The organism is Pseudomonas sp. 22490, from assembly GCF_052044465.1.
Classification (GTDB): Bacteria; Pseudomonadota; Gammaproteobacteria; order Pseudomonadales; family Pseudomonadaceae; genus Pseudomonas; species Pseudomonas aeruginosa.
In genome coordinates, this window is sequence record NZ_JBQENS010000023.1 from 56,226 (window position 1) to 109,585 (window position 53,360).

67 protein-coding genes and 2 pseudogenes (2 of these 69 cut by a window edge) are annotated in these 53,360 nt (G+C 62.5%); 48 read left to right on the forward strand and 21 right to left on the reverse strand.

Translation table 11 applies throughout. The annotated features are described in order from the left end of the window. Window positions 1–24 (forward strand): annotated as a pseudogene (locus ACTJJX_RS23255) (DNA cytosine methyltransferase) (its annotated part extends 603 nt beyond the left edge of the window); the annotation flags it as partial. 68 nt (window positions 25–92) lie between these two features. Here ACTJJX_RS23255 and ACTJJX_RS23260 read toward each other — a convergent pair. Next, complete coding sequence (locus tag ACTJJX_RS23260) at window positions 93–878, reverse strand: NAD(P)H-dependent oxidoreductase (protein ID WP_073660194.1); 786 nt, start codon at window positions 876–878, stop codon at window positions 93–95. An 83-nt stretch (window positions 879–961) separates the two neighbouring features. Here ACTJJX_RS23260 and ACTJJX_RS23265 point away from each other — a divergent pair, with 83 nt between their 5' ends. The 29 genes and pseudogenes from ACTJJX_RS23265 to ACTJJX_RS23405 all read left to right on the forward strand — a co-directional run bounded on the left by ACTJJX_RS23265 (window position 962) and on the right by ACTJJX_RS23405 (window position 23,631). Then, a complete protein-coding gene (locus tag ACTJJX_RS23265) occupies window positions 962–1,333 on the forward strand; it encodes a winged helix-turn-helix transcriptional regulator (RefSeq protein WP_023102540.1) in 372 nt (123 codons plus the stop codon). A gap of 20 nt (window positions 1,334–1,353) precedes the next feature. Then, window positions 1,354–2,364: an IS110 family transposase gene (locus tag ACTJJX_RS23270; RefSeq protein ID WP_023102539.1), complete on the forward strand. Its 1,011-nt coding sequence runs from the start codon at window positions 1,354–1,356 to the stop codon at window positions 2,362–2,364. A gap of 1,050 nt (window positions 2,365–3,414) precedes the next feature. Next, window positions 3,415–3,789 (forward strand): annotated as a pseudogene (locus ACTJJX_RS23275) (DNA cytosine methyltransferase); the annotation flags it as partial. Window positions 3,790–4,110: 321 nt separating this feature from the next. Further along, the gene (locus ACTJJX_RS23280; protein ID WP_043081836.1) at window positions 4,111–5,679 is read left to right on the forward strand and encodes an ATP-binding protein; all 1,569 of its coding nucleotides are present in this window, start codon (window positions 4,111–4,113) and stop codon (window positions 5,677–5,679) included. A 325-nt stretch (window positions 5,680–6,004) separates the two neighbouring features. Continuing rightward, window positions 6,005–6,562, forward strand: coding sequence for a hypothetical protein (locus ACTJJX_RS23285; RefSeq protein WP_023102536.1), 558 nt, complete (start codon window positions 6,005–6,007; stop codon window positions 6,560–6,562). 135 nt (window positions 6,563–6,697) lie between these two features. After that, on the forward strand, window positions 6,698–6,976 hold the full coding sequence (locus ACTJJX_RS23290) for a type II toxin-antitoxin system RelE/ParE family toxin (RefSeq protein WP_071883310.1): 279 nt from the start codon (window positions 6,698–6,700) through the stop codon (window positions 6,974–6,976). 9 nt (window positions 6,977–6,985) lie between these two features. After that, complete coding sequence (locus ACTJJX_RS23295; protein WP_023102535.1) at window positions 6,986–7,270, forward strand: HigA family addiction module antitoxin; 285 nt, start codon at window positions 6,986–6,988, stop codon at window positions 7,268–7,270. Between the two features lie 344 nt (window positions 7,271–7,614). Beyond that, entirely contained in the window at window positions 7,615–7,851 is a 237-nt protein-coding gene (locus ACTJJX_RS23300; RefSeq protein WP_031633184.1) for a hypothetical protein, read from the forward strand. 31 nt (window positions 7,852–7,882) lie between these two features. Beyond that, entirely contained in the window at window positions 7,883–8,275 is a 393-nt protein-coding gene (locus tag ACTJJX_RS23305) for a hypothetical protein (RefSeq protein ID WP_031633181.1), read from the forward strand. A gap of 136 nt (window positions 8,276–8,411) precedes the next feature. Beyond that, the gene (locus ACTJJX_RS23310) at window positions 8,412–9,086 is read left to right on the forward strand and encodes a hypothetical protein (RefSeq protein WP_023102532.1); all 675 of its coding nucleotides are present in this window, start codon (window positions 8,412–8,414) and stop codon (window positions 9,084–9,086) included. Between the two features lie 87 nt (window positions 9,087–9,173). Beyond that, on the forward strand, window positions 9,174–9,887 hold the full coding sequence (locus ACTJJX_RS23315) for a hypothetical protein (protein WP_023102531.1): 714 nt from the start codon (window positions 9,174–9,176) through the stop codon (window positions 9,885–9,887). Window positions 9,888–10,053: 166 nt separating this feature from the next. Further along, complete coding sequence (locus ACTJJX_RS23320) at window positions 10,054–11,004, forward strand: hypothetical protein (protein WP_128688083.1); 951 nt, start codon at window positions 10,054–10,056, stop codon at window positions 11,002–11,004. A gap of 257 nt (window positions 11,005–11,261) precedes the next feature. Then, window positions 11,262–12,074: a hypothetical protein gene (locus ACTJJX_RS23325; RefSeq protein ID WP_023102529.1), complete on the forward strand. Its 813-nt coding sequence runs from the start codon at window positions 11,262–11,264 to the stop codon at window positions 12,072–12,074. Beyond that, window positions 12,071–12,289, forward strand: a complete 219-nt coding sequence (locus ACTJJX_RS23330; RefSeq protein WP_023102528.1) for a hypothetical protein — start codon at window positions 12,071–12,073, stop codon at window positions 12,287–12,289. Before ACTJJX_RS23325 ends, ACTJJX_RS23330 begins: the two co-directional genes overlap by 4 nt. Window positions 12,290–12,391: 102 nt before the next feature. Continuing rightward, the gene (locus ACTJJX_RS23335; protein WP_023102527.1) at window positions 12,392–12,757 is read left to right on the forward strand and encodes a DUF3085 domain-containing protein; all 366 of its coding nucleotides are present in this window, start codon (window positions 12,392–12,394) and stop codon (window positions 12,755–12,757) included. Window positions 12,758–12,860: 103 nt separating this feature from the next. Continuing rightward, window positions 12,861–13,202 (forward strand): hypothetical protein, encoded by a 342-nt coding sequence (locus ACTJJX_RS23340; RefSeq protein WP_023102526.1) that lies wholly within the window; start codon window positions 12,861–12,863, stop codon window positions 13,200–13,202. A gap of 377 nt (window positions 13,203–13,579) precedes the next feature. Beyond that, a complete protein-coding gene (locus ACTJJX_RS23345; RefSeq protein WP_023102525.1) occupies window positions 13,580–14,128 on the forward strand; it encodes an STY4534 family ICE replication protein in 549 nt (182 codons plus the stop codon). A gap of 56 nt (window positions 14,129–14,184) precedes the next feature. Further along, on the forward strand, window positions 14,185–14,796 hold the full coding sequence (locus tag ACTJJX_RS23350) for a DUF3275 family protein (RefSeq protein ID WP_023102524.1): 612 nt from the start codon (window positions 14,185–14,187) through the stop codon (window positions 14,794–14,796). A 77-nt stretch (window positions 14,797–14,873) separates the two neighbouring features. Further along, entirely contained in the window at window positions 14,874–15,215 is a 342-nt protein-coding gene (locus ACTJJX_RS23355; protein WP_010427548.1) for a hypothetical protein, read from the forward strand. A gap of 79 nt (window positions 15,216–15,294) precedes the next feature. Beyond that, complete coding sequence (locus tag ACTJJX_RS23360; RefSeq protein ID WP_023102523.1) at window positions 15,295–15,690, forward strand: hypothetical protein; 396 nt, start codon at window positions 15,295–15,297, stop codon at window positions 15,688–15,690. Between the two features lie 116 nt (window positions 15,691–15,806). After that, window positions 15,807–16,634 carry a DUF932 domain-containing protein gene (locus tag ACTJJX_RS23365; RefSeq protein ID WP_031637520.1) on the forward strand — a complete coding sequence of 276 codons (828 nt, stop codon included), beginning with the start codon at window positions 15,807–15,809 and terminating at the stop codon, window positions 16,632–16,634. Window positions 16,635–16,770: 136 nt separating this feature from the next. Next, window positions 16,771–17,421 (forward strand): hypothetical protein, encoded by a 651-nt coding sequence (locus tag ACTJJX_RS23370; protein WP_023102521.1) that lies wholly within the window; start codon window positions 16,771–16,773, stop codon window positions 17,419–17,421. 65 nt (window positions 17,422–17,486) lie between these two features. Next, window positions 17,487–18,593 (forward strand): DUF6094 domain-containing protein, encoded by a 1,107-nt coding sequence (locus tag ACTJJX_RS23375; protein ID WP_023102520.1) that lies wholly within the window; start codon window positions 17,487–17,489, stop codon window positions 18,591–18,593. A 74-nt stretch (window positions 18,594–18,667) separates the two neighbouring features. Continuing rightward, a complete protein-coding gene (locus ACTJJX_RS23380) occupies window positions 18,668–18,994 on the forward strand; it encodes a hypothetical protein (protein ID WP_023102519.1) in 327 nt (108 codons plus the stop codon). Window positions 18,995–19,082: 88 nt separating this feature from the next. Next, entirely contained in the window at window positions 19,083–19,388 is a 306-nt protein-coding gene (locus ACTJJX_RS23385) for a hypothetical protein (RefSeq protein WP_023102518.1), read from the forward strand. Window positions 19,389–19,572: 184 nt separating this feature from the next. Beyond that, window positions 19,573–19,818, forward strand: a complete 246-nt coding sequence (locus tag ACTJJX_RS23390; RefSeq protein ID WP_438943448.1) for a plasmid related protein — start codon at window positions 19,573–19,575, stop codon at window positions 19,816–19,818. 102 nt (window positions 19,819–19,920) lie between these two features. Beyond that, window positions 19,921–22,194, forward strand: a complete 2,274-nt coding sequence (locus ACTJJX_RS23395; RefSeq protein WP_023102516.1) for a DEAD/DEAH box helicase family protein — start codon at window positions 19,921–19,923, stop codon at window positions 22,192–22,194. Between the two features lie 120 nt (window positions 22,195–22,314). Further along, on the forward strand, window positions 22,315–22,671 hold the full coding sequence (locus ACTJJX_RS23400; RefSeq protein ID WP_228754952.1) for a hypothetical protein: 357 nt from the start codon (window positions 22,315–22,317) through the stop codon (window positions 22,669–22,671). A 273-nt stretch (window positions 22,672–22,944) separates the two neighbouring features. Next, window positions 22,945–23,631 carry a TetR/AcrR family transcriptional regulator gene (locus ACTJJX_RS23405; protein WP_031633172.1) on the forward strand — a complete coding sequence of 229 codons (687 nt, stop codon included), beginning with the start codon at window positions 22,945–22,947 and terminating at the stop codon, window positions 23,629–23,631. Here the strand turns inward: ACTJJX_RS23405 and ACTJJX_RS23410 are convergent. After that, on the reverse strand, window positions 23,613–25,301 hold the full coding sequence (locus ACTJJX_RS23410; protein WP_052097857.1) for an MFS transporter: 1,689 nt from the start codon (window positions 25,299–25,301) through the stop codon (window positions 23,613–23,615). The two genes, ACTJJX_RS23405 and ACTJJX_RS23410, sit on opposite strands and share 19 nt — an antisense overlap. Beyond that, a complete protein-coding gene (locus tag ACTJJX_RS23415; protein ID WP_057380031.1) occupies window positions 25,298–25,537 on the reverse strand; it encodes a hypothetical protein in 240 nt (79 codons plus the stop codon). Before ACTJJX_RS23415 ends, ACTJJX_RS23410 begins: the two co-directional genes overlap by 4 nt. A 287-nt stretch (window positions 25,538–25,824) precedes the next feature. Between ACTJJX_RS23415 and ACTJJX_RS23420 the strand changes: the two genes are divergently transcribed. Together ACTJJX_RS23420 and ACTJJX_RS23425 are read left to right on the forward strand one after the other, a co-directional pair. After that, complete coding sequence (locus tag ACTJJX_RS23420; RefSeq protein ID WP_023102512.1) at window positions 25,825–26,121, forward strand: hypothetical protein; 297 nt, start codon at window positions 25,825–25,827, stop codon at window positions 26,119–26,121. Between the two features lie 129 nt (window positions 26,122–26,250). After that, on the forward strand, window positions 26,251–27,024 hold the full coding sequence (locus ACTJJX_RS23425; protein WP_023102511.1) for an SDR family NAD(P)-dependent oxidoreductase: 774 nt from the start codon (window positions 26,251–26,253) through the stop codon (window positions 27,022–27,024). Window positions 27,025–27,066: 42 nt separating this feature from the next. Here the strand turns inward: ACTJJX_RS23425 and ACTJJX_RS23430 are convergent, their stop codons facing one another. From ACTJJX_RS23430 to ACTJJX_RS23505, 16 genes are all read right to left on the reverse strand, one after another. Continuing rightward, window positions 27,067–27,648, reverse strand: coding sequence for a flavin reductase family protein (locus ACTJJX_RS23430; RefSeq protein ID WP_031633165.1), 582 nt, complete (start codon window positions 27,646–27,648; stop codon window positions 27,067–27,069). 116 nt (window positions 27,649–27,764) lie between these two features. Then, a complete protein-coding gene (locus ACTJJX_RS23435; RefSeq protein ID WP_023102509.1) occupies window positions 27,765–28,274 on the reverse strand; it encodes a ferritin-like domain-containing protein in 510 nt (169 codons plus the stop codon). Window positions 28,275–28,363: 89 nt separating this feature from the next. After that, window positions 28,364–29,026 carry an SDR family oxidoreductase gene (locus ACTJJX_RS23440; RefSeq protein ID WP_023102508.1) on the reverse strand — a complete coding sequence of 221 codons (663 nt, stop codon included), beginning with the start codon at window positions 29,024–29,026 and terminating at the stop codon, window positions 28,364–28,366. 55 nt (window positions 29,027–29,081) lie between these two features. Beyond that, entirely contained in the window at window positions 29,082–30,041 is a 960-nt protein-coding gene (locus tag ACTJJX_RS23445; protein WP_023102507.1) for a quinone oxidoreductase family protein, read from the reverse strand. A gap of 33 nt (window positions 30,042–30,074) precedes the next feature. Beyond that, complete coding sequence (locus ACTJJX_RS23450; protein WP_158443159.1) at window positions 30,075–30,227, reverse strand: limonene-1,2-epoxide hydrolase family protein; 153 nt, start codon at window positions 30,225–30,227, stop codon at window positions 30,075–30,077. 4 nt (window positions 30,228–30,231) lie between these two features. After that, window positions 30,232–31,245, reverse strand: a complete 1,014-nt coding sequence (locus ACTJJX_RS23455) for a zinc-dependent alcohol dehydrogenase family protein (protein WP_023102506.1) — start codon at window positions 31,243–31,245, stop codon at window positions 30,232–30,234. A gap of 71 nt (window positions 31,246–31,316) precedes the next feature. Further along, entirely contained in the window at window positions 31,317–32,372 is a 1,056-nt protein-coding gene (locus tag ACTJJX_RS23460) for an NAD(P)-dependent alcohol dehydrogenase (RefSeq protein WP_023102505.1), read from the reverse strand. 27 nt (window positions 32,373–32,399) lie between these two features. Next, on the reverse strand, window positions 32,400–32,810 hold the full coding sequence (locus tag ACTJJX_RS23465; RefSeq protein WP_063977413.1) for an organic hydroperoxide resistance protein: 411 nt from the start codon (window positions 32,808–32,810) through the stop codon (window positions 32,400–32,402). Between the two features lie 63 nt (window positions 32,811–32,873). Beyond that, window positions 32,874–33,926, reverse strand: coding sequence for an aldo/keto reductase (locus tag ACTJJX_RS23470; RefSeq protein WP_043086373.1), 1,053 nt, complete (start codon window positions 33,924–33,926; stop codon window positions 32,874–32,876). A 62-nt stretch (window positions 33,927–33,988) separates the two neighbouring features. Next, a complete protein-coding gene (locus ACTJJX_RS23475) occupies window positions 33,989–35,128 on the reverse strand; it encodes an alkene reductase (protein ID WP_023112348.1) in 1,140 nt (379 codons plus the stop codon). Window positions 35,129–35,208: 80 nt separating this feature from the next. After that, a complete protein-coding gene (locus ACTJJX_RS23480; RefSeq protein WP_023102500.1) occupies window positions 35,209–36,600 on the reverse strand; it encodes an NAD-dependent succinate-semialdehyde dehydrogenase in 1,392 nt (463 codons plus the stop codon). 70 nt (window positions 36,601–36,670) lie between these two features. After that, window positions 36,671–37,501 carry an NADPH-dependent oxidoreductase gene (locus tag ACTJJX_RS23485; protein ID WP_023102499.1) on the reverse strand — a complete coding sequence of 277 codons (831 nt, stop codon included), beginning with the start codon at window positions 37,499–37,501 and terminating at the stop codon, window positions 36,671–36,673. Window positions 37,502–37,534: 33 nt separating this feature from the next. Beyond that, the gene (locus tag ACTJJX_RS23490) at window positions 37,535–37,840 is read right to left on the reverse strand and encodes a DUF1330 domain-containing protein (protein ID WP_023102498.1); all 306 of its coding nucleotides are present in this window, start codon (window positions 37,838–37,840) and stop codon (window positions 37,535–37,537) included. Between the two features lie 11 nt (window positions 37,841–37,851). Continuing rightward, a complete protein-coding gene (locus tag ACTJJX_RS23495) occupies window positions 37,852–38,529 on the reverse strand; it encodes a type 1 glutamine amidotransferase domain-containing protein (protein ID WP_023102497.1) in 678 nt (225 codons plus the stop codon). 37 nt (window positions 38,530–38,566) lie between these two features. Next, the gene (locus ACTJJX_RS23500) at window positions 38,567–39,595 is read right to left on the reverse strand and encodes an NADP-dependent oxidoreductase (protein ID WP_146537836.1); all 1,029 of its coding nucleotides are present in this window, start codon (window positions 39,593–39,595) and stop codon (window positions 38,567–38,569) included. 101 nt (window positions 39,596–39,696) lie between these two features. After that, the gene (locus ACTJJX_RS23505; RefSeq protein WP_023102495.1) at window positions 39,697–40,302 is read right to left on the reverse strand and encodes a TetR/AcrR family transcriptional regulator; all 606 of its coding nucleotides are present in this window, start codon (window positions 40,300–40,302) and stop codon (window positions 39,697–39,699) included. 318 nt (window positions 40,303–40,620) lie between these two features. Between ACTJJX_RS23505 and ACTJJX_RS23510 the strand changes: the two genes are divergently transcribed. The 9 genes from ACTJJX_RS23510 (at window position 40,621) to csrA (ending at window position 47,367) form a co-directional block, all read left to right on the forward strand. Next, window positions 40,621–40,749 carry a hypothetical protein gene (locus tag ACTJJX_RS23510; RefSeq protein ID WP_257719772.1) on the forward strand — a complete coding sequence of 43 codons (129 nt, stop codon included), beginning with the start codon at window positions 40,621–40,623 and terminating at the stop codon, window positions 40,747–40,749. Between the two features lie 128 nt (window positions 40,750–40,877). After that, entirely contained in the window at window positions 40,878–41,462 is a 585-nt protein-coding gene (locus ACTJJX_RS23515; protein ID WP_023102493.1) for a PilL N-terminal domain-containing protein, read from the forward strand. Then, a complete protein-coding gene (locus ACTJJX_RS23520; protein ID WP_023102492.1) occupies window positions 41,459–42,106 on the forward strand; it encodes a hypothetical protein in 648 nt (215 codons plus the stop codon). Before ACTJJX_RS23515 ends, ACTJJX_RS23520 begins: the two co-directional genes overlap by 4 nt. An 18-nt stretch (window positions 42,107–42,124) precedes the next feature. Next, the gene (locus ACTJJX_RS23525) at window positions 42,125–42,856 is read left to right on the forward strand and encodes a TIGR03759 family integrating conjugative element protein (RefSeq protein ID WP_105608877.1); all 732 of its coding nucleotides are present in this window, start codon (window positions 42,125–42,127) and stop codon (window positions 42,854–42,856) included. Next, complete coding sequence (locus ACTJJX_RS23530; protein ID WP_023102490.1) at window positions 42,853–43,425, forward strand: transglycosylase SLT domain-containing protein; 573 nt, start codon at window positions 42,853–42,855, stop codon at window positions 43,423–43,425. The genes ACTJJX_RS23525 and ACTJJX_RS23530 overlap by 4 nt, the downstream gene beginning before the upstream one ends. Then, window positions 43,422–43,973, forward strand: coding sequence for an integrating conjugative element protein (locus ACTJJX_RS23535; protein WP_023102489.1), 552 nt, complete (start codon window positions 43,422–43,424; stop codon window positions 43,971–43,973). Before ACTJJX_RS23530 ends, ACTJJX_RS23535 begins: the two co-directional genes overlap by 4 nt. A 10-nt stretch (window positions 43,974–43,983) precedes the next feature. Further along, the gene (gene traD, locus ACTJJX_RS23540; protein ID WP_023102488.1) at window positions 43,984–46,149 is read left to right on the forward strand and encodes a type IV conjugative transfer system coupling protein TraD; all 2,166 of its coding nucleotides are present in this window, start codon (window positions 43,984–43,986) and stop codon (window positions 46,147–46,149) included. Beyond that, entirely contained in the window at window positions 46,146–46,895 is a 750-nt protein-coding gene (locus ACTJJX_RS23545) for a TIGR03747 family integrating conjugative element membrane protein (protein ID WP_146537837.1), read from the forward strand. The genes traD and ACTJJX_RS23545 overlap by 4 nt, the downstream gene beginning before the upstream one ends. Before the next feature lie 274 nt (window positions 46,896–47,169). After that, on the forward strand, window positions 47,170–47,367 hold the full coding sequence (gene csrA, locus ACTJJX_RS23550) for a carbon storage regulator CsrA (RefSeq protein ID WP_010427565.1): 198 nt from the start codon (window positions 47,170–47,172) through the stop codon (window positions 47,365–47,367). Between the two features lie 61 nt (window positions 47,368–47,428). On the opposite strand, the gene ACTJJX_RS23555 is transcribed toward csrA, so the two are convergent. Continuing rightward, window positions 47,429–48,718, reverse strand: coding sequence for a type II toxin-antitoxin system HipA family toxin (locus ACTJJX_RS23555; protein ID WP_033938200.1), 1,290 nt, complete (start codon window positions 48,716–48,718; stop codon window positions 47,429–47,431). Next, window positions 48,715–49,083 carry a helix-turn-helix domain-containing protein gene (locus ACTJJX_RS23560; protein WP_049874857.1) on the reverse strand — a complete coding sequence of 123 codons (369 nt, stop codon included), beginning with the start codon at window positions 49,081–49,083 and terminating at the stop codon, window positions 48,715–48,717. The genes ACTJJX_RS23555 and ACTJJX_RS23560 overlap by 4 nt, the downstream gene beginning before the upstream one ends. A gap of 343 nt (window positions 49,084–49,426) precedes the next feature. On the opposite strand from ACTJJX_RS23560, the gene ACTJJX_RS23565 reads away from it, so the two are divergent. The 7 genes from ACTJJX_RS23565 to ACTJJX_RS23595 form a co-directional block, all read left to right on the forward strand. Beyond that, window positions 49,427–49,783 (forward strand): RAQPRD family integrative conjugative element protein, encoded by a 357-nt coding sequence (locus ACTJJX_RS23565; RefSeq protein ID WP_023102483.1) that lies wholly within the window; start codon window positions 49,427–49,429, stop codon window positions 49,781–49,783. Then, entirely contained in the window at window positions 49,780–50,013 is a 234-nt protein-coding gene (locus tag ACTJJX_RS23570; protein WP_023102482.1) for a TIGR03758 family integrating conjugative element protein, read from the forward strand. The genes ACTJJX_RS23565 and ACTJJX_RS23570 overlap by 4 nt, the downstream gene beginning before the upstream one ends. An 85-nt stretch (window positions 50,014–50,098) precedes the next feature. Beyond that, a complete protein-coding gene (locus ACTJJX_RS23575) occupies window positions 50,099–50,395 on the forward strand; it encodes a TIGR03745 family integrating conjugative element membrane protein (protein ID WP_227507244.1) in 297 nt (98 codons plus the stop codon). 9 nt (window positions 50,396–50,404) lie between these two features. Beyond that, window positions 50,405–50,806 (forward strand): TIGR03750 family conjugal transfer protein, encoded by a 402-nt coding sequence (locus tag ACTJJX_RS23580; RefSeq protein ID WP_023102480.1) that lies wholly within the window; start codon window positions 50,405–50,407, stop codon window positions 50,804–50,806. After that, window positions 50,803–51,495 carry a PFL_4703 family integrating conjugative element protein gene (locus ACTJJX_RS23585; protein ID WP_023102479.1) on the forward strand — a complete coding sequence of 231 codons (693 nt, stop codon included), beginning with the start codon at window positions 50,803–50,805 and terminating at the stop codon, window positions 51,493–51,495. Before ACTJJX_RS23580 ends, ACTJJX_RS23585 begins: the two co-directional genes overlap by 4 nt. Continuing rightward, window positions 51,492–52,397 (forward strand): TIGR03749 family integrating conjugative element protein, encoded by a 906-nt coding sequence (locus tag ACTJJX_RS23590; protein ID WP_023102478.1) that lies wholly within the window; start codon window positions 51,492–51,494, stop codon window positions 52,395–52,397. The genes ACTJJX_RS23585 and ACTJJX_RS23590 overlap by 4 nt, the downstream gene beginning before the upstream one ends. Further along, window positions 52,387–53,360, forward strand: partial view of a TIGR03752 family integrating conjugative element protein gene (locus ACTJJX_RS23595; RefSeq protein ID WP_023102477.1) — the 5' portion only. 460 nt of this gene lie beyond the right edge of the window; the window shows 974 of its 1,434 coding nt (coding positions 1–974); its start codon is at window positions 52,387–52,389; its stop codon lies off the right edge, out of view. The genes ACTJJX_RS23590 and ACTJJX_RS23595 overlap by 11 nt, the downstream gene beginning before the upstream one ends.

The window sequence follows — 53,360 nt, forward strand, 5'->3', positions numbered from 1 at the left end:
GGATTCGATCCCGCAGAGGTAATGAAATGAGCGCCTCCTTCTCTTAAGGTGAGGCGGTAGTGTGGAGCTGACAGGCCGAAGTCAGTTACCTTTCAAAATGAATCAGCGTTCCATTTATCCGGATGGTGTCGAACGAACGGGCTGAATTCAGGTGCCTGAGGTTTTAATGTCTTATCATCATTGAAATCCTCTTCTCTGTTGAAGGGGATAATGGGCCATTCATTGAGATTCATAAGCCTGCTTTCGAAGTCTTTTACTTTTTCATTGAGAAACTGCTGCTGCTTTTCTTTCGCTAATCCATCAAGGCCACCGCGAACACCATGGATCAGGTAAGGTTCGAGCATCGTGTAACCTATATAGTGAAGGGCATGTATAGGTGGCCATAACATTAAACGCATGTCGCCATCACGTCCGTTATACGCGCAGGCATTTGCAGAAGCACCGGCGGATACTGTCAGTAAAGCCCGTTTACCCTTCATCACACCATTTTCATGACGGTGGCTGCTGTCATAAATCCCGCCGTAAACAAATACCCGGTCCATCCAGCCTTTCAGGATTGCAGGCATACCGAACCACCAGAAGGGAAAATGCAGCAGTAACAGGTCCGAATTTTTCAGTAATTCAATATGTCTCGTAACATCTTCGGGCAGCTTATGCGCGTTCCAGTGGTGCCTTTGCTCCCGCAGGGCGTCAAACCTTTCAACGTCCTGCCTGTCAGGGTAAAAAATTTGCCCCTCACACGGTTCGAAATTTTCACTGTATAAATTGACTGAATGAACGCGTGAGCCCTGTTTTTCAAAAATTCTGGCGGCTTTAGATGCGAGATATGAGTTAAATGAGTCTGCTTCAGGATGAGCAGTGATAATCAGTACATTCATAATGATCCTCCGTAACGACTGTTCATCGTTATAGTGTTTTCTTTTATTTTTTCCTTCAATTACGCACCTTGAGGTAACCACCCATGGCATATCCAGGAAACGTTTACTCATCCAAGTGTTCAGCCCGGGATGCGCTGGCGCTTATCTCGGGCAAATGGGTAATGCTCATACTCCCTGCCCTGGAAGAGGGTCCGATTCGCAACGGAGAATTGATGAGAAAAATAGAGGGCATCTCACAAAAAGTTCTTACCCAGACGCTGCGACAGCTCGAACGACATGGACTGGTGTCCAGAGTCGACTACGGTGAAAAACCCGCCTGCGTGGAATACAGCCTGACTGGGGTGGCTGAGTCACTTGTCAGCACACTCAAAGCTCTTGACCGCTGGGCAGAGCTAAATTTCCCTGAACTTGACGCAGCGAGGAGCAAATACGATCTGGAAAACGACCGTTTTTAACCATGCAGGAGGAGACAAAAATGAAACTCATGCCAGTCGGTGTCGACATTGCCAAGAACGTGATGCAGGTTCACTACGTGGATATGAATACGGGAGAAATTTTTAGTAAGGCGATCAAGCGCGCGAAATTTATTGAGTTTTTCACCAATCGTTCACCCTGCCTTATTGGCATGGAAGCCTGTGGCGGCGCACATCACTGGGCCCGGCAGTTGAGCAGACTCGGCCATCAGGTGAAACTGATGCCGGGCGAATTCGTCAAGGCCTTCAATATCCGTAACAAGAATGATACGGCAGATGCTCAGGCAATCTGGCGAGCCGTGCAGCAACCGGGCAAAGCCGTTGCGGTGAAGACGGAGGATCAACAGGCCATGCTTGCCCTGCACCGGATACGTTCGCAGTTATTGAAATTCCGGCTGATGCAGACCAACGCTTTACACGGTTTACTTGCAGAATATGGCGAGGTGATGCGTACAGGGCGTGCCAGCCTCATTAAAAATGTCCCCGATATTCTTGCCCGCCTGTCCGGACGCTTACCGGCAGTGCTCATAGAAAGCCTGCGTGAACAACTGGGTGAAGTTGAAAGAACGGATGGTCGGATTGCTGACATTGAACGGCGGATACGCGAGCTGAGCAGAGATGACCCCAGCGTAAAAGCGGTCAGTGCCATTCCCGGCGTGGGCTTCCTGACCGCCACTGCTGCGGTCGCGTCAATGGGTAGCGCGGACGCATTCCGTTCAGGTCGGGAGTTTGCCGCCTGGGTGGGCCTCGTCCCGAGGCAAACCGGAACCGGCGGGAAGATTCAGTTGCTGGGGATCAGCAAGCGAGGCGATAAATACCTGCGCAAGCTGCTGATCAACGGTGCGCACAGCGTCATACAGAATGCCCGCGAGCCGGGGGCCTGGGTCACCGACCTGCTGAAGCGGCGCCCGGTGAACGTCGCCTCCGTGGCGCTGGCCAACAAAATGGCACGAATCATATGGGCTGTGCTGGCACATGGCAGACCCTACCAGAAGGAAACGGCTCTGTACTGAGCACTTACTTGCGAAATCACAGTGTATAAGCAGAACATCAACAGGTTGCGCAGGCAGTGTATGTAATGGCAAAACAGGTCAGACCGGGACTCACCAGGCCTGAAAAAAGTATCGAACTTCGGGTTCGCAGAGGTAATTGAGGCGTGAGTCAGCGGATTTCATTAGGGTCAGCAGCCGCTATCGCAGCTGCATAAAGACCGGATATATAGCCGCAATCGTCCTGTCCGTCATCAAGTACAAAGCCTGGCAAACAGGAGGCGCTCATATATACTTTTTGAGCCCGATCGCCTGCACGGGGATTCTGCGGCGGGCGAGCAAGCGTGGCAAATCACTTCCGGCTCTCCTGGAAGCAGCTCTCATCGCCCAGGCGGCTTTTCCGGATCTATGGCCGGAGCCTATGAACGGGTATCCGTCACCGTCTGCTTCGGAGGCGGCAACAGGCAAGGACCGATAGATACAGCGGCTTGCCTGACCGCACGGGGACACAAGTGCGATTTCGAGGTTGAAACCTTCGCGGCCCAGTCGGTCACCGGGCAGCGGACGCACGCCCTGAACACCGCCAACGGCGGCAAAGGTAGCAGCGAGGACGGGACCGGACGCGGCGTGCCAATCGTCACGCATAAAGCGCCTTTACCGGGGATGCCTGTCGCCTTCTCCCAAAACAGCCGCAACGAGGTTCGCCTTGAGGGCGGTGACGGGCAAATCGCGGGCGCGCTGTCGATTGGTGGTGGAAAGCCTGGTCAGGGATTTCCTACGATCGCGTACGCGCCTGGCCGATACGCCGCACCGGAAAGTCATGACGGGCAGCAAGCACCCATCCTGGGTTTCACGGCCAAGGACTACGGCGCCGACGCTCTAGAAAACCTGGCCCCAACCCTCCGCGCGGGGGGCCACGCCGGAAGTCATCCGAATGCAGGCGTCATGCCGGCGATCGCCTTCAAAACGCTGCAAGCGACCTTCAACTACGAGATATCTGGCACGCTGATTAGCCATTACAGCAAGCGGCAGGAAAACCCGGACACGATCCTCGGCCCGGATCTGGTCGCACGCTCCGCCGCGGTGCGTGGGCGGGAGGGTGGCGCAACGGCCGAGTTGGGCGGTGCCGTGGCTGACGCCCTGCGCGCAAGCGACGGCGGCAGCGATAAGCCCCACGTCCTGCTTCCCTCGCTGGAGGCTTATTTCCATGGCGAGCTGATCCCACAAGACGAAAGTGGCTGGGCGCAGTGGGCCTGCTGGCGCGTGCGGCGCCTGATGCCTTTGGAATGCGAGCGTCTTCAGGGGATGCCAGACAACTACACGCTGGTGCCATATCGCGGCAAGCCAGCAGCCGACGCACCACGCTATAAAGCGATCGGCAATTCGATGGCGGTGCCCTGCGTTGCATGGCTCGGGCAGCGTCTGCAACAAGCATTGCAGCCACGGTAACCGGACGCTTGCGAACGCTCATTCTCGGCTGACGTCGAGGCCACGCTTCGCCATAGTGCGGCCATGCGTTGCTGATCCCGATCAGCGCCATGCCAGCAGCCGGGTCTTCAGGCTGCGCCGTGGAACAACCACGTAGACCGATCCAGTCCGCTTCGCATCACTCTCGCGGACGCACGCCACAGCCGGCGTCGATGCATCTCGTCCCCGCGCGATCACGCTCTTCCAATTCATGCCCAGCGCCTACCGGCCAGCCGCGGCATGTCTTCGCTCGCGCTTTCATCCTTCGCGCCCATTACGGCGCATGACTGTCAGGAGGCCCCCATGGGCACTATTCGTCTCAAAACGAACCAGCACCGTCTGATTTCCAATCTTCGACATGCCTTCAATCCTCAATCCATGCTCGGCGAGCTGCTGCAGAATGCACGGCGAGCCGGCGCGAAAAACGTCCACATCACCGTGGACGACGACGCGATCACTGTCTGCGACGATGGTTCCGGCATCGCCGACCTGCAATCTCTCATTCACATCGCCGAATCCGGCTGGGACCCGGAACTACAGGCGCGCGAGAACGCCTTCGGTATGGGCGTGCTTTCAACCTTGTATTTTTCCAGGCATCTGTCGGTGCATTCGGGCACGCAGGCGTTCAGCGCCAGCACCGCGACCATCATCCGCGGCGACGGCATTGAGGTCTACGCCGAAAAGCCTCGTATCGGCACGGAGATTCGTCTCGACGGCGTGCAATCTCCGACTGCCGGCGTCAATCTGCCGGTTTGGGCGGAACAGCAGCTCAAGAGGTTGTGCGAAGCCTTTCCTGTGCCTGTCTTCCTCAATGGCATGGAACTGGCTCGACCACTGACCGATCCGTCATTGCCTTGGCGCGAAACGCCTGTCGGCCGGATTCTGCTCAACCTGGAGGCCTCGTGCGTCCAGTGGCAGTGCTTCTTGCAGGGACTTCCCATAGGGCTTTCTCCCAGAGCGTCAAAACATCACGTAGTAGTGTTGCGCGACGACATGATCGCCCGGCTTCCCGATCGGCAGCATCTTCTCAATGAAGCTGACGAGTGTGTTCGCATCAGGGACGCGATCAATCAGGCTTACCGCCAGGCATTGATCGAAACCAGGGAGCGGTTGCCGGCCAGCGAGTTCATCGAGCACTATGCCGAAAGGTGCCTTTCCTCATCCAATGCAGACCTGCTGAACGATATCCACTTTGTTCCGCTGGCATGGTTCCGTGACTGGCACGGTGTTCCCCCCGGATATGTCCGCTTCTGGGAACGCTATCTGCGCACCGGCATATCGGCCAGCGAGGCATTGAACGAGGCTGGCGTCTGGCGCATCGCCAACGGCGAGGACAATGATGAAACTGCTGCCGAGGTCTATCTGAGCGCTCGCGAAGGCTTTTTGCTGGAGGAGACGCGGCTGGATGCGGGGCACTGGCTGATGTCCATGGTCAGAACGATCGACTCCGCGCAGGTGGTGATCCAGCATGCAGCCACGCTGTATGAAGACCGTCACACTGTCCTGGCAGACGGCTCGGTCTCCCTGGTATTGGTCGAAGGTCTATGCGTCAGCCTGGAAGGTGAGCCCGGCGAGTATCCGGTAGCCGCAGTGCGCAGGGCCGACACGCTCTACCTCACCACGGAGGCATATTCCGTCACCCGCCTGGTCTCGGACTATATCTTTAATGACCGCTACGAGGAGGCCAGCGAAGAGGAGGATGGCCGGACCATCAGCACTTTCATCGCCGTCGGCTGCTCGCAGGACCCCGTTCACGTCATCGGTGCCCTGCTTCCGGACACGCTGCGCTACACGCCGCAGTCCAGGCTGGCCGGTGCGACGGTGCGGCTGGTCTTCGATGATGAAGGAAAGTTGCAGACGATCACCGGTTGATCCATTTTTCACAAACGCTCCTTCGGGAGCGTTTTTTTTTGGCAATAGGGCGGCGTCAGCATTCCGATTGAAGCAGGACGAAGCCGCCCGGAGGCGCCACGCTCCTTCTCATGCGTTGCTGATGATTCAGCACCATGCCAGCAGCTACGGTCGTCCAGGCTGCGCCGCGGTTCCCACGCGCCGACCGAACCAGTCCGCTTCGCATCAGGTCCGCGGATGCACGCCATAACCGGCGTTGATGCAATTTCTTCCTCAACCCCTTCGGGACACACGCTGCGTCCTGCCGGGATGTGGCCGTTCCCGCCTCATTCCAAAGGAAATTCCCATGACCATTCATCAACAGCGCATCACCCTGAAAAGCCTCAAGGTTGCCGACTTCGCCAGCGAGGAAACACTTTGCTTCACCGCTGTCGTGTTGTTCGACGGCGAGCCTGTCGCCGATGCCAGTAATGACGGCCACGGTGGCATGACCTTCGTCCGTTCCCGCGACGGCAAACAGTCGAAGCTCTCCGAAGCTGAGCAATTTGCCGCAAGCCTGCCGGCAGTCGTCACCGACTATGACGATCCCCAGGATAGCTCCCGCAAATTCACCATCCAGATCACACTGGATTACCTGGTCGATGACCTTGCCAACACGATGCACGCGGACAAAAAAATCCGTGCTGCCTTCAATCGCGACATCGGCAACAAGGTGCTGTTCGTCAAGGACGGCAAGTTGCTGTTCCTCAAGGGCGCCAAGCTCAAGACCGTCACCGACAGACCTGCCTACTTCGCCAGGCTGCGGGCTGCGCAAAAGCAGCCAATCGTCATCCTCGCCGAGCTCGCGCCTGATGAGGCTTTCGCACTCTGGAAAAAGCACACCGGCAACGATGTTGCGTCCTGACTGCCCGCTGGCGGTCATAGCCGCGAGAACACCGATCCTTCAGTCCCATAGGGCCCTATTTGAACAGGAGCTTTCCATGCAATTGGTCCAACCCCTCTTGAAAACCGTAAGGCTAGACCTTACACTTTCATCAACATGATCCGGAGCTTCAGGCACAAGGGGCTACGGGCTCTGCATCAGCGTGGCGATACATCGGGCGTTCGTGCCGATCACATCGCCCGCCTGCGGCGCCTGCTGGCTTCCCTGGATGTCGCCCAGGCTCCCAACGATATGGATCGTCCTGGCAACCGACTGCATCCTCTCAAGGGGAAACTCGACGGTTTCTGGTCGGTCGCAGTGTCGGGCAACTGGCGCGTCATTTTTCGCTTCGGCGGTTCCGATGTGGAGCTTGTCGACTATCTTGATTATCACTAGGAGGCCATGATGCCTATGCACAATCCTCCCCATCCGGGGGAAGCCCTGCGTGAAGACGTGCTGCCCGCCATCAACATGAGTGTGGCGGCGCTGGCCAGGCACATCGGGTATTCGCGGGGGCAATTGTCCACTGTCCTGAATGGACATGCGGCAATCTCCGCCGATCTTGCCCATCGCCTCGAACTCGCAGGACTCGGTAGCGCTCGCCAGTATCTCGCCGAGCAGGCCGCATACGATCTTTGGCAAGCTGTACACCGGGAACACCCCCCGATCGCCCGTCTGCAGATCGCCTGAAAATCCTCAACACCATCACGAAGCCTCGCATTTTTTGCGGGGCTTTTTTTTGCTCGCGTCGCCTATCGGGGGCTGGCCGGTATCTCATTCCGGCATGACGAGGGGAGCGTCCTGCTCAATGCTTTGCCGCATGTGTTGCTGATGTTGTCAGCGCCATGCCAGCAGCCAGGGTCTTGCCGGCTGTGCCGCGGAATTCTCCGCGTCGACCCACCAGTCCGCCTCGCATCATCTTCGCGGACGCACGCCATTCCGGCGTCGATGCTTTTTCCACAAACCACGGGAAGCCTCCATTCCCGAAGGGATGTGGTGCTTTCCACCACCACCAGGAGAACACCATGTCCTTCGTGTCCCATCCCCAGGCCAGGGTCAGCCTGCAAGCCGACGCCACAGGCCGCCTGGCTCTGCACTGGACAGGCAAACGCCTTCCCCTGCGCGTGCTGAGAAGCGCCGCCGGTTATTACATCGGCACAACCGATGAAGAAGGTCCCGTTTCACGCGAGTCCGTCGAGTATTTCCCCAGCAGTGAAGCAGCCACCACGGCCCTGGAAACAGGTCAGTGGGAACAGCGTTCGCATCCCTGATCGTTCGCCCACAGGAGTCATAGTCATGAACCTGAGTATTTCTCTCCCCGAAGATGTGATCGATCAGATCGCACGTGAGGAAGCCCATTTCGTACTGGCGCCCGCTGCGTTCTTTCACGCCTGGAAACGTGGCGTGGAAATCGCCGGCGTCGAGTGGTTCGGCAACGGCACCCGCGAGGGATTTCTGAATGCCACCAGTAAATGGGATCTACGGCCCAACTTGCTGCTGCTCAACGATGCCCTGGGTGTCCTGAGCGGCGGACAGCGGCTTTTCCTTTCGGCAATGGTCAGCTTCTACAACGCCCGCGAGGGTGCCGCGATGCTCAAGCGTATCGGCTTCGAGGGGCTCGCTGATCTTGGCGGGCTCGATCTGGAACGCAGGCAGGTGATCGCGCAGTTGGTGCTCAATTACAGCGGCTGGTAAGCCGGTTTCATCGTTCCCCAACCAACCTCATGAGGGACGCCTCGACCCTGGTTGGGGCTTCTCACTGTTCTTCCCACGCGGATGCTCATGTCCGCTGGGGCATGGCTCCGCTCTTTTTTCAAAGGGAGCCATCATCATGGCAAACAACTACTACGAAGCGACCGGTCTTCTGTCGCTGGAGCGCGTGACGCCTGTCATCGTCGCGCTGTTCAGCGCCTTCCATCTCGACGCCAACTATCCAGGCAGCGGTCGTGCTTACATCGCCAGGATTGCCGAAACCAACGATCCGCAATGGGATGATGTGCTGGAAGGTCTGACTGGTCTGGCCGAGCAGCTAGGCATTTCGCCGAATGCAGAAGCAGAGGCCACAATTGTCGTTGTCCTGGAAAAACTGGCCGCACACTTCCATGCCGATCAGGACGAATCTTTCGAAAACCTGCTTGAGCATCATTCGTTCGAAGGAGATGCAGACCTTGAAGTCTTGTTCTTCATCGCCTCTTGCTTCGACGATGGCCATAACCTTGTCTCTATTCAGTTCGAGGGTTGCTGGTATTGCAGCAAACCGCGACTGTTCGAGTTTGGTGGTCACGCATGCTTCATCAGCCGGGAGATCTCCCTGTTCAGCGACACGCCCCAGATGCTGAGACTCGGGAAGGATCTACACCGGGTCTTGCAGGAGGGAAATATCACTGAAGCAGCTGCTCGCATCACTTTTGCAACGGCAGGTTTTCTTGCCGGAATCCAGGATTCGAATAGCCGCAAAGCACTGCGGAAACGCGTGGCAGAAAGCCTGCTCCAAGGTCAGGACTGAGCTTTCGACACAAACTACGCATCTTATCCACCCACCGGGGCGTTATCCCCGGCGGGGTCGCTCCGCTTAACTCGCTGGAGAAATCCCATGTCCCAGACACTCAATCCTTTTATTCGCGGCTATCGGAATCTGCATTTTGTCCGAACACTTTGCATCAGCCACGAAGACGACAGCCCGCTGATCTGGCGGCCTTTGCATCCCAGTCAGGCGCATCTGCCTGACGATCAGATCGCACAGTTCCCCTGCCTTCTGTCCAGCGATTATGCGCTGATCACCGAGGGCCAGGAAATACCGGAAGACCTGGAGGCACAATGCCAGACTTCCGGCCTAGTACGAACGGTTGTCTACGCCATTACCGGCGATGACTTCGGCCATCCCGTTCACGTAGGCGACTGCTATTCTCGGGAAGCTGCGCAGGAAGTGATCCATCGGCTGAGTTTCGACACCGGATTTTATAGCCGGTGCTGGGAGATCAGCACAGCGCATATTACCGAGGAATCTTTCCACTATCTGGCCGAGTTGGCAGATATCGCCACACCGACCGGGTTCCGGTTCATCGCATTCCGCATCCCATATAGCCCGGCGATCGGCATCAAACTGATTGCGACACCGTGGACAGATGAAAACCTGTTGCACGTGGAGGGCATAACTGCAGAGCAATTGCGGCAGGAGCATCTGGAAAAAGGTATGCCGGAAGCTCTGGCCGACACCATTCATCTGGCCGCACTGGCCGATATCCGCATCCTGATCTTTGATGCTGATGCTCCGGCCCTAGACGACCTGCCTCAATATGAAGAGTAAGTACGAGTTGAATTTTGAGCCTCCAAGTGAGGCTCTTTTTCTTTATAGTTGTCGTCAATTGAACTCCTAATTTCAGGACAACTTTGCGACGATGGCATCGGAGACCGGAATAAAGACAGCAGCGACTTCTGCCGAGAGAATGCTGTGGGGTGCCGTCAGGAACATCGTGGCAGCGAAAGACGCACTGGACGCCGCGCTGAAATCGCCAGCCTCATCAGTCCTTGTTCCTCCCGAGCTGCGCAATGCTGCAAGCTCCGCGATCGATGTCTCCGCCTTCACCAGGGCTGTGGTGCCGTTTCTGGACCTGACGCACTCGCTTCATCCCCGACGTGCCCGCGTCCCTCTCGATCGTTTGCTGGGTGAGTCCTGGCGTTGGCGAGAGCCATCATCGCCAAGCCGCTCCGTCACGGCGCTTGCCGACTATCTGCTGGACGATGACCGCTCTCTGCCCGGCGACCGCGACCAGGCCATTGTGTTTGAGATCGCGCCGCTGGGATTGTGGTTCGCCCACGAAGGCAAAAACCGGGTCCACTTCCTGCGCTCCGGCGGCGCAACCGAAATGCCTGCGATGGTGACGACCGTGGATTACCCTGCGGCCGAACGGCTGGCTCTCTACCGTCTGGCGATCTCGGGAAGGGAAGAGCTTTGGTGCGTACTGGACGGGTGCCGGGCCAGGCGCTTGTTGTTGCCGCAGCTCACCCACGCACTATTGACGGCCTATGGCGTGGCTCCCGCGAGCCGCTGGCCGCAGGATCTGCCTTCGCCTCATATGATCGCCGAGGTGCTTCAGCAGCGTTTGCCTCGCCTGGAGATCGGTCAGGACGTCGACCTGGAGCAGCTTCGCATCCGTATCCTGAAAAATCACGACGAAGAAGCGTTCACCGAACTCAATCTCTTTGAAATTCTGGCCGCAGGCCCGCTGAAGGTGCGATGGAGATGGCTCGCCTGCGCATGCGTAATATGCCTGGGCGGCCTGGCATTGAGCCTGATATTGCCACAGCCCTGGGATGGCCAGGCCCGGCTTCTGCTCGCCGGCGGCGTCGGTGGATTTGTCGCATGCCTGCTGCTCCCCTGGCTTCGGGTTCGCCGGAAACACCTGCGGGACGAAGATCGCTGAAGTCCGATAACGCTACCCGAATACGGTGAAGTGTTGGCCCCGATAGGCGCTAACAATTTCCACCGTCATGGATCAACCTGACCACATGTTTGCTGGCGTTGCCGGCTGCATGCCCAGGCAGTCGAGACCTTCGAGACTGCGGTGCTTCATTGCACTGGTTGGCCTGTTCTACCGGCGCATACCGCGCCACTCACTCAACCCACAAGGGACCCCTCCCTTGTGGCGGGAATCCCTTGCTTTTCCTCAAGGAGATCCCAATGGACCGTTCCCTCATCAAGTCCCTGATGCCTTCGCTGGTCGCAGGTCACGTGCCTCGTAACGCACGAGGCTTCAAGTATCGCGTATTCGATGATCAGCCGCAGATATCTGCATTCGGCTTCGCCATTGATCCCGATGCCTTCGACGGCAAAGTGGTCGCGGCCGGTGACGATGCCATTGTCGTCAAGGTCAAGCCCACCGAGTTCGCGGTGCTCGACCGCAATCTGGTGTCCTCTGTCCCGAACGAAGGGGCCAAGGTGCATGTTCAACCCTACGCACGGCGCCGGTTCGACGGCCTGCGCGCGGACACCCCGGAAGAACGCACCGAGATGACGTCTGACGGCATTCCCTACACGGTCAAGACGCACGTCCTGGGCTCCGCGCCGGCCAAGCTGCCCATCCCCGAGCCACAGTGCCTAGAACTGGGTCAGCTCATCCAGCAGTTGGAAGAAATGCCGGCGCCCGATGGTTTCCGGCGTATCACCCACATGCTGGTCGATGCTGGTGCCCGTGACTTCACCTGGGTCGATCCGAAGCCGTCCAGCATCATCGAGACACCTCCGGCAATCAGCTTCGCGGTTTCGACCGGAAAGTTCGAGGGCCGGGTGACGATCCTCTATGACCGCGCAGGCGACACCTACGTGGTGGAGCTGCATCGCGACGGCGAATTGGTCGATCGGCACGACGAGGTGTATTTCGACATGCTCGGCGAAGTGCTGGAGCGGCTCATCGACGACGGGCGCTGGCGCCTGATCGACGTGAGCGTGATCGACGCCAAGCCCGCCCGGCGACGCCAGGCGGTGCTTGCGTGACTTTCACGGCCAGCGACTCCTGGGTGGTGTATTCGCCCAACGAGTCGGCCGTCAGCGACAGTGCTGGCTTCTGGTCCAACGAGTTCGGCTGGGTCCCCCTCGACCATGCGACGTGTTTCACGACCGATGAGGCCCGTGACGCGATGCTTCCGATATCGGTCGGCCACGACGCGCGGCTCGTTCCCTGGCTTGAGGCTCAACAGTTCTACGGCTGACCTCAAGACCGCCAGTCCTTCCATCAACCGGTCATGTACCGCAGCGGCTCCCCATCCAGAAGGTTGGGGAGCCTTCTCTATTCCACACAGGAGATTCCGTCCATGTCACTAAGTTTCAAAGGTGCCGACCTGCGCCCCGTGCTCGCCGAGGCCGAGGCGAACAAATGCCGCGTCGTCCTGGTAAAGGACCACGGCGTCTACTTCCTTGCCGAGCGAGGTGAGCGAACACCAGAGGGGCGTCAGAAGCTGCTGGCCTACGCCATCGGCTGCAACCCTGACATCGACCCGTTCGATGATTGGTGGGAACGCGCCCGAACCGAGTTGGGTGGCGATGATTTCGCAGAGCATTTCGAACTGCGGGACAGCGTGTTCGCACGCATCCTGAGCAGCGAGGACGATCTCGAACTCTCCGCCACGCCGACACAACTGTTCCTGCAAGTCGTTTCACCCACCCAGGGCGACGACTGAACGACGAACCGGTCGCTCTGTACGCAGCAGCGACGTTTCATTCACCCGCCGGGGTCCTGTCCCTGCGTGGGAGGACTCCGGATTCTTTCTGGAGATATTCATCATGCCAGCAATCACCAGCAGCACATCCTCACAGCCTATCAGCGATACCGGCATCTCGTTTGATGAATCCGCCTGGCGGGCTGTCTGCGAGAAGGTCGCCGTGCAAGCCCACAACGGCTGCGGACTGTCTCACGACTACTACGTCGAACGCTTCAGTTCGGAGATTGAACGACACGTAGATCGACTGCCCGAATGCCAACGGACACAAGCTCTGCAGATCGCGCAGGACTGGGATTACGCAACGCCTGCCGAGAGGCAGGAAACCGACGACTGGAATGCCGAGAACGGCTACTGCACACACGGAATCGAGCTGGGATGCTGCCCGGCCGGTTGCGGTTCATAACACCATACTGATCCAGCGAAGCCCCCTGATGGGGGCTTTTTTTCGTGCGGCTAACGAACAATAGGGCTGCGAACCAGTACCGATTCCGGATAGCCGGCTGGCGCAGCGGATGCCACGCTACCGCCATGTTGCGCTGACCCCGGTCAGCAACATGCCCAGGTAGCCATTGATCTTCAAGGCTACGGCGCTGTTCCGTCCGCGTGATCACACCAGTTCGCACTCGGCATCCCAGCGCGAACGACCGTCGAGCAATCGGTGGTGATGCCAACCTAGTTGTTTCCGGATCTCACGATCCATCAACCCGCGCGGGGGTTACACACCTCCCGTACGGGGTCGGTGTGTCTCCGCATTCTTGTCCTCAAGTCTGGAGATTCACCATGACCACTTCTACCGAAAAGTCCTTTTTCGACCTGCACATCACTGGCCTCGGCTATCTCAATCGCATCCGCGAAGTGAAGCCGAAGAAAGGTGAGCCGTTCCTGGCCTGCGATATCGCAGCGCTCAATGGTCCGAGCGACGATGTCTCGTACGTGCGTTTTGATACGCGCGTTTCGGGCACCGATGCCCAGCACCTGATCCGTCGCTGCATCGATGCCGTCGAGGCAGAGAAGAAAGTGATGATCGGGTTCCGCCTGGGCGACCTGTGGACCGACACCTTCACCTATTCCAAGGGGAAGCGCGCCGGTGAACAGGGTGTCAGCCTGAAGGCCCGCCTGCTGTTCGTCAGCTGGATCAAGATCGATGGCGTCCTGAAGTACAAGGCCGAACCCAAGCCGGCCGAGTCCGAACAGGATGCTGCGGAGCAATCCGCTGCATCTGCTCCTGCTCCGCAGGAAGAGCCGGTTCCGGAAGTATCCGAGCCGATCGCCGAACCTGCCGACGAAGCCGCTGATGCGCAAGCACCGGCACTGGCCGAGTCGTTCTGATCCGCAAGGCCCCCTCACAGGGGCCTTGTTCTTTTCATCATCACCAGGAGCACTCCATGATTACCCTCTCGGGCCAGTTGGCCATCAAGACCATCCACGGCAGGAATGGCGACTTCAATGTCGGCCGCCTTTCGACCAGCATTGGTGAGTTCGTCATCAAGAATGCCGAGCTGGACCAGTATGACGAAGGCAAATACGACGGTGATTTCGTCATCACCGAAATCAGACCCTCCACCTACAACACCAGTGGGCGGATGGTCATCGAAATCCGCGCCCACCTGGGCGGGATGACCCTCTCGAACATCGATCGACTGAGCAAGGATGAAGCCCAGCGGCTGAGTCCGCAGGAGGTCGATCCCATTGATGAGGAAACGCAGGCACCTGCGGCCGCGGCCAGGCCTCCAGCCAGGACGAAGGCCCGCAGCACGCGCGATCCACTGGTCGACACCACGCCGTTCGGCAGCGAACCAGCGGCTGCATCATCCTCCAACGCCTCGGCCGAGGAAGACGATGCCGCACTGTTCGGCATGCTCTGGCCGTTGAGCGAAACCGTGAAACTCGACGCAACCGTCGACCGCCGCGTCCTGCGTCAGCAGCGCGACCGGCTCGATGCGATGGGCTATCGGTTTGAACCACTCTCCCAGGACTGGCACCTCGCCAGCGCCTGATCGACCTTGATCCATCACCCATCGGGGCGCTTCCCCGATGGGCAAGCTTCCGATGATTTCAAACGAGGAGCTTCATCATGAGTCGGCACTGCTTCGACACGTCCCACAAGGGATTTCCCATCATCGTTGTGCTCGGCTGGGATCGGCCGATGCAATATTTTTTCCTGACCATCGAAAAGCCTGCAGAGCTGATCGATGACGCCATGCAGGTCGAGGATGACCGCTTCCTGTACAGCAACATGCACGAGACCGATCCTTTCGGTCATGACCTGGACTACTACCGCGAGGTCTTGCGGCATTTTCAGATCATCGTGCCGGAGAGCCTGTTCAGAGAGGTCCTGTCCGACGCCGAGAGGAATGTCGGCAACCGCTTCGTCAGGCATCAGGCAGACGGTTCATTCACCGAACTAGGGCGCTGAAAAGCCCACGTTCTTTTATCCCCGACGGGCGTCTTTCCCGCCGGGAAGGTCCCCGTTAATTTCTTCAGGAGATCTTCTCATGGGTTGGCTTTTTTCCCGTCGCTCACGTAGCGAACTGATCCATCATCTGGTGCAGTCGCAGGATTGCCAGGCCGCATATGTCGAAACTCTGGCCTATACCCTTCGCGGCAACGTGTTGTGGTCCGTGGTCAAAGTAACGGCGAAAGAGCCGAACAGGCTCAACCTCGCTGCCGGTGAATCCTTCACCTACATCGGCTGCACGCTACTGCAACGCTACCGCAACGAGTGGGGCTACAAGTCGATGGATGAATCCGTTCATCCCTACTACTACAGCTGCCCGCTCAGCTATCTGGAACGCGCACCCACTCAATCGCCGGAATGGCGAGCGGGTGTACGGACGTACCACGATCACAGGCGTATAGCGCGTTCGGCATCTGCCGTTCCAGTCGCCTGAAATTCCTCACACCAGTCCTCTGACTGCCCCTGCATTGCAGGTTTTCCACGCATGCGCGCGCGTCCGGCCTTGTGCCGGCCGTCGATGCCGCTTGCCCAATCTTCAAGGAGATAGACATGCAACTCGCATCTCGTTTCGCATCACGTTCCCCGATACTGCGTGCAGATCATCCACTGTCGGATGACCAGATTCGCGCAGTCGCTCCCTCCATCTTCGCGGATACACCGCATGGAAGCCGCTCCGAACGGTACAGCTACATACCGACATCCGCCGTTCTGGCGAAACTACGCAATGAAGGGTTCGAGCCCTTCATGGTGTGCCAGACCCGCGTGCGTCATGAAGACCGTCGCGAGTTCACGAAACACATGCTCCGCCTTCGCCATGCAAGCCAGATCAACGGCAAAGAGGCGAATGAGATAATTTTGCTCAATTCTCATGATGGCACCAGCAGCTACCAAATGCTGGCTGGCATGTTCCGTTTCGTGTGCCAGAACGGTCTGGTGTGCGGCGATATCGTCGGTGACGTTCGTGTGCCCCACAAGGGCAATGTCACAGACCATGTAATCGAAGGCGCCTACGAGGTCCTGAGCGGATTCGACCAGGTGCAGGACTCCCGCGAAGCCATGCGAGCGATCACGCTCGATGATGGCGAGGCGGAAGTCTTCGCAAGGTCGGCCCTGACGCTCAAATATGACAGCGAAAGCAAGGTGCTGCCGATAACTGAAAGCCAGGTTCTGGCGACACGCCGGTTCGATGACAATCGCCCGGATCTGTGGTCGGTGTTCAACCGGGTACAGGAAAACCTCGTCAAAGGAGGTTTGTCCGGCCGGACTGCCACTGGCCGTCATCAACGCACGCGCGCTGTGCAAGGCATCGATCAGAACGTCCGCCTCAATCGCGCGCTGTGGCTGCTGGCCGAAGGTCTGCGGCAGCTCAAAAGCTGATCTTCGCGGACTACGCCCATTTCGGGCAATGCCTGCGGCTTTCACCCATCGCTCCTGACGGAGCATTCCTCACCCCCAGGGGCTGTACCAGCCTCACGGGCTGGTGCTGTCCCTGGACCTTTCAAAGGACACGACCATGCCCGATACAACATCTTCGCAACCGCTTCTTCGCATTGACGAATGCCCCGACCTGATGGCCGACGGCTACATCGGCGACGAAGGCGGCAACCTGATCTTCCTGTCCGTATGGGCACGAGATACAGCCATTCAGCAGTTTCTGGCCCGACTCACGCTGGGTCGTGACGACGATGGTCTGGATCAGTTCCACCTCATCACCGACGCAGGCGGCTCCGTGCCGGTTTTCGTCGGTAACGTCGACAGGCTGGAGAAGCGCTCCACGCGCCTTTTCCGCCGCACGTTGTTCGGCTCGATGGTCAACCTGTGGCTCTTCGACCAACGCTGCGTCAAGCCCGACAAGGCTAACGCCAGCGCGCTGACGCTGTTGCCCAGGGACTCAGGCCACCGGCTTGATCGCTTGTGGACACTGGTACAGGAAACCTGCCCATTGCCACTGCTCGATCACTGGCGCGACATCGTGCTGGAGCTCCTGACGGAGCAATCCATGCTGGCACGTCTTCCCATGGCTTACGGGCCACTGGAAGGGCATCGCCTGGCACTGGATGTCCCCGTGCTCACCAAGGCACTTGGCGATCTGATCCGTAACGGCACCCTGAGCGCCACGGCGCATGAACTGGCTTCCGGCATGCCTTTACGGCGCGTCGCCTGAAGCCTCGCAAGGGCATGCACAAGCTGCATGCCCCTCATTTTCACAACCAGAATCAGGAGATTCACATGGCTCTCATATTCCCCAGGCTTGCCCGCAATTTTGCGAAAAACGGGTACTACCCAACAGACGAACCCACGCTGGAGCGGGCGCTCAACGCGCTGGCGCCGGCCGCGGGTCAAGTCGCCATCATCGACCCTTGCGCGGGGGAAGGCGTTGCCATCGCCGAAGCTGCGCATGCGCTTGGCCGTGATCTGGTGTCTGCTTATGCCGTCGAATTCGACGAAGAGCGCGCCAGACATGCCCGAGGGCTTGTCGACCATTGCCTGCACAGCGACCTGATGGATACGCTGATCAGCCGACAGAGCTTCGGACTGATGTGGCTCAATCCCCCCTATGGGGATCTGTCCAGGGATGCCGATGGCAACATTGGCTACCAGGGACAGGGCCGCGCCAGGCTGGAGAAGCTGTTCTATCAGCGCGTACTGCCGCTTTTGCAGTACGGTGGCGTGCTCGTTTTCATCATTCCGAGCTACACGCTGGATGCAGAAATGGTGGGCTGGCTGACACGCCATTTCACCGGACTGCGCATCTATCGTGCGGTCGAGCAGCAGTTCAGGCAGGTGGTGATCTTCGGCACCCGTTCACGCCAGCGCGATCTGGCGAGCGATGCCAAAGCCATCCGCAACCGGCTGCTGCAGATCGGATCAGGCGATATCGAAGCGGAAGAACTGCCAGTCGAATGGCCGTTCGTCCCGTATTCCGTCCCAGCCACACAGGCCGAGCCGGAACAGTTCTACCGGGTCACCATGGAGCCGGAGCAATTCGCGGCCGAAGTTCATCGCCTGCAAGGGCTGTGGCCTTCGCTCGATACGCATCTCGGCGCTTCGCAGCAATCGCTGCGGCCGCCGGCCCGTGCCTTGTCTCACTGGCATCTCGCCCTGGCGCTAGCAGCCGGTGCGATTTCGGGTGTCGTGCGCTCCAGATCCGGCAAGGTGATGGTCGTCAAAGGCGATACCCACAAAGAGAAGTCCGCCGCGGTCGAATACAACGAACGCGACGACGGCTCGATCGCCGAAACGCGCATCCTCACAGACAAGTTCGTGCCGGTCATTCGCGCATGGGACATGACACCCGGCTCCCCCACTCGGGGAGAAGTGCTGACCATCCGCTGATCCCTCATCCCCCGAAAACCAACGCCTGGTCAGGTGCTGGCTTCGCCTTTTCATCAACGCAACAGGAGCAAACCATGTCCTTCAAACTCTTCCCACGCCAGCGCACCGCGCCGACTTCCATTCCTCTGTTCTCCAGCGGTACTCTGATGCTCAGCGCCAGAGTGCAATGGCTGGACAGCACGGGACTGGTTGATCCCCATCGTTTCCTGCATCGCCACCTGCGTGGTGATTGGGGCGATCTCGATGACACCGAACGACGCGCGAACGATGCCGCTCTTCGCTCCGAAGGCGTCCTGACTTCGCGCTACCAGGTGACACCGCGGCTGTCCGTGGTGGTGACCACCAACGCGGAACACAGCCAGACCGTGATCCAACTGCCCGAGGATAACGAACCTCTCTGACGATCAACATCGTCAGTTTTCTCACCCAACGGGGTCATGCTGCCCCGCCAGGGTGTCATGACCCTGCTCAATAATCAGGAGAACAACGATGACATCCAACGAAAGGTCCAGTAATCACCGCCGTTTGCTGTTTCCGATCGGCGCATTGATTTTCAGCGAAGGCGTAGACCGCATCATGCGGGAAGGCCGGCTCGATCCGATGCCTTACATCCAGCGCCACATCCGTGGCGATTGGGGCGATGTGACGGATCTCAGGTGGCAGGAAAACAATGCCGCCGTAACGTCAGGCAAGCCCCTCGGTTCGCGCTACATCGTCACCCGCGAACTGACCATTCGCATCGTCACCGAAGCAGACCGCAGCGCGACGCATGTCATGCTGAGGTCTGAATCCTGACGCGCGCCAACCTCCACCACGACAGCCCAGTAACCGCTGTCGCCTGCATCATCCACCCAACGGGGCCATTCACCCCGATCGGGTGCCATGGCCCTTCATTTCTTATGGAGTCACCACCATGGCACATGAAGCACTTTTCGTTAGCGTTGTCCCGCAACCGCGGTTCCTGACCGGACACCTGGTCATGACCTGCGGCGTCGATGAACTGGTCCGCGAGGGCCGGCTCAATCCAGGCCCTTATCTCGCGCGCCATCTCGGTGCCGACTGGGGCGATCTGGACGACAGCGACTGGCAGTCCAATGACACAGCCTTGCGCACCGGCGAGGACCGCCTGTTTTCGTCCTACCAGGTCGAGCCTGACCTGAAACTCTGGATCATCACCGAATGGGATCGCAGCGTCACCACGCTGCTGTTGCCCGACGAATACTGATCTTCATCCGGCGGCTACCGCCGCTTCTCATCTTCCCACCCAGGGGCATGTCCATCGCCCCACAGGGGGAGGTGCATGCCCCGTTTTCTTTGGAGCATCACCATGTCCCTCGATCTTGAAACCATCCCCGATTCTGCCGTGCAGGGCGATTTGCCTGAAGCAGCGTCCTCACCTCTGACCATCAGCCTCAACGATTTCGTTTCCGAATTCGGTGACGAACTGCTGGAAAGCCTCAACCGCGCCAATCCTCCGGTCTACACCGGGGAAGCGCGCCCACATCGGCAAGGGGTTCTGTCGCGTCTCAAGCGGCAGCCGTTCCCCGCGCAGGCCGAAGTCATCCACGCTGTCAGCGAGTTGCTGGTCGATCGCAGCGAACGCGCCGCAATCATCAACGCGGAGATGGGAACGGGCAAAACGCTGATGGCAATTGCCGTCGCGGCCGTACTCCATGCCGAAGGCTACCGCCGCACGCTGGTCCTGTCGCCGCCGCACCTGGTCTACAAGTGGCGGCGGGAAATCCTCGAAACCATCCCCGGTGCAAAGGTGTGGGTGCTCAACGGCCCCGACACGCTGGTCAAGTTGCTGAAGTTGCGTGAGCAACTCGGCGTACCGGCCACCGACCAGGAGTTCTTTGTTCTTGGCAGGGTCAGGATGCGCATGGGCTTCCACTGGAAGCCCGTGTTCACCCGTCGCCGCACGCCTGTCGGCTTCGTCGGCGCATGCCCGCATTGCGGTCACGTCATCACCGATCTCGATGGCGAGCCGATCAACACGATCGAGCTCGAGGCCGAGGAGTCGCGGCGCAAGTGCAGCCATTGCGCATCTGCGCTGTGGACTTTGATGCGCCCGCGGTCTCTTTCATCCACCGACCAGTCCTCGGCAGTGATCAAGGCGCTCAAGCGTATTCCCACCATCGGGGAGGCCACGGCCCAGCGGCTGATGAAGAAGTTCGGCGAGTCGTTCCTGGTTTCTCTCCTGGGCGACAACCTGTTCGAGTTCATCAACCTGATGGACGAGAACGGTGATCTTGTCTTCTCCGACCGGCAGGCCCAGCGCATGGAATGTGCAATGGCCTCCATGGAATTTGGCTTTGGTGAAGGTGGCTATCAAGCCAGTGAATTCATCAAACGCTATCTTCCGCAGGGCTTTTTCGATCTCCTCGTGTGTGACGAAGGCCATGAGTACAAGGGGTCGGGTTCCGCACAGGGACAGGCGATGGGCGTGCTTGCCGCCAAGGCTCGCAGGACCCTGCTGCTGACGGGCACGCTGATGGGCGGCTACGCGGACGATTTGTTCGCGCTGCTGTTCCGGACGCTGACCGGACGGATGATCGAAGACGGCTACCGTCCCTCCAGGACTGGCAACATGACGTCGGCTGCGATGGCCTTCATGCGCGAACACGGCGTTTTGAAGGACATCTATTCCGAAAGCACCGGCACGGCGCACAAGACGGCCAGGGGCACCAAGATCACGGTGCGCACCGTCAAAGCGCCTGGCTTCGGGCCGAAGGGCATCCTGCGATGCGTGCTGCCGTTCACCGTGTTCCTGAAACTCAGGGACATTGGCGGCAACGTGCTTCCTCCCTACGAGGAGGAATTTCGTGAGGTCGCGATGGAGGCCGATCAGGCCATCGCTTATCGTGACCTGGCCGGCCGCCTCACGGCGGCTCTCAAGGAAGCCCTGCGTAAGCGGGACACGACGCTTCTTGGCGTGGTCCTCAACGTGCTTCTGGCCTGGCCAGACACGTGCTTCCGTCCCGAGACGGTCACGCATCCCCGCACGCGGGAATTGCTGGCGTTCACACCGTCGCAGTTCAACGAGCTGGAAATCACGCCGAAAGAGCGTGAACTGATCGACATCTGCAAGGCAGAGAAAGCCGAGGGCCGCAAGGTCCTGGCCTATACCGTCTACACCGGGACGCGGGACACCACGTCGAGGCTGAAGGTTCTGCTGGAGCAGGAAGGCCTGAAGGTCGCGGTGCTGCGCGCAAGCGTGGATACCTCACGACGCGAAGACTGGATCGCCGAGCAGCTCGACCGTGGCATTGATGTGCTGCTGACCAATCCCGAACTGGTCAAGACGGGCCTGGATCTGCTGGAGTTCCCAACGATTGTTTTCATGCAGTCGGGATGGAACGTTTACACGCTTCAGCAGGCCTCGCGCCGGTCATGGCGGATCGGTCAGAAGCTGGCCGTGAAGGTCATCTATCTCGGCTATGCGGCCACGTCGCAAATGACGTGCCTGTCGCTGATGGCCAAGAAGATCCTCGTCTCGCAGAGCACGTCGGGAGATGTGCCGGAGTCCGGTCTGGATGCCCTCAACACGGATGGCGATTCCGTAGAAGTGGCGATGGCAAGGCAACTTGTCGCCGCCTGATTCAACTCCCCATGCCGGCGTCCCATCGGGTCGTCGGCCTTCTCGTTTCTTCCACCTTGCAGTCATGCCCGCGTTCTTCGTGGGCATGACTGTGTTCTTTTTCATCGCAAGGAGATTTCCATGAACACCAACACCCAAGCTACGTCCGAAATCGTCAACGCTCGCCTGACGCTCGACGTGACCTATCTGCTCAACGGAGAACCCGCATCGGAAATGCTGGAACGCCTGCGCGGCCTGTGCGAGCGCACTATCGGCGAAGGCATGTTGACCGGCGAGACCGCCGCGGAGGTGGACACCTGGTCAATCGACGCTTCCCTTCCGCCCTCGACAGTCGTCAGTGAAGCACACGAAGCCGAGATCGCCGCCTTCATGGGGCAGCGTATCGAGGACGGAAACCTCGACGCGGAAGACATCCCCGTGCGCATTTCGCGTTACGGCCTGATGGCCCCCCGAAGCATTCGTCTCCGAAATGCGTGAACGCATGGACATGGATGACGGCGATGATCTCGAAGCACAGGCCACTGTTGCCGTATCGGCTGCTCCTCCGGATCATGCTGAATTCGAGACGCGGGTCTCATCACTGCTGTTCACCAACCCTGGACCAACGTTGCACGCGGGTCCCTCTTACCTCTGACTATAGGCGGTCGCCTTATTTACCAAATGGTTATCTACGACTATGCTGTGCAGATGATCAAATCCGCCCAACCTTCCCGCAAACGGACTTCTGCGGCGACATGTGACGCATCTGTAATGCCGCCCGCCAAGCGGCGGCGCATGCTGCCCGCAGATCGTGAGAAAGAGATCGTCGAAGAAGCAGTGCGCTTCTTCGCCGAGGTCGGTTTCGACGGCACCCTGCGTGAATTGGCAGTGCGCCTGGGCATCACGCATCAGAATCTGTTCCGCTATTTCCCGACTAAGGAAGCCTTGATCGATCGGGTCTACCGGGAGGTCTATCTCAGCCGCTGGCAGCCTGAATGGGAAACGATGCTCCAACAGCCCGGCAAGTCGCTGGAGGCGCGGCTGACCGACTTCTACAAAGCCTACTTGCATGCGATCTTCCGCTACGACTGGGTGAGGATCTTCGTGTTCGCGGGCCTCAAGGGCGTCGGCATCAGCCAACGTTACCTCACCTTGATCCAGACGCGATTGATCGAGCCTCTAGCCATCGAACTGCGCAGCATGTCCTGCGATGCGCAGGCAGGCAAGGCCCTGTCCGCGGATGAGCTTGAGGTGGCCTGGGGTCTGCATGGTGAGCTGTTCTATCTCGCCGTGCGCCGCTGGGTCTATGACATGCCGGTCCCGGGCGACCTGGATGCGTTGATCGAGAACACCATTGCCCGCTTCTTCCATGGTGCACCTGCTGTCATGCGGGCTGTGCACGAACGGGCCAATGGAACGCCGCCAGCATCAGGCAGGCGTCATTCCGATTCAGCATGATCTGAACGTCTATGCCGCGTGCTGGAAACCACTGTCAACGGAGGCTCGCCGACCGCACGCGCCTGCTTGGCCTTGCGGCGGTCGTTGACGCTGGGATGTCCGGAGCCATAGGACCTCATGCACATCGCCAGTATCGCGCCTGCCAACATGGCTATGGCCAGCACGGTCAGCGTGTCGGCATGGGCAAGGATCTGAGCCTGGAGGTGCGGATTGCTGAGCAGGCGGTGCACAGCTTGATCGCCAGCGGCTGAGGGGGGGCCGGCTGCGACCACGAGGGATTCGACACGGGCGAACGCCGTAGCGGCAGTGTCCGCGTGATGCAGAATGGCGCTGGTCCAGGCCTGCTCGCGCAGCCGGTCCAAGGTCGTGATTCCGGCCAGTCCGATCGTGCCGCCGAGGCTGCGCATCACGTTGAACACCAAGGCCGCATGCACCCCTTCACGTGGCATCAGGTCACCGACATACAGATACAACAGCGGCAGCAGGATCAGCGGCAGACCCAGTCCCTGGAGGATCTGCCCGGCACGCAGGCCACCGGCGAGCCAGGTGCCACTGATGTTCAGGCCGGCCAGGAGCAGCCCCGAGGCGACCAGTACGAAGCCTAACGCCAACAGCCGGCGAGGCCCACCCAGCCATTTCCTGTCCAGGCACAGGACTGCGCCACCATAACTGATCACCTGTGGCCAGGCGGCATCCCACAGCACTGGCTCCAGATCAGCGGGGCCATAGCCGTGGACCTGGACGAGGTATTGAGGAATCACGTAGCCGCAGCCCATTGCGGCTAGCCCGAACGGCACTACACCGCAAGCACCCAGCAGGATGTTGCGCCTCGACAGCAGCTCGACGTCGAGTAGCCGGTCACGCCGCACGCTGGCCGCGTGATAGGCGAACCCGCAAACTGCGACCACGCCAGCGGCGAGCAGCGCCCGAATGAGGGGCGAATGCAGCCAGTCGAGCCGGTTGCCCTGGTCGAACGCGCAGGCGAGCAGACCCAGCCCCCCGATGAGCAGCAGCAATCCGAAGCGGTCCGTATGCAGCAGCGGGCGCACGCGCAAGGGCTCGCGGGGCAGGCCATAGGTTCCCGCAGCCCAGGCGAGCAGGCCGGGCAGCAGGTTGGCCAGCAGCAGCGCCTGCCATCCCCAGCGGTCCAGCAGCCAGCCGGCGATGCCGGCGGCCAGTTGCGGGGCGACTGTCGAGGCCGAGGTGTAGAGCGCCAATGCCAGTGCGCGGTGCCCAGGCGGCAGGGTGCGCAACAGTGCGACGATTGCCATGGGCAGCAGCGCCCCACCGGCCAGACCCTGGGCGCCGCGCGCGGCGAGCAGGATGGCATAGGGCGGGCTGAGCGCCAGCAGCCCCGAGGCCAGCACGAAGAGCCCCGTCGTTCCCAACAGCACTCGACGCAGCGACAAGGCGGTCGCCAGCCAGCAGCCAAGCACCACGCCAACGACGTCCCCCACCGCATAGGCCGTGGAGAGCCACGAGCCGTCGCCGACTCCCAAGCCAAGGCCGCCACGCACGTCGGCATATCCGAGCGCGACGTAGCGAGCGCCGAGCATCGCCATCCAGGCCGCTGCGATGGCGGCCACGCAAGCGGCGAACCGGTGGCGGTTCCAGGGCGGCAGACGGCGCAACGGCCGCGCGCCCCCAGCGACACGCGCGAGGCCGTTCACGGCTTGCCCCGTGACCAGCCGGTCAGCCTATCCGCAGCGTCAACGGCATCTGGTTCGCCGGAGCGGGTGGCCGCGATGACTGCTGCGCCTGGCCCCGGGGAAGGCTGTGACGCCTCCTGCATGGCCGCCCGCACCTGATGCTGTCGCTGCGGATTCTGGACGATGGCCTCTGCCAGCCCGATCAGTTCCGGATACCATGCTGCCAACGCAGCAGCGAGCAGCACACTGGCCAGCATCAGGGTGCGCCTAATCACTCGGCCACGCGCCGATCCGAGCGGCCATCCCAGTAGCAGCGCCCATTTATTTCTCTGTCTGCGGCGGCTACCGCGCGCATGGCGCACGGTCACGCCACCTTCAGCCGCTACCGATCGTTGAGCCATCAAAGTCCACCATTAATTACCATTCGGTAATTATAGGCACAAACCTCATCTGATCAACCGAAACAAGGGATCGCGGGATCGCGTGGCCACGCACCGGTCAGTCGGCCCCCATCACTCAAGAAATGCGTGGGAGCCGTCGCCCTTTGCTGTCGCTTGCGACGGCTCCCGCCTTCAGCCAGGAATGCGGCACCGATGCTTCGACGGCGCTGGAGCGGTCACAGCAGATGATCGGCAAGGCCGACGCCGACGCCAACGCCCACCTCGACCGCAACGAGGCCAAGGCGAATTTCCCGATTCTTCATCGTAATTTCGACACCGTGGACAGCGACAAGGACTGCAAGGTCTCGGTCGAGGGAGTGCGAAGCTTCATCAAGGGCCGGGCCGACAATGCCAGTGTCAACAGCCAGGGACGACGTGCAGCGCATCCGTCAGGTCCGTAGCAACTGAGGCCTATCACATCCGCACGAGCATCCTGCAAAATATCACAAGCGCCGACGTTGATCGTTGCGATGCTGCGGCAATCGGCGGGGCTGATCCCATCCACCTTCAATCATCAAGAGGTCCTCCGAATGAAAACAGGTCGTCTACAAGGAAAAGTCGCTATCGTCACTGGGCTTGGCAGCGGCATCGGCCAGGGCTGCGCGTTGATGTTCGCCCGCGAGGGCGCCAAGGTGGTCAGTTGCGACATCAATCCCGAGACCACCGAGGCGGCCCTAGCCAAGGCACGCGAGGAAGGATTGCAGATCGACAGCCTGCATCCCTGCGATCTCACCCGCCCGGAGGACGTGCAGAAGCTGATCGACCTGGCGGTGCAGCGCCACGGCGGCATCGACATCCTGGTCAACGCCGCCGCCTGGACGGCCTTCGCTTCCATCGAGGAGATGGACTTCGAGAGCCAGTGGAAGAACACCATCGCCGGTGAGCTGGACGTGGTGTTCCTGGCCTGCAAGGCGGCCTGGCCGTATCTGAAGCGCAGCGGCCGGGGCTCGATCATCAATTTCTCCTCGGTCAATTCCTACGAGGGGATCGCAGGCGGCGGCGCGCTGGCGCATTGCGCCGGCAAGGGCGGTGTGCTGGCGCTGACCCGCCAACTGGCGGTGGAAGGTGGGCCGCACGGCATCCGCGCCAACACCATCATGCCGGGGCTGATCGTCACCGGGAACACCCGGCCACGGCTGGAGAACGAACCGGGATTCCGCCAGACCGTGGAGGCCAAGCAGATGCTGGGCCGGCTGGGACAGCCCGAGGACGTGGCATATTGCGCGACCTTCCTGGCTGCGGACGAATCCGCCTTCGTCACCGCCTCCGACTATCGGGTCGATGGCGGCGTCACGGCGTGGTGAAACGTGGAATGGCTGGCGCTTCCGCGTTGCCAGGACTGAACATCACGGCGCCGTCGGCACGTCCAGCGCCTCCCCCGTGGCATAGAAGCGCCCGCCCGCGACGTGGTGCAGGTTGCGCCAGGCCGGATCGGCGCGCTCATAGTGCCAGCGGCCGTCGCTGAACACCCGCTCGTCCGCCCAAGCGCCGACGACCTCGCCGATGAACAGGTCGTAAAGGTCCTGATTGCGCGGTTCCGGAACGAGCCTGCACGCCAGCCAGGCCGAGCAACCGGCCACGAAGGGCAGGTCGTGGCCAGCGAAGCGCAGCAGTTCCACGCCGCAGTTCTGGAGCTTGTTCGGGTCCTGATGCAGGCTGCGCGTTCCCGCCTCGTGCACCAGCCGCGCCTGCGCGACGGTCGGCACCTGGATGACGAATGCGCCGCTGGCCTCGATCAGTTCGCGCGTGCGGGTGATCTTGTCCAGTACCACGGTCAGTTTCGGGGGCGAGAAATCGAGCGCGCATGCCCAGGCCGCAGCCATGACATTGTCGATACCGCCATGGCGAGCCGACACCAGAATGGTCGGGCCATGGGTGATCAGCCGATAGGCATCGTCCAGTACGACCGGCTGGATGGAACTTGTCATTTCTTCCCGTTCTTCATGCATTACGGGCTATCTCCAGTTTGCGAGTGCGGCCAGCGCGGAAACATCGCCTTGCGCCAGTTTCATGTTCGATGGCGCACATCCCATGAACTGCTCCGCTATTGTCCGGCGCCGCGCGGCGGATGGAGCCGATTGGCGACATACAGCGGTTCGCCGAGCAGATCCAGCAGTTGCAGTTCGGTGTCGAGCCAGGACAGATGTTCTTCCTCGTCCGCCAGGATCCGCTCGAACATCACCCGGCTCGTGGCATCATGGGCGGCCGCGGCGGCTTCGGCGGCGGCGTTCAGCGCGGGGCGGGCCTGGCGCTGCAATGCCAGGTCGTTCTCCAGTACCTCGCGCAGCGTCCGGCCGATGCTGGGCGGGGCGATGCTGAAATCGGGCACGCCGCCGAGGTCGAGCAGCCGGTTGGAGAGCGCGACGATGGTGACCGGTTCGTCGTCGATATGCGCCTCCATGTTGCGGGCGAGGTCGGCGATGCCCCAGGCGTCGGCCAGCGCGGCATGCATCCGGTGCTGTGCATAGGCGCTCCAGTAGGTGCCGAGCAGGCGGTTGATGATCCGGGTGACCTCGGTGTCCTCGGTCGGTTTCTGCGAGAGCTGGTTTGACATGGGTTCGATTCCTTATCTATCTCTGCGGGTCGGTGGTGAAGGCGGCAAGATCGCCTTGGGCGAGGCTGCCGATCTCCATGGACGTTGGGCTATTCCTGCCGCGCGAGCGCGGCCAGTGCGTCGCGTACCGGGGCAGTGCCCTGGGTCAGCTCGATGATGGCCCGGTTGATTGTGGGTTGATCGATCAGTTCGGCGAGCGTCGCCGCCACGTCGTCTCTCGGCACGTCGCCATAGGGGATCGCCGGTCCGGCGGTGATCCTGCCGGTGCCCGCGGTATCCACCAGCGTGCCCGGACGCAGGATGACCCAGTCCAGACCACTCTGCGCCAGATATACGTCGGCCTGTTTCTTCACCTTCATGTAGTTCTCGAAGGTATCCGAGACGTGCCTTCCGCGGCCGGCCTCGGGAAAGGCCGATACCAGCAGGAAACGCCGGATGCCTGCCGCCTGCGCCGCCGCGACGGCCAGTTCCAGACCGCGTCCGTCGATGGCATCGGTGCGCTGCGGCCCGCCCTTGCCGCCCGCGCCGGCAGTGAACACCACCGCGTCGCTGCCGGACAGCAGCGAGGCCAGCGCGTCAGCGTCCAGCCCGGTCAGGTCGCCGGCCACCGGCGTTGCGCCCAGCGCGGCAAGCTCGTCGGCCTGATCCGGGTGGCGGTGCATCGCGATGGGCCGATGGCCTCGCGCGGCCAGCAGCCGGGTCAGGCGGCTCCCGACCTTGCCCGCCGCGCCGATGATGAAGACCTTGCTCATATCTTTCTCCCGGGTTTGGGCTGCCGGATCTATCGTGACAGCCCGGACATCGCATTCAAGGCACCATGACCACGCGGCCGATGCGGCCGCGCTCTTCTGCCCGTCGATGAGCGGCCGCCGCGTCGGCAAGTGCGAAGGTCGCGTCGATCGGCACCTTGATCTCGCCGCGCAGGGCCTGCTGGAGCAGATCGTCGATCAGTGCATGGACCTCGGGCTCGCCCATGACGGGGCCGAGCAGGCAGCCGATCACCGTTTGCCGATGGACCAGAAGATGCCCCGCGTCGATCGGCTGGTTGCGGCCACCGAACACGCCCACGATGATGGCGCGTCCGCCGTCCCTCACGGCCTGGAGGCCATCGACCAGCGCCGGCCCGCCGATATTGTCGATCAGAAGGTCGACCTTGTTGCCGCCGAGCAGCGCGCGGATCTGGTCGCTGGCGGGCTGGTCGGTGGTGACGATGGCGTCGGAGAGCCCGTATGCGCGGAGTTCCTCCAGCGTGTCTGCACGCGTGCCGGTGCCGATGACCCGCGCGCCCGCCCTGGCCGCGAGCTGGACGGCGGCCAGCCCCACGCCGCCCGCCGCGCCCTGGATCAGCACGGTCTCGCCCGACCTGAGCGCCCCCAGTTGCAGCGTGTAGGCGGCGGTGCCCGGACCCGACGGGATCGCCGCCGCGACCTTGATGTCGAGGCCATCCGGCACGAGCCAGCTGGTCGCCGCGGGCACGGCGCGCAGTTCGGCGTGCGATCCCTTGAAATTGAACCCTGTGACCTTCTGGCCGACCTTGAAGCCGGTCACCGACCGACCCACCTGCAAGATTTCGCCAGCGGCGGCGTAGCCAAGGATGTCGCTCGGGCCGGACGAGGTGCTGCTGCGGCGCCCGATGAGATCGCCACCTTCAATGCTGATGGCCTCGACGCGGATGAGCAGGTCGTCGTCGCCCGCGACCGGGTCCGGAACCTCGGCCAGATGCAGGACGGAGGGATTTCCAGGTTGTTCGTAGATGGCTGCTTTCATGTCATGCTCCTTTCTTGTGGTATGTCCGGGCACTCACCGTTCGGTGCGCTCATGCCGCCCCAAGCGGGCGGCGTGAAACGGAAAATAATCGCGCCATTCGGCAATTGTGCCGTCGGGCGCGATGAAGAGGCCCATCAGGCGGATCGTCGTCAGCACCGCGCCATCGGTCGGGCGCCGGTGGTCCACGCGCTCAGATCTCCACCACGACCTTGCCGAAATGGCGGCCGCTTTCCTGGAAGCGGAAGGCCTCGGCGAGCTGTTCCAGCGGGAAGCTGCGGTCGATCACCGGGCGGATGCCGGTCTGTTCCATCGCCGCGATGTATTCCTGTTGCAGGCGCCGGCTGCCGACGATCAGGCCTTGAAGCCGCGCCTGCTTTGCCATCAGCACGGTGGTCGGCACCTCGCCGGCGTGTCCGGTCAGCACGCCGATCAGCGCGATGTGGCCGCCCACGCGCACCGCGCGGATGGACTGCGCCAGCGTGCCCGGGCCGCCGACCTCCAGCACGTGATCGACGCCGCGCCCACCGGTGATCTCCAACACCCGTGTGCCCCACTCCGGCGTCTGCCGGTAGTTGATCAGGTGGTCGGCGCCGAGCGCGCGCAGGCGTTCGAGCTTCTCATCCGATGAGGAGGTGGCAATCACGCTCGCGCCCATCGCCTTGGCGATCTGCAACGCCGCCACCGAGACCCCTCCGCTGCCCAGCACCAGCACGCTCTCGCCGGCCTTGAGCGGGCCGTCGGCCACCAGCGCGCGCCATGCCGTCAGCCCGGCGGTGGTGATGGTTGCCGCCTCGGCATGGCTCCAGCCGCGCGGCGCCAGGGTGAAATCGGTGGCCGCGCGCACCGCGACCTCGGTGGCGTAGCCGTCGATGCCGTCGCCGGGCGTGCCCTGGAAGTTGCCAACACTGCCGAACGGCAGGCCATCGGCCCAGTGCGGGAAGAAGACGGAGACCACGTGGTCGCCGGGCTTGAATTCCGTGACGCCTTCGCCCACCGCCTCGACCACGCCGGCGGCGTCGGACAGCAGCACCCGCTCGTCGGCGGCGGGAAAGCCGCCGTTGGCCACCAGCAGGTCATGGAAATTGAGCGAACTGGCGTGTAGCTTCACTCGGATCTGCCCTGGCCCCGGCTGGCCGGGATCAGGCAGGTCGCGTACTTCGAGGCGGTCGAGTCCGCCGGGCGCGCGTATGACAATGACTTTCATCTTGAATCTCCTGCTTCAACACGCGGGCCGCCTCGCCGGGAAGCGGCCCGCAACGGTTAGGCTGTTTCGCCTCAGGCGGCGGCCAGGCTCGCGCTGTCGATCACGAAGCGGTACTTCACGTCGCTCTTGAGCATGCGCTCGTAGGCGTCGTTGATCTGCTGGATGGCGATCATCTCGATCTCGGCGACGATGCCTTTCTCGGCGCAGAAGTCGAGCATCTCCTGGGTCTCGGCGATGCCGCCGATCAGCGAGCCGGCGATGCTGCGGCGCTTGAAGATGAGATTGGCGATGCTCGGCGACGGGTGCGGGTGCTCGGGTACGCCGACCAGGGTCATGGTGCCGTCGAGTTTGAGCAGGCCAGTGAAGGCGTCGAGGTCGTGGCTGGCTGCGACCGTGTTGAGGATGAAGTCGAAACTGTTGGCGTGCGCCGCCATCTCTTCAGCGTTACGCGAGACAATGACTTCGTCGGCGCCCAGTTCCAGCGCAGCGGCGCGCTTGCTCTCGCTGGTGGTGAAGGCCACGGTGTGTGCGCCCAGGGCATGTGCCAGCTTGATGCCCATGTGGCCAAGCCCGCCGATACCCACGATGCCCACTTTCTGGCCAGGACCGACCTTCCAGTGGCGCAACGGCGACCAGGTGGTGACGCCGGCGCACAACAGCGGCGCCACGGCGGCCAGTTGCGCCTCGGGGTGCGAAACCTTCAGGACGAAGTCGTCCTTGACTACGATCTGCTGCGAATAGCCGCCCAGGGTGTGGCCGGGCGCATCATGCGTCGGGCCATTGTAGGTGAAGACCTGGCCGTGCTCGCAATACTGCTCCAGGCCCGCGTCGCAGGCCGGGCAATGATGGCAACTGTCGACCAGGCAGCCGACGCCGACCGTGTCGCCGATCTTGAACTTGGTCACCGCACTGCCGATGGCCGAAACGTGGCCGACGATTTCGTGCCCGGGCACGCAGGGGTACAGCGTGTTGGCCCACTCGTTGCGGGCCTGGTGCAGGTCGGAATGGCAGACGCCGCAGTAGGCGATGTCGATCTTGACGTCGTGCGGCCCCGGCTCGCGGCGAACAATGTCGAGCGCCGCCAGCGGCGTGTCAGCGGCGTGGGTGCCATAGGCTTTTACTGTCATGGTGTTTCTCCTTGGGTTTGATGTGTTTCAGGCGACGCTGGTGTGCAGGCGCACGTCGACGTTGCCGCGGGTGGCGTTGGAGTACGGGCAGACCTGGTGGGTGGTCTCCACCAGCTTGTGCGCGTCGGCTTCGCTAAGGCCCTGGACTTCCACGTAGAGGTCGATGTCCAGGGCATAGCCGCCCTCGGCGGTCTGGCCGATGCCGACCTCGACCGAGGTCCTGGTGGCGGTGGGTGCCAGCTTCAATTGCTTGGCCGCCACCGGCAACGCGTTGTCGAAGCAGGCGGCGTAGCCCATGGCGAAAAGCTGTTCGGGGTTGGCGCCAGCCTTGCCGGAACCGGGCTGGGACATGTCCAGCGCAAGGCTGCCATCGTCCAGCGTGGTGCGTCCGGAACGGCCGCCGACGGCGGTGGCGCGGGTCTTGTAGAAAATCTTCATGATGTCAACTCCTAAGGGTCAAGGGATCGGAAAAGAGCGGACCGGAGTGGTCCGCGACGAATTTCAGGAAGAAAGGCCGGACCAGCGGTCCACGGGGCCGAGCCGATCCGCGTTCTGCACTTCCAGCACCCAGCCGGGGTACTCGCGCAGCAAGGCGCTGGCCGCATCAAGCGCGGTCAGCTCCACCTCGCTCAGCGCCAGTTCGACGGCGGCAAGATTGTCGTGCAACTGCTCCAGGCGCCGGGCGCCGACGATCACCGAGGTCACCACCGGCCGCGACAGCAGCCAGGCCAGCGCGACGCGGGCGACACTGCAGCCGTGCGCCGCAGCTATCGGTTTCATCGCCTCGACGACGTTCCAGGCCCGTTCCTTGTCGACGAACGGGAAGTCGAACTCCGAGCGACGCGCGCCTTCCGGCTTCTGGTGCTCGCGGTCGAACTTGCCCGAGAGCAGCCCGCCGGCCAGTGGACTCCACACCAGCAGCCCGATCTTCTCGGCCTGCAGCAGCGGTACGAGTTCGCGTTCGATGTCGCGCCCGGCAATCGAGTAGTACGCCTGCAGGGTATCGAAGCGGGCCAGGTTGCGCGCTTCGGAGACGCCCAGCGCGCGGGCGATCTTCCACGCCTGCCAGTTGGAGACGCCGACGTAGCGGACCTTGCCCTGGCGCACCAGGTCATCGAGCGCGCGCAGGGTTTCCTCGATAGGCGTGACCGGATCGTTGGCATGGATCTGGTAAAGGTCGATGTGATCGGTCTGCAGGCGCCGCAGGCTGGCCTCCACCGCATCGAGGATGTGGCCGCGCGAAGCGCCCACATCGTTGCGCCCGGGGCCGGTGCGGGTATAGCCCTTGGTCGCCAGCACCACATCCTTGCGGGCGATGCCGAGGTTGCGCAGCGACTGGCCAAGCACCTGCTCGCTGCTGCCGGCCGAATAGGCATCGGCGGTGTCGAAGAAGTTGATCCCGCCGTCGACGGCAGCCTTGACTATCGCGTCGGCCTCGTCCTGGCCGGCGCTGCCGATGTGCCGGAAGATGCCCTGGCCGTCGCCGAAAGTCATCGTGCCCAGGCACAGCGAAGAGACCAGCAAGCCGGTGTTCCCCAGCGTCTTGTATTCCATCGCGATGTCCTCTGTGGTGAGGGCGGCCATGGCTGCCCGGTGGGTGATGCGACGCGCGCCGGCTAGCCGGCGTGGACCGGATAATCCGTGTAGCCTGCCGTACCGCCGCCATACATGGTGGCGGGGTTCAGCGCATTGAGCGGCCAGCCGTGCGCGATGCGCGCCGGCAGATCAGGGTTGGCGATGAACGGGCGACCAAAGGCGATCAGATCGGCCAGCCCCGCCTCAAGCAGGCGCTCGCCGCGCTCGGCGGTGTAGCGACCGGCGACGATGATGCGTCCGCTGAACGTCTGGCGCAGGTCGCGACGAAAGTCCTCGGGCAGTTCCGGGGCGTTGTCCCAGTCGGCCTCGGCGATCGAGACATAGCCGATTCCCGCCTCCTCCAGCACCCTGGCGGCAGCGATGTAGGTCGCGTGCGGATCGTCCTCGACCAGGCCCAGGTAGACGCGATCCTCATCGGTCGTGGTGAACAGCGGCGAGAAGCGCACGCCCAGGCGCTGCGGGCCGACCACGCCGGCCACCGCCTGGACCACCTCGCGCAGAAAACGCAGGCGGTTGTCCAGCGAGCCACCATACTCGTCGTCGCGCTGGTTGGTACGGGCGGAGATGAACTGGTTAACTAGGTAGCCATTGGCGGCGTGGATCTCCACGCCGTCGAAGCCGGCGTCCAGCGCGTTGCGGGCAGCCTGGGCATAGAGCTGCACCAGCTCCTTGACTTCGGCGGTGCTCAGGGCGCGCGGCACTGACGGCGGCACCAGGGTACCGGCGCCGGGGGCAGTCTCTATGAACACGCTGACCCGGTCGGCCGGGATCGCAGAGGGAGCGACGGGGGCCGCGCCCCCCGGCTGCAGCGCGCTGTGGGAGACGCGACCGACGTGCCAGAGCTGGGCGAAGATGATCCCGCCTTCGGCGTGTACGGCCTCGGTGACCTTGCGCCAGCCCTCGACCTGGGCCGGGCTGTAGATGCCCGGGGTCCAGGCATAGCCCTCGCCGCGCGGCTCGATCTGGGTGCCCTCGCTGATCAGCAGGCCGGCACCGGCGCGCTGCTGGTAATAAGTGGCCATCAGCTCATTGGCGGCATTGCCGGGCTGGGTGCTGCGTTGCCGGGTCAACGGCGGCAGCACGATACGATTCTTCAGTGTGTAGCTGCCGAGTTGCAAGGGCCGGAAAAGGCTTCGGTTGCTCAAGATGTTTTCCTTCATGTTGTGAGCAGAACGGGGTTGGGCGCCGCCAATCGTTCCCGCGATGAGAGCGGGAGCGACTGGCCGCCGGCCGGCCCGCATCAGAACGGCGCGTCGATATCGACCACGTCGATCAGCTTGTGGTTGACGAACTCCTTCAGGCCCAGGCCTAGCAGCTCGCGGCCGTAGCCGGAGCGGCGCACTCCGCCGAACGGCAGGTCGGCCTTGGCCATGGTCGGGTGGTTGACGAACACCATGCCGGTGGAGATGCGCTTGGCGACTTCCGCGCCATGTTTGGCGTCGGCGGTGAACACCGAGCCACCCAGGCCGAACGGCGAGTCGTTGGCGATGGCGATCGCCTCTTCCTCATCGGCGGCGCGGTAGATCAGCGACACCGGCCCGAAGAACTCCCAGTAGTAGGCTGGGTTGTCCGGGGTCACGCCGGTGAGGATGGTCGGCTGCACGAAGGCGCCTTGGGTCGGCACCTTGGGTCCGACCTCAGTGGCGGTAGCGCCGTGGGCGACAGCTTGACGAATCTGCTCCTTGATGTCGTCGGCGGCTTTCTGCGAGGACAATGGCGCCAGGGTGGTTGCCGCATCGAAGGGGTCGCCCGCCTTGAGCGCGGCCACGCCCTCGGTGTAGCGGCGCAGGAACTCGTCGTAGATGGCCTCGACCAGGATGATGCGCTTGGAGGACACGCAGACCTGGCCGGCATTCCAGTGGCGACCGAACACCGCCCACTTCACGGTCTTGTCCAGTTCGGCGTCGGCCAGTACCACGAAGGCGTCGGCGCCCCCCAGTTCCAGCGTCGACTTCTTCAGCGCCTTGCCGGCCTGGGCGGCGACCACTGCGCCGGCACCCTCCGAGCCGGTCAAGGCCACGCCGTGCACGCGCGGATCGTTGATGATGGTCTCGATCTGCTGGCGCGTGGCGTAGAGGTTCTTGAAGGCGCCTTGCGGCAAGCCCGCGTCGAGCATCAGTTTCTCGAAGGCGTCCGCGCTCTGCGGCACGTTGGCGGCGTGCTTGAGCAACAAGGTATTGCCAGCGGCCAGCTGCGGAGCCAGGATGCGGGCGATCTGGTAGTAGGGGAAATTCCACGGCTCGATCGCCAGGATCACGCCCAGCGGCTCGTGCACCAGCAGCGCGTCGCCTTCGGCCGGATCGGCCACCGGCAATTTCTCCGGTGCCAGCAGGGCTTCGGCGTGCTTCACGTAGTACTCAAAGATGCGCGCGGACAGCTCGACCTCGGCCAGCGCTTCGGCGGTGATCTTGCCCATCTCCAGGGTCAGCAGCCCCGCATGCGCCTCGGCATTCTCGCGCAGCAGGTCGGCGGCGCGCTGCAGGATCGCACCGCGCTCTTCGAACGAGCGCTCGCGCCAGGCCAGGAAGGCTTCATGGGCGGCGCCGATGGCCTGGGAGACTTCGGCGTCGGTAGCGTCGGGGAAGGTCTTGACGACTTCGCCGGTGTAGGGGTTGGTGGTGGCGTAGGCCATAGCTATGACTCCTTGCAGCAGTGAACGAACAAGTTGCGTTCGGCTCGACACGAGCCGGACGCGGTGGGTTTCAGCGCAGGGCGAAGCCGAGCGCGTTCAGGGCCTCGCGCAGGCGGTGGCGGCCCATCAACGCTTCGGCACTGCCGACGCGCTGCAATGACGTCTGCGACCAGGGCCGGTCGTCGCGTTGCTGGTCCTGCTGGAAGCGGCGCATCAGCGGGTCGTAATGCCCCACCGCGACCGCCTCGCCCGCGGCGTCGTAGTGCTCGCGGTGCAGCACCGCCGCCTGCGCCAGGCGCGGCTTGATCTCGGCCGGGCGGGCCTGATCGGGATGGCCCACGCACATGCCGAACACCACGAAGCTGTCCTGCGGCAGGCCCAGTTCGGCGGCGGCCGCCTCCGGCTGGTTGCGCATGCCGCCGATATAGACGATGCCCAGCCCCTGGGCCTCGAAGGCGACCACGGCGTTCTGCGCGGCCAGCGCGGTGTCGACCACACCGACGGTGTAGCTCTCCAGGTAGTCGATACCGTCGGTCGCCACGCCTTGCGCGGCACCGAGCCGGCGCAGCCGCGACCAGTCGGCGACCCAGGCCAGGAACAGCGGGGCCTCGGCCACGTGCCGCTGGCCGCCTGCCAGCTCGGCCAGCCGCGCCCGCCGCGCGGGGTCGCGCACGGCGATCACGCTCCATGGCTGCAGGTTGGACGAACTGGAGGCCGATTGCGCGGCGGCGATGGCGAGTTCAAGCGCCTCGTCGTCGACCGGCTGATCGGTGTAGGCGCGCACCGAGCGGTGCGCCAGCAGCGCCGCCAGGACGGCGGGAACGGGCGGCAACGGTCGGGTGGCAACCTCCCCGTAGCGGGCCTGCCACGCAGTGGCGGGATCAATTTGTTGGGATGTCATGCCAGATTCCTGTGCGTGTGTGGGAGCGTCGACTCAGGCCGCAGGCGGCGCATCGATACCGTCGAGCAGGACCACGCGGTATTCCGCGCCCTTGAACCGGTGCGCTCGTGCCGCCTGGTAGGCGGGGCTGTGATACCAGGCGCGCGCGGCCTGCATATCGGGAAAGCGCAGGATCACGCCGCCCTCGATCGTCGGGCCTTCCAGCACTTCGAAATCGTCATAGAACGCCAACGGCGTCAGGTCGTGCCCTTCGCGCGCGGCTGGAGCTTCCTTGGCGTAGGTGTCAAGTTCGCCGGCGTCGAGGGTGCGTTCTCGCAGGAAAACCACATAAGCGGACATGTTCAGACTCCTCACAGAAGGGAAAGCAGGGCCTTGGCGGCGTCGGCGGACGAGGCCGGGTTCTGGCCGGTGACCAGCAGGCCGTCGGTCTGCACATGCGAGGCCCAGTCGGCGCCCTGGCTGTAGTGGCCGCCATTGGCCTTGAGCACGTCTTCGACCAGGAACGGCACCACCTCGGTCAGGCCGACCGCTTCCTCCTCGCTGTTGCTGAAGCCGGTCACCCGCTTGCCGGCGACCAGCGGCTTGCCGTCGACGCCCTCGGCGTGGCGCAGCACGCCCGGCGCGTGGCAGACCGCACCGACCGGCTTGCCGGCCCTGACCGCCGCCTCGATCAGGCCGATCGAGGCGGGGTCTTCGGCCAGATCCCAGAGCGGGCCGTGGCCGCCGGGGTAGAACACCGCATCGAATTCGCCGATGGCGACTTCGGACAGCTTGCGGGTGTTGGCCAGCGCCTTCATCGCGTCGGCGTCGGACTGGAAGCGGCGGGTGGCCTCAGTCTGGGCGTCGGGTTCGTCGCTCTTGGGGTCGAGAGGCGGCTGGCCGCCCCTGGGCGAGGCCAGTGTCAGGGTCGCGCCGGCATCGTGGAAGGCGTAGTAGGGTGCGGCCAGTTCCTCCAGCCAGAAACCGGTCTTCCTGCCGGTGTCGCCGAGCTGGTCGTGAGAGGTGAGGACGACGAGAATGTTTGCCATGTGGAAGTTCTCCTTGGAATGATGAAGATGGAAAGGTTCAGGCGCCGGCCACGCGCACCACGACCTTGCCGAAGTGCTTACCGGCCAGCAGGTCGATCAGCGCCTGCGGCGCGCGCTCCAACCCCTCGACGAAGTCCTCGCGGAGCTTGACCTTGCCCGCGGCGACCCAGCCGCCCATGTCGCACTGGAAGGCTGTGAAGCCGTCGGCGTAGTGATCGCTGATGATGAAGCCCTGGAGCAGCAGGCGCTTGCGCAGCACCAGGCCCAGCAGCTGCGGCATACGGTCCGGGCTGGGCGGCAGGCCGGTGTCGTTGTAATGCGCGATCAGCCCGCACACCGGCACGCGGGCGCCGACGTTGAGTCGCGGCAGCACGGCGTCGAGCACTGCACCACCGACGTTCTCGTAGTAGACGTCGATGCCCTGCGGCGTGGCGGCCGCCAGTTGCTCGGCGAAGTCAGGCGCACGGTGGTCGAGGCAGACGTCAAAGCCCAGCGCTTCCACCGCGTAGCGGCATTTCTCCTCCCCGCCGGCGATGCCGATGGCGCGCGCACCCTTGAGCCTGGCAAGCTGCCCGACCACCGAGCCGACCGCGCCGGTGGCCGAGGCGACGACCACGGTCTCGCCCGCTTGCGGCCGGCCGATGTTCAGCAGGCCGTGGTAGGCGGTGAACCCCGGCATGCCCAGCACGCTCAGCGCCAGCGAGGGCTGCGCCAGGCTGCGGTCGAGCAGGCTCAGGCCATGCCCGTCGGACAACGTGTGGCTCTGCCAGCCGGTATCGCCGAGCTCCAGATCGCCGGGTTGAAAATCGGGGTGATGCGAGACCGCCACCCGGCTCACCGCGCCGCCGCTCGGCACCGCGCCCAGTTCCCACGGCGGCGCGTAGGACGGTGCATCGCTCATCCGCCCGCGCATGTACGGGTCGAGCGAGAGATAGAGCGTCTCCAACAGCAATTGACCCGCGGCGGATTGAGGCAGCGGCCCCTGCTCCAGCCGGAAGTCTTCCGGCTTCGGCTCGCCCACAGGGCGCGAGGCAAGCACGATGCGGGTCTGGGTGATCTCAGTCATGAGTGAGCTCCTTGAGGATGTGAGGTAAAGGCGGCCAAACAAAACAGATACATTGCTTGATTAGACCGGTCGTATAGCTCCCGGACAAAAAAACTGGTGTTTCAGGTGCCGACCGCAGCAGGCAGCCCCAGCAACCCACGCGTAGCGGTCAATGCGGACTCAAGAGGTACGCGGTCGCGCGTAATCTTGGCGCGCAAGCTCGCCCCTAGCCACAATTGGTACAGCGTGGTCGCCATGGCGCTGGCATCCGGCTGCGAGGCAAGGGAGCCGTCTGCTACGCCAGCCTCGATGGCACGGGTCAGGCGCGCAATGATGCGTGCAGTCCCATAATCGAGGACGGAACGCATCGCTTCGGAAAGGTCGCTGACCTCGGCGGCCAGCTTGACCGCCAGGCACTTGCCTTTCGGATCGCAGGTTGCCTGGGTCTCCAGCCAGTGCTCGAAATAGGCCATCAAGCGCTCCCCGGCCGACACGTCGGACCGAGCCAGCACGGCATCAAGCGCAGCCAGGTAATCGGTGAAATAGTTTTCCAGCAAGGCCTCACCAAACGCCTCCTTCGACCCGAAGTAATGATAGAACGAGCCCTTGGGCACGCTCGAGGCATGGAGGATTTCATTCAGGCCAACGGCACTGAAGCCCTTACCGCCAATGATGCTTTGCGCGGTAGTCAGGATGTGTTGGCGAACGTCGTTCGTAGTATTGGTCATGCGATGCAGTATATTCCAAATTAGACCAGTCGGCTAGTCCTTAAATGCTCCTGCTCCAAATCACACGCCGATCAGTGGCTAAAAATGGAACATCTCCAACCTAATGTCTTCAGTTTTGCGATATCGGGAGCCCTCTTGTTGCATGGACGCGGGATACGCGCATCGCTGTAGTGCCTGCCCCGGCGGATCCGGACACTCTGCCGCTAAGAATCGGGTTGACCCGGACTGGAACCGCCCCTTTAGCGTTTCTTGGCGGCTTGGGCATGACGTTCTGGTACCACGACTGTCTGGCGACGCGCTACCAAGGGAGCCAGGAAAATGGCCTCCGGGTTGCAGTCGCTGACCTTCCACCGCGACGGCGTGGTCGGCACCAAGGTGCTGGAGGCCGGCGGCTTCTTTGACACCGATCGCGGCGGCGGCCTGGACACCCAGCGCATGGTGGTGTGACTCAGGCCCAGGCTGCGCAGCGACATCGCAGATGACTTAAATAGGGAGAGCCAGCAAATCCCTTTGTTTGCTGATGCTCCCGCCATCAACAGCGATGGTGTCGGTTCAACGTCCCAGAGAACCGACACATGCAACCACTCAGCCACTTTCATCGCCGTCTGGCGGGCGGCGGCCTGCTGATCGCCGCCGTACTGATGAGCGGCTGCGCGACGACAACGCCTCCGCCCAAGGCCGCCCCGATCGCAAAGCCGGCGATCGCACCGACGAAGCCGAATCCGGAATTCGTGCCCGTCGTTCGCTATGGCCGTTACACGCTGGTCGAACTGGCGCCGGCATCGGCACAGCAAGACCTGTTGCTGCAGGTTGTCGATGTCTCCATTCCCGACACGCGCAGCGCGACAGTGGGCGATGCACTGCATCACGTCTTGCTGCGTTCCGGCTACCAACTTTGCCCGGTGGGCGACATCACCGCACTCAACTCATTGCCGCTGCCAGCATCCCACTATCGGCTGGGGCCGATGCTGCTTCGCGATGCCCTGCTGACGTTAGCAGGTCCTGCGTGGGATCTGAAAGTCGATGATGGCGCTCGCCGAATTTGCTTCAACCGCGCTCAGCAGCCGTCATCAAGTCAGACCCAATCCCCCCCGCAGTCAGCCTTGAAGGCTGCCGATCATGTCGAAAGACGTCCGCTCACAACGGAGGTGCGGCCATGACCACCATCCCCGGCTCTCCCCGTCGGTCGCGGGTACCGCTGCTGCGCGTGGCCACCATCACCTGGGTCTTGCTGATCAGCACGGGAGTGGTGGTGAATCACGTGGCGTTGTCCAACCTTGCCACCGAGGCAGGCGGCAGCGCACAGAGCACACAAGTCGCAGCCCTGGAGGCCCGGCTGGCAGAACTGAGTCAGCAGCTCGAAGCGCAGCGTCAGCAGCCCGACATGTTGACGACCACGCAATTCGAGATCGAGCGTCAGGCCATCGAGCAATGGGCTTCCAGGATCGAGCAGGCCCTCGGCGAACGGCTGACGGCCGAGAGCCTTGCCCCGTTGCATAGCCGCATCGAGCAACTGGAAGCCCGCCTGGCGAAAGCCGCTCAGGTCGCACCCGCCCCAACCCGCGCGCAGAAAAACCAGGCCTCCAGGCGCAAGGCGGCGGTGCCTCCATTCAAGGTCGTTGGTCTCGAAATGCGGGGCGGTGAACGCTTTTTGTCGATTCAGCCCGCGAGGGGAGCTTCCTCGCCACTGACCGGCGTTTTGCGGCCCGGTGAATCCGAGGCTGGCTGGCGGCTGGAAACCATCGAAGACCGCACCGCCGTGTTCCAGAACAACGGTCAGGTTCTTCGCGTGGTAGCGCCATAGGAGGGCCAGATGAACCGCATGATCATTTCGCTTGCCCTGGCTACCAACCTTGCCGTTGGCGTCATCTCCCCCGTATCAGCACAGAACACCCGCACGTCCACGTCACCTGCTGTACCTGATCAGGAACAGGCGACAACTGCGAGCAACAGCGAGGAGAAAAATGCTCGCGACTGGGGGCTGCGCCTGGAGGAATGGACACGTTACCGGGAGGTGATGCGTGGTCCGCTGGGCATTTTTTCCCCCAATCTCGATCCGCTTACCGCGCTCGGCATCGAGGCGCGTTCAGATGAAGAGCGCCGGCGCTACGCCGAACTGCAGGTTCAGGTCGAAGCGCGGCGTGTCGAGAAAACACTGGCTTACCAGCGTGCTTATGACGCTGCCTGGCAACGCCTGCATCCGGGCATGCAGCGCGTCAATCTGCCGGGGGCCAACCAGACTTTCAGCGCAACCGGTGTGCCGGGCGATGCGAACCGGTTGGCCGTATTCATCAAGGACGGTTGTGCCTCATGCGGCCAGCTTGTCCAGCAATTGCAGACCTCCGGGGCTGAATTCGACCTCTACATGGTCGGCAGCCGCCAGGATGATGCCCGCATCCGCGATTGGGCCAAGCGCGCCCGGATTGACCCCGCCCGTGTTCGTAGCGGCTCCATCACCCTCAACCATGATGCAGGCCGCTGGTTGTCGCTGGGCCTGCAAGGGGATCTGCCAGCCGTCGTGCGGCAGATCGGCGGCGAATGGCAAAGGCAATGAACCGCTATGCACGCCTGCTTGCAGTTCTGGCCGCCTCGATCGCCGGAACCGCGCTCTCCAGGGCACAGGAGATACCGCCTCCTGCCTACCAGGTCGCGGCGCAGCGTGCGGAAATTCCGTCCCCGGTGCTCTATGCCGTTGCGCTGCAGGAGAGCGGCTTGCGGCGTGGTGGCCGACTGGTCCCATGGCCCTGGACCCTGAACGTCGCTGGAACCGCCCGCCGTTTCGGTAGCCACGCCGAGGCATGCAACGGGCTGAACAAAGCGTTGCGCGAAGTGCCGCCAACCCGCATCGACGCGGGACTGGCTCAGATCAACCTGGGTTATCAGAAGCATCGCTACAGCCACCCCTGTGACCTGCTCGATCCATATCGCAACCTCGCGATCGCGGCCGAAATCCTGCGTGAACAACATACGCCGGGCGAAGACTGGTTGCTCGCGATCGGCCGCTATCACCGCCCGGCTGGCGGCGCTCCCGCCGCGCGCTACCGGCGCAGCGTCAGCCAGCACCTGGCGCGCGTGGTCGGTCCTTCCCGTGCTGACGCTTCCACCAGGAGGAATACCCCATGAAGCATACCTTCACTGCCGTTGCCGCGAGGCCGATTCTTTGCGCCCTGTTATGTGCCGGTGGTCTGCCAGCCCTGGCAGGCCAACCGCCTCTCGTGGTGGTCGAGGACCATGGAGGCAGGTCGGCCTTGCCTTATTACCAGGCGCTGGACCTGCCACCACGCCAGGGTCAACCGGACCCGCCGCGGATCTCTGTGCCGCCGTCCGCAGACAAGACCTTCAGCGAAGCCGATATGCTGCCCGTGCGCTCGGAGCGGCTGTCGCCCGGCGATGAACCTCGCAGGGTGATCCAGGCACCAGGCCTGGCACCCGTTTTCCTCATCGGTGATGACAAACGCTCCCGCGCCTGGCTGATTGAGCGCAAGGCGGCGCTGCACGAAATCAGCGCCGTCGGTCTCGTGGTCAATGTCGGATCGGCGGAGACACTTACTGGGTTGCGCAAGCTGGCTCCCGAGCTCACGTTGTCTCCGGTATCGGGTGACGACCTCGCGCAGCGGTTGGGACTGCGGCATTACCCGGTCCTGATCACCGCCACCGGCATCGAGCAGTGAGTGCGCCATCATGGCCCAGCCTCATGCGGTGGAAGTGCTGCTGCGGCCAGCGGTGGAGCTATACACCGTTGCGGTTTGCGCCGGCGCCGCGTTGGTGTGCATGGTGGCACCCTGGTCGCTGGCGTTAAGCCCGCTGCTGGGCTTCGCCAGCGCTATGGCATTCCTCGTGTTCGGCGGCATCCGCTTGCGCGAGGCGATGGCTATCTTGCGATACCGCCGCAACATCCGCCGCCTGCCTCGCTATGTCATGACCAGCCGGCAGGTGCCGGTCAGTCGGCAACGCCTGTTTATCGGCCGCGGTTTTCGCTGGGATCAACGCCACACTCACCGGCTGATGCAAACCTATCGACCGGAGTTTCGGCGCTACGTCGAACCCACGCCGATCTACCGCCTTGCCCGGCGCGTCGAAGAGCGTCTGGAGTTCGCGCCGTTTCCGCTTTCAAAACTCGCTCGGGTGATTGCATGGGACAGCCCATTGAATCCCGCGCGACAGCTGCCCCCAGTGGGAGGCACGCCACGCCTGCACGGCATCGAGCCGCACGAGATCGACGTCACCCTGCCGCTCGGCGAACGCGTCGGCCACTCGCTTGTGCTGGGAACCACCCGCGTCGGCAAAACTCGCCTGGCCGAATTATTCATCACGCAAGACATCCGTCGGCGCAACGCCTCCGGTGAGCATGAGGTCGTCATCGTCTTCGATCCAAAGGGTGACGCAGACCTGTTGAAACGGATGTACGTCGAGGCCAAACGCGCCGGGCGTGAGGGCGAATTCTATGTGTTTCATCTCGGATGGCCCGACATTTCGGCCCGCTACAACGCTGTGGGACGCTTCGGCCGCATCAGTGAAGTGGCGACCCGCATCGCCGGGCAGCTTTCCGGGGAAGGCAATAGCGCTGCATTCCGTGAATTTGCATGGCGGTTCGTCAACATCATCGCCAGGGCCCTGGTGGAGCTGGGGCAGCGGCCGGACTACCTGCTGATCCAGCGGCATGTCGTGAACATCGACGCGCTGTTCATCGAATATGCCCAACGCTACTTCGCAATCCATGAGCCGAAGGCCTGGGAGATCATCGTTCAGTTGGAGGGCCGGATCAACGACAAGAACACTCCACGTCACATGATGGGCAGGGAGAAGCGCGTGGTGGCGCTCGAACAGTATCTGTCTCAGGTGCGCGTGTACGACCCCGTGCTTGATGGCTTGCGGTCGGCAGTGCGTTATGACCGCACCTATTTCGACAAGATCGTCGCGTCGTTGTTGCCGTTGCTTGAGAAGCTCACCACCGGCAAAACCGCACAGCTGCTCGCCCCCAACTATTCCGACCTGAACGACCCGCGGCCGATCTTCGACTGGATGCAGATCATCCGCAAGAGGGCGGTCGTTTACGTTGGCCTGGATGCCTTGTCGGATGCAGAGGTTGCGGCGGCGGTCGGAAACTCGATGTTCAGCGACCTGGTATCCGTCGCTGGACACATCTACAAATTCGGGATTGATGACGGCCTTCCCGGCGCGGCTACCGGGGTGAAAATTCCCATCAACGTCCACGCGGACGAATTTAATGAATTAATGGGCGATGAGTTCATTCCCATGGTCAACAAAGGTGGCGGCGCGGGACTCCAGGTCACGGCCTATACCCAAACGTTGAGCGATATCGAAGCACGCATCGGCAACCGCGCCAAGGCTGGCCAGGTCGTCGGCAACTTCAATAATCTCTTCATGCTGCGGGTACGCGAAACGGCCACGGCAGAGCTGTTGACCAAACAGCTTCCCAAGGTCGAGGTTTACACGACTTCGCTGATGAGCGGTGCCACCGATAGCTCGGATATTCGCGGCCAGACGGACTTCACCAGCAACACCCAGGATCGCATCACCACGACAAGCGTGCCGTTGATCGAACCCGCGCATGTGGTGTCTCTGCCCAAAGGTCAGGCGTTCGCATTGCTGGAGGGCGGCAACCTGTGGAAAATCCGCATGCCGCTCCCGGCTCCCGACCCAGACGAGGAGATGCCGCGGGATCTACAGCAACTCGCCGGGTACATGCGTCAGCACTACGTCGAAGCCGGCGACTGGTGGGAAAACCAGGGACTTCCCGGCCTTCAGGATGAGCCCTTGCCGGACGACCTTCTCGACGGTTTCCGGCACATTGCCACAGCTGAAGACGAAGCGGCTCTGCCATGAGCGATCCGGCCGCGACAGTGCAACGCCAGCAGAACCGCCAGCAGGGGCTGATCGCCGGCATCATCACGCTGCCGTTTCGCCTCTTCGGCGTACTGTGCGGCTCGCTCCTTCTGTGCATCGTCATCGAGTGCGTGGGCATGCACCTGTTCTGGCCGGAACAGGGATGGCGGCACGCACAGGGAATGCTGGACTACGAGCTGGCGCAGCTCTCCGGCCACTTCACCCGTAGCGCTCTCGTACAGGAGCCGGGGCGCACTGCCCATTGGCTGGTCGAACAGGCCCACGAGTGGATCTTCGTCAAAACCGGCCTGCTGGAATGGATGCGCAATGCGGCGAACCAGGCCAGCGCTCCCAGCCATGGCGCAGCGCGGGATTTTCGCTACTACATCAGCCAAGCCTATGTCTGGGTGGAAAGCTACCTGATCGCCGCGGCGTTCACGACCCTGGTGTTCATCGTGCGCCTGATGGTAATGGTGCTCACCTTGCCGCTGTTCCTGATGGCGGCCTTCGTCGGGCTGGTCGACGGCCTCGTGCGCCGCGACATCCGCCGTTTCGGCGCCGGACGCGAATCCGGCTTCATCTATCATCGCGCCAAAGCATCGCTGATGCCGCTGGCGGTGCTGCCATGGGTCATCTACCTGGCGCTCCCATTGAGTGTGAGTCCCTTGCTCATCCTGTTGCCCAGCGCGGTGCTGCTGGGACTGGCGACGGACATCACAGCCAGCAGCTTTAAGAAGTATTTATAGGTGTATTGCCACGATGCAAACTGACACTCAGGTCCGCAAATGTTGATCGGCAATAACGATCAATATTCAATTATTGATCTGCAAAAACATTTATGAAAACCGAAATACTTCTGCCATGATGAAATTTCCACACGGTGCTATCAAAAATAGGGAGCCCGGAGTGGAATAGCGACCAACACCATGGAAATCCGCCCGCGCTGTCATTGGTGGGCTTTCCCCTCCGGCCATTGATGGCCTTTCCGGCAGACAAAAAGAACGCCAGCAAGGAGGGCAAATGCTCATTCTGACGCGCCGCGTCGGTGAAATCATCCGTATTGGGGACGATATCACCGTCACCGTCCTGGGGGTCAAAGGCCAGCAGGTGAAGTTCGGAACCTCTGCGCCGAAGGACGTGAATGTTCACAGAGAGGAAATCTATGACCGGATTCACGGCGAAAGAGTTTCGGCTCTTTCTGGAAAGAACCTCTATTAGACAGAAGCTATGAATACAGGCGCAATTTTGCGCCTGCTTCTCTTTTCAGTTCGTGGGTCGATCAACCCAGCAGCGTTTTCGCAAGCGACATCTGTTCATGTTCGAAGGCAGGCGCGAAATCGTCCAGCTCGTTCGAGCGCAACCCCACCGCGGCACTGAGCGCGACCTTCCGCCAATCCAGAACGGCTGCATGCACTTCGGCCAGCACGGCCAGTGCATCGCTCCTGCTCAACGAAAAATACGCGCTTCGGGCCAGCAGCATCTCAAGATCGGTGATCGGCCCATCCTCTTCTGACAGCCAGGTCTTGGATTCCCTGTCCTTGTCGGGGAAGGGATTGACGTCGAAGGCCGGCGCCAGTCGCCAGAGCCCCCGTTCGACATGCAGAAAACCATGGTTCTGCAGGTGGTCATCCACATTGGTGATCAACAGGTTGAAGACCAGGCGCCGCCACAATTGCTGCACATCGGCGGTCGGCGCATGTCCCAGCGAGCGGATAACGTCCGCGATCTCGGTGTAGCTTCGATCCTCTTCGCGCGAAGCCTGCAACAGGGATGCGGCCGACTGATACGGTATGCGCCCGTCGGCACCATCGCGATCGAAGCGGCGGATGATCGCGACCGGTATGCCGTCGAGTTCCACGATACGGGCAGGCGCAGCGTCGATGCCGACACGTTGCGCCAGGCACAGGGCCAGCACCTCTCCGCGTGTCACGCTGCGCGTATCCCCCACGCTCGGGAATTTTCCGATGGCCAGCGCGCCATCCTCGTCGACCACAGTGCTCTTGGGCCGCATGCCGCCAAGAGACGTGCCCTTGCCCTGCAGGTAACGCAGATCCTCGGTGCTTTCCTGGCCTTGCTCGACCGCACGGCTGGCGCTGTAGATGCGTTGCAGTTCCAGAAGCGGCGGTGTGCTGCGCCTGCCGTCCTCCACCGTCCGACAATAGCGGCCATCCTGGTCGCGCAGACGTAAGGCGCCAACCCGACTGAAGTCGTCAACCGCAAGCAGGTAGTCCAGCTCGGTCAACGGGGCGAGCGCTGCGTTGTCCTTGCGGCGCCTGGCGTGGTCCCGCGCGATGACCCTGCGTCCCCATGCGTCCGGAGCCGTATCGGCAAGGGCGAAGTGAAAGACGGAATCATGTGCTGACGGTGCCCTGCGCGGTTGATACCCGGCGTGAAGACCGAGATCGGCGGACACATTGAAGCCGGTCGGGTTTGCCAGCCAGTTCTGGTCGTAGGCGAAGGTGGTGTTTTCGCGGCGGCCCTGCTTGACGTAGACGAGGGTGCCGACTGGCGTGCCCGCCTTGCCGATGCAGACCTGAATCTGCTGACGTATCGAAACAGCCGATTTCATAGCGCCCCCGATTTGCCCGGCTTGCTACGCACACGCTGGGGCAGGTTTTCGTCCATCAGCGTCAGGCCGATGTCGTCACGCGCCGTATCCAGCAGGCCAGCCAGCGCCTGTATCTCACCGAAGACATGCAGTGCGCGGGCAAAGAAGTGGATGGGCACGCGCACATCACCTTTTTCCATGCGCCGGACGGTGGACACGGATGCGCCCATTCGCTCGGCCAGCGAGGCCTGCGAAATCCGGCGGCGCCTGCGTGCCAGCGCGACGTCGCTGCCGAGCTTGCGGATAGCACGCTCGACAGGCAGCGGCAATGGAACATCTACTTTACCACTCTCAACGGAGTGACTATCTGGTTTATGTGTTTTCATGAGGCGGATTATTGCATTCCACCGCCTAATTTTCAATAACCGCTCTCAAGGGAGCGCAATTGTCAGATTTGCACTCCTGTCGGGATGCTTATCTGCGGTGGAAGCACCTTTCCCCCTGGTATTCCGCAAGCGGTTCCGGAGCAAGCGAACACGCCACATTCGATCCCTGTTGACCCCCAGCGAGCACCCACAGCCGACAGCGGCCGATACCACGTGGGCACGTCCGGACAGGCATATCCCCCGCATCCCAAGAATGTGGTGAGCCGGCAGTTCTCATTGTTTGCGGCTTTCACACGCTCACCGCCGCAGCATCAAGCCATTACGCATCAACGGGGAATGCACGATGGCACGGTCCTACCGCCCGGCACTTGCAAGGCGCAGCACGCTCGCAGCACTGCTGATTGTCGGCCTGTCGACGGCTCTACCGGCAGTCGCGGCCGACGACAGCACTGAGAAGGAGCACCTGGCGGCAGTCGTTCGCCAGCTGGACCTGCTCGATCGTCTCGCGAAGCAGTCCGCTGCGACCGCATCGCAGGAGCGCGCCCGCTATCACTTCGACTACACCCGCCTCACGGCTGACCTGCAGCGCATGCGGACCGGCATCAATGACTACCTGACGCCGCAGCGCGCCCAACCGCGCGACCCCGCGGCGTTGCAGGGCGACTACCGACAGGACTCCGAACAGGAGCCGAAGAAATGAATGCCAGCCAGATCACCGCCTTTCAGGCCAACGGCGGCTTCACCCCATCCGCCGTCTCCGTCGTGCTGGTCGGCGCTGTGTTCGCGGTCCTGCTGCTGTGGGGCGCGTGGGCACTGCGTACCGCCTATGTCGGCTGGTCGGAGCAGCGGATTTCCCAGCGTCAGTTCCTCGGCGTCGCGGTGCGTTTTGTCGCGATGTACGTCGTGCTGACTTTTTTCCTCCTCTCGTAACGCAAAGGCTCACATCATGAATCCGGTTTCGCACCCCTTCCGCTCCGCACGCATCGCCGCCCTGGCGTCCCTGCCGGCGTTTGCCATGCTGAGTTCGCTCGCTCAGGCCCAGGGCCTGCCCACGCTTGAAGACCCGTCGCGCGGCACGGGCTCGGGCATCATGGATACGCTGCGCAACTACGGCTACGACATCGTGATGCTGATCGCCTTGCTGGTGGTCGCATCGATGTTCGTCGGCGTTTGCTATCACGCTTACGGCACCTATGCCGAAATCCACACGGGCCGCAAAACGTGGGGCCAGTTCGGTCTGACAGTCGCGGTAGGCGCCGTCCTCCTGGTCGTCGGCATCTGGCTGCTCACCGAAGCCACCGGCGTTCTGTGAGGTACGAGCATGCCTGAGCATCAGGACGTCCGGCCTGACGGAACGGTAGCGTTCCTGCCGCATCGCCTCAACCGCCATCCCGTGGTCGTTCGCGGCCTCACGGCCGATGAACTATGGGTGTGCGCGGGCCTGTCGGGCGCGGCCGGCCTGTCGGTGGGCATTCCGATGGCGATCATCTTCTCGATGATCGCCATCGCGCCCACCGCCATCGTGCTTGGCATCGCCGCCGGCGTCTTTGCCGGCGGCGGCATGTTGCGCCGCCAGAAACGCGGCAGGCCCGACACCTGGCTTTACCGGCAGATCCAATGGTGGATCGCACGACGGCATCCGGGCATTGCCCAGTTCGTCGGCGGGCGGGACCTGGTGACCCGTTCGGGCTACTGGACAACCAGGCGGAGGGCCGCCTCATGAGCCGGTTCAAGAACGAGATCACCCATCTGCAGGCGCATATCAAGACCCTGCGCCTGGGAGCGGGCGCTTTGCTGCTGGTGGCCCTGGTCATGGGGATCGGCTGGTGGAATGCGCCGCGCGACCTGACCATTCACGTGCCGCCGGACCTGCGCTCGGGCAGCACCAGGAAATGGTGGGAAGTGCCGCCAGAGTCGGTTTATTCGTTCTCGTTTTATATCTGGCAGCAACTCCAGCGCTGGCCCGTCAATGGCGATGAAGACTATTCCCGCAACATCCATGTGCTATCGCCTTACTTCACGCCATCCTGCCAGAGCTTCCTGCGCCACGACTACGAATATCGCCGCACGGCCGGCGAGCTGCGTCAGCGCGTGCGCGGTATCTACGAGATCCCCGGCCGGGGCTACGGAGAAGACCCCACGCTGCGCGTCAAGGCCGTCTCGGACCGCGACTGGATCGTCACGCTGGATGTGACAGCAGATGAATATTACGGCTCCGAACAGGTCAAGCGGGCGCTGGTGCGCTACCCCCTCAAGGTCGTGCGCTCGGATGTCGATCCGGAACGCAACCCGTTCGGTCTGGCCATCGACTGCTACAGCGGCGCGCCGCAGCGCATCACCACCCCTGACCCTGTGCCCCCGACCGGAGCGACATCCGGCGGCCTCGGCGGCCCATTGGGAGACACGCCATGAAACACGTCCTCTATCTCCTCGGCATCCTGGTCACCGCGGGACTGCCCACTGCGGTCCAGGCGCTGGAAATCCTGCGCTGGGAGCGACTGCCGCTGGCTGTGTCCCTGCATGTGGATCGGGAGCGCGTCGTCTTTATCGACCGCAACGTCCGTGTCGGCGTCCCGGCATCGCTGGCCGGCCGCCTGCGTGTCCAGAGTGCCGGTGGCGCGATCTACCTGCGTGCCAGCGAACCGATCGAGCCCACGCGACTGCAATTGCAGGACGCCGATAGCGGTGCGTTGATCCTGCTGGACATTGCCGCCGAAGCTGCACCGGCAGGTCAGGCACCGCTGGAGCCCGTGCGCATTGTCGAGGCCGAGGGTGCGCCCACCCGTTACGGCGACCTGACAGCGGCAGCAACGGCTGACGACGACACGCAGGATACGGTGTCTCGCACAGCTCGCGAGACGCCGGTGCCCGTAGTGCTGACACGCTATGCCGCCCAGAACCTCTATGCGCCCCTGCGTACTGTCGAACCGGTATCCGGCATCACGCGCGTCAATCTGAAACGCAACCTGCCGCTGGATACCTTGTTGCCGACCCTGCCGGTACGCACCCGGGCGCTCGCCGCTTGGCGGCTCGATGGCCTTTGGGTCACGGCTGTGCGCCTCACCAACACCTCGAAACGCTGGCTGTCTCTCGACCCACGCGATCTGCAAGGCGACTTCGTGACGGGGGCCTTCCAGCACAACACGCTGGGGCCGGCCGGCACGCCCGATGACACGTCCGTGGTTTATCTGGTGACCAAAGGACACGGCCTGGCTGAATCGCTGCTGCCAACGATCAGTCCCGTCAACGCGGCGCTGAACCTGCCGGAGCCGAAGGCACCGACCGCCAAGAATGGAGGCCGTCATGAAAGGTAATGGCCTGCTCAAGTGGCTGATGATCCCTATGGCGCTGTTGCTGGTCTTTGTCGGCGTGAAGCTGTTTTCCGGCGGGGGTAGCCAGCCCGGCCGCGATGGCGGAACACAGCTCACGCCGGAAGAAGCCAGGGCGCTTGGCATCGAAGGCGACACGCCGCGGGATACGGTGGCGACCTTGGTCGGCCAGGTCCGGCAGCTGCGTACCGAACTGCAAACCGCGCTCACCGACAACAAGACCCAGAAAGCGGAGAACGAGCGCCTGCGCCAACGCGAGGGCGCCATCGATCGCCGTATCCAGAGTGCCCTGGAAACTGAGCGCAATCAGTTGAAGAACGACCGCGAGCAGGTCGCCAGCGAACGCCAGCAAACTCAGGGTCTGCTGCAGGATCTCCAACGCCAGTTCGAGAACCTGAGCAACAAGAGCGGACATGCCGATCTGCCGGTCGGGCTGGGACTGGAGCCTGGTGACGGCCCCGGAGCCGATGGCGTGCGCTGGATCGAGCCGGAAGATGCCCGCAGCGACGACAAAAGCCGCACCCCTGGCACAGCCGGGAACTTCACATTCCCGACCAGTTTCGGCCCGGCACAGAAAACGCTGGATACGACGAGGGATGCAGTCGTCGACGCCGGCAGCAAGGCAACCGGCGTCTCCACGGCGAAGCCCGTCTATACCGTACCTACGAACGCCACGTTGATGGGGTCGATTTCGATGACGGCGTTGATCGGGCGTGTGCCTGTCGACGGGACCGTGAACGATCCATACCCCTTCAAGGTCCTGATCGGTCCGGACAACCTTACCGCCAATGGCATCGATATTCCCGATGTCGCCGGTGCGGTCGTCAGCGGAACGGCGTCGGGCGACTGGACGCTCTCCTGCGTGCGCGGGCAAATCCGTTCGGTCACTTTCGTGTTCCATGACGGCACCATCCGCACGGTGCCCGAGGATGGCGAGCGTGGCGGCAA

Excerpts from the sequence above, each read along its gene's own strand:
- ACTJJX_RS23260 (WP_073660194.1), bottom strand. The coding sequence starts at position 878 with ATGAATGTACTGATTATCACTGCTCATCCTGAAGCAGACTCATTTAAC.
- ACTJJX_RS23265 (WP_023102540.1), top strand. The coding sequence starts at position 962 with ATGGCATATCCAGGAAACGTTTACTCATCCAAGTGTTCAGCCCGGGAT.
- ACTJJX_RS23270 (WP_023102539.1), top strand. The coding sequence starts at position 1,354 with ATGAAACTCATGCCAGTCGGTGTCGACATTGCCAAGAACGTGATGCAG.
- ACTJJX_RS23280 (WP_043081836.1), top strand. The coding sequence starts at position 4,111 with ATGGGCACTATTCGTCTCAAAACGAACCAGCACCGTCTGATTTCCAAT.
- ACTJJX_RS23285 (WP_023102536.1), top strand. The coding sequence starts at position 6,005 with ATGACCATTCATCAACAGCGCATCACCCTGAAAAGCCTCAAGGTTGCC.
- ACTJJX_RS23290 (WP_071883310.1), top strand. The coding sequence starts at position 6,698 with ATGATCCGGAGCTTCAGGCACAAGGGGCTACGGGCTCTGCATCAGCGT.
- ACTJJX_RS23295 (WP_023102535.1), top strand. The coding sequence starts at position 6,986 with ATGCCTATGCACAATCCTCCCCATCCGGGGGAAGCCCTGCGTGAAGAC.
- ACTJJX_RS23310 (WP_023102532.1), top strand. The coding sequence starts at position 8,412 with ATGGCAAACAACTACTACGAAGCGACCGGTCTTCTGTCGCTGGAGCGC.
- ACTJJX_RS23315 (WP_023102531.1), top strand. The coding sequence starts at position 9,174 with ATGTCCCAGACACTCAATCCTTTTATTCGCGGCTATCGGAATCTGCAT.
- ACTJJX_RS23325 (WP_023102529.1), top strand. The coding sequence starts at position 11,262 with ATGGACCGTTCCCTCATCAAGTCCCTGATGCCTTCGCTGGTCGCAGGT.
- ACTJJX_RS23335 (WP_023102527.1), top strand. The coding sequence starts at position 12,392 with ATGTCACTAAGTTTCAAAGGTGCCGACCTGCGCCCCGTGCTCGCCGAG.
- ACTJJX_RS23340 (WP_023102526.1), top strand. The coding sequence starts at position 12,861 with ATGCCAGCAATCACCAGCAGCACATCCTCACAGCCTATCAGCGATACC.
- ACTJJX_RS23345 (WP_023102525.1), top strand. The coding sequence starts at position 13,580 with ATGACCACTTCTACCGAAAAGTCCTTTTTCGACCTGCACATCACTGGC.
- ACTJJX_RS23350 (WP_023102524.1), top strand. The coding sequence starts at position 14,185 with ATGATTACCCTCTCGGGCCAGTTGGCCATCAAGACCATCCACGGCAGG.
- ACTJJX_RS23355 (WP_010427548.1), top strand. The coding sequence starts at position 14,874 with ATGAGTCGGCACTGCTTCGACACGTCCCACAAGGGATTTCCCATCATC.
- ACTJJX_RS23360 (WP_023102523.1), top strand. The coding sequence starts at position 15,295 with ATGGGTTGGCTTTTTTCCCGTCGCTCACGTAGCGAACTGATCCATCAT.
- ACTJJX_RS23365 (WP_031637520.1), top strand. The coding sequence starts at position 15,807 with ATGCAACTCGCATCTCGTTTCGCATCACGTTCCCCGATACTGCGTGCA.
- ACTJJX_RS23370 (WP_023102521.1), top strand. The coding sequence starts at position 16,771 with ATGCCCGATACAACATCTTCGCAACCGCTTCTTCGCATTGACGAATGC.
- ACTJJX_RS23375 (WP_023102520.1), top strand. The coding sequence starts at position 17,487 with ATGGCTCTCATATTCCCCAGGCTTGCCCGCAATTTTGCGAAAAACGGG.
- ACTJJX_RS23380 (WP_023102519.1), top strand. The coding sequence starts at position 18,668 with ATGTCCTTCAAACTCTTCCCACGCCAGCGCACCGCGCCGACTTCCATT.
- ACTJJX_RS23385 (WP_023102518.1), top strand. The coding sequence starts at position 19,083 with ATGACATCCAACGAAAGGTCCAGTAATCACCGCCGTTTGCTGTTTCCG.
- ACTJJX_RS23390 (WP_438943448.1), top strand. The coding sequence starts at position 19,573 with ATGACCTGCGGCGTCGATGAACTGGTCCGCGAGGGCCGGCTCAATCCA.
- ACTJJX_RS23395 (WP_023102516.1), top strand. The coding sequence starts at position 19,921 with ATGTCCCTCGATCTTGAAACCATCCCCGATTCTGCCGTGCAGGGCGAT.
- ACTJJX_RS23400 (WP_228754952.1), top strand. The coding sequence starts at position 22,315 with ATGAACACCAACACCCAAGCTACGTCCGAAATCGTCAACGCTCGCCTG.
- ACTJJX_RS23405 (WP_031633172.1), top strand. The coding sequence starts at position 22,945 with ATGCCGCCCGCCAAGCGGCGGCGCATGCTGCCCGCAGATCGTGAGAAA.
- ACTJJX_RS23415 (WP_057380031.1), bottom strand. The coding sequence starts at position 25,537 with ATGCTGGCCAGTGTGCTGCTCGCTGCTGCGTTGGCAGCATGGTATCCG.
- ACTJJX_RS23425 (WP_023102511.1), top strand. The coding sequence starts at position 26,251 with ATGAAAACAGGTCGTCTACAAGGAAAAGTCGCTATCGTCACTGGGCTT.
- ACTJJX_RS23430 (WP_031633165.1), bottom strand. The coding sequence starts at position 27,648 with ATGACAAGTTCCATCCAGCCGGTCGTACTGGACGATGCCTATCGGCTG.
- ACTJJX_RS23435 (WP_023102509.1), bottom strand. The coding sequence starts at position 28,274 with ATGTCAAACCAGCTCTCGCAGAAACCGACCGAGGACACCGAGGTCACC.
- ACTJJX_RS23440 (WP_023102508.1), bottom strand. The coding sequence starts at position 29,026 with ATGAGCAAGGTCTTCATCATCGGCGCGGCGGGCAAGGTCGGGAGCCGC.
- ACTJJX_RS23445 (WP_023102507.1), bottom strand. The coding sequence starts at position 30,041 with ATGAAAGCAGCCATCTACGAACAACCTGGAAATCCCTCCGTCCTGCAT.
- ACTJJX_RS23455 (WP_023102506.1), bottom strand. The coding sequence starts at position 31,245 with ATGAAAGTCATTGTCATACGCGCGCCCGGCGGACTCGACCGCCTCGAA.
- ACTJJX_RS23460 (WP_023102505.1), bottom strand. The coding sequence starts at position 32,372 with ATGACAGTAAAAGCCTATGGCACCCACGCCGCTGACACGCCGCTGGCG.
- ACTJJX_RS23465 (WP_063977413.1), bottom strand. The coding sequence starts at position 32,810 with ATGAAGATTTTCTACAAGACCCGCGCCACCGCCGTCGGCGGCCGTTCC.
- ACTJJX_RS23470 (WP_043086373.1), bottom strand. The coding sequence starts at position 33,926 with ATGGAATACAAGACGCTGGGGAACACCGGCTTGCTGGTCTCTTCGCTG.
- ACTJJX_RS23475 (WP_023112348.1), bottom strand. The coding sequence starts at position 35,128 with ATGAAGGAAAACATCTTGAGCAACCGAAGCCTTTTCCGGCCCTTGCAA.
- ACTJJX_RS23480 (WP_023102500.1), bottom strand. The coding sequence starts at position 36,600 with ATGGCCTACGCCACCACCAACCCCTACACCGGCGAAGTCGTCAAGACC.
- ACTJJX_RS23485 (WP_023102499.1), bottom strand. The coding sequence starts at position 37,501 with ATGACATCCCAACAAATTGATCCCGCCACTGCGTGGCAGGCCCGCTAC.
- ACTJJX_RS23490 (WP_023102498.1), bottom strand. The coding sequence starts at position 37,840 with ATGTCCGCTTATGTGGTTTTCCTGCGAGAACGCACCCTCGACGCCGGC.
- ACTJJX_RS23495 (WP_023102497.1), bottom strand. The coding sequence starts at position 38,529 with ATGGCAAACATTCTCGTCGTCCTCACCTCTCACGACCAGCTCGGCGAC.
- ACTJJX_RS23500 (WP_146537836.1), bottom strand. The coding sequence starts at position 39,595 with ATGACTGAGATCACCCAGACCCGCATCGTGCTTGCCTCGCGCCCTGTG.
- ACTJJX_RS23505 (WP_023102495.1), bottom strand. The coding sequence starts at position 40,302 with ATGACCAATACTACGAACGACGTTCGCCAACACATCCTGACTACCGCG.
- ACTJJX_RS23510 (WP_257719772.1), top strand. The coding sequence starts at position 40,621 with ATGGCCTCCGGGTTGCAGTCGCTGACCTTCCACCGCGACGGCGTGGTC.
- ACTJJX_RS23515 (WP_023102493.1), top strand. The coding sequence starts at position 40,878 with ATGCAACCACTCAGCCACTTTCATCGCCGTCTGGCGGGCGGCGGCCTG.
- ACTJJX_RS23520 (WP_023102492.1), top strand. The coding sequence starts at position 41,459 with ATGACCACCATCCCCGGCTCTCCCCGTCGGTCGCGGGTACCGCTGCTG.
- ACTJJX_RS23525 (WP_105608877.1), top strand. The coding sequence starts at position 42,125 with ATGATCATTTCGCTTGCCCTGGCTACCAACCTTGCCGTTGGCGTCATC.
- ACTJJX_RS23530 (WP_023102490.1), top strand. The coding sequence starts at position 42,853 with ATGAACCGCTATGCACGCCTGCTTGCAGTTCTGGCCGCCTCGATCGCC.
- ACTJJX_RS23535 (WP_023102489.1), top strand. The coding sequence starts at position 43,422 with ATGAAGCATACCTTCACTGCCGTTGCCGCGAGGCCGATTCTTTGCGCC.
- traD (WP_023102488.1), top strand. The coding sequence starts at position 43,984 with ATGGCCCAGCCTCATGCGGTGGAAGTGCTGCTGCGGCCAGCGGTGGAG.
- ACTJJX_RS23545 (WP_146537837.1), top strand. The coding sequence starts at position 46,146 with ATGAGCGATCCGGCCGCGACAGTGCAACGCCAGCAGAACCGCCAGCAG.
- csrA (WP_010427565.1), top strand. The coding sequence starts at position 47,170 with ATGCTCATTCTGACGCGCCGCGTCGGTGAAATCATCCGTATTGGGGAC.
- ACTJJX_RS23555 (WP_033938200.1), bottom strand. The coding sequence starts at position 48,718 with ATGAAATCGGCTGTTTCGATACGTCAGCAGATTCAGGTCTGCATCGGC.
- ACTJJX_RS23560 (WP_049874857.1), bottom strand. The coding sequence starts at position 49,083 with ATGAAAACACATAAACCAGATAGTCACTCCGTTGAGAGTGGTAAAGTA.
- ACTJJX_RS23565 (WP_023102483.1), top strand. The coding sequence starts at position 49,427 with ATGGCACGGTCCTACCGCCCGGCACTTGCAAGGCGCAGCACGCTCGCA.
- ACTJJX_RS23570 (WP_023102482.1), top strand. The coding sequence starts at position 49,780 with ATGAATGCCAGCCAGATCACCGCCTTTCAGGCCAACGGCGGCTTCACC.
- ACTJJX_RS23575 (WP_227507244.1), top strand. The coding sequence starts at position 50,099 with ATGCTGAGTTCGCTCGCTCAGGCCCAGGGCCTGCCCACGCTTGAAGAC.
- ACTJJX_RS23580 (WP_023102480.1), top strand. The coding sequence starts at position 50,405 with ATGCCTGAGCATCAGGACGTCCGGCCTGACGGAACGGTAGCGTTCCTG.
- ACTJJX_RS23585 (WP_023102479.1), top strand. The coding sequence starts at position 50,803 with ATGAGCCGGTTCAAGAACGAGATCACCCATCTGCAGGCGCATATCAAG.
- ACTJJX_RS23590 (WP_023102478.1), top strand. The coding sequence starts at position 51,492 with ATGAAACACGTCCTCTATCTCCTCGGCATCCTGGTCACCGCGGGACTG.